Origin of the sequence: Herbaspirillum sp. LeCh32-8, assembly GCF_017814915.1 — a bacterium.
Classification (GTDB): Bacteria; Pseudomonadota; Gammaproteobacteria; order Burkholderiales; family Burkholderiaceae_D; genus Herbaspirillum.
Genome location: NZ_JAGIPZ010000005.1, coordinates 264,582 through 322,252 on the forward strand (window position 1 = coordinate 264,582; position 57,671 = coordinate 322,252).

The following is a 57,671-nucleotide window of genomic DNA, read 5'->3' on the forward strand; positions in this document are numbered from 1 at the left end:
AGTAAAGGTAGTGAGTTGTTTTGTGTAGTGAGTTGTTTTTTGTTTGACTTCCCTGAGGTATTTTTTGCCGGCGTCCATGGATGCCGGCATTTTTTTGCCTGGACGCAAGGCGCGCCCGAGGCACTCAGGATGCGCAATGAAAAGGATGAGCTTGCTGCAACAGGCGGGGATAAACCCATTTCCCGCGCGCAACTGGCGCCATCTGCTCGTAAGCCGCACAGACACTGGCGCACGGGGGGTTTAGTGGACTTGTCACATAATTGTTGTATCCTATGGCTCTTCGAAACTACGTCGGGCTCACGCCTAACGCCATGCAAGATCACCCTAGTAGCGTCAAGTCTGACGCTAAACCCCACCGTTCGCTGTTCGAACGACTCACCGCACTGATTTCCCCCGAACCCGAAAACCGGGCAGAACTGCTCGAAGTCCTGCACGATGCGCACGAGCGCAATCTGATCGACGCCGACGCGCTGTCGATGATCGAAGGCGTGTTCCAGGTCTCCGACCTGGCGGCGCGCGACATCATGGTGCCGCGTTCGCAGATGGACACCATCGACATCAGCAAGCCCATCGATACTTGGATGCCCGACGTGCTGTCGACCTCGCACTCGCGCTTCCCCGCGGTGGACGGCGAACGCGACAAGGTGGTCGGCATCCTACTGGCCAAGGACCTGCTGCGCTACTACGCCGAAGAAAGCTTCGACGTGCGCGACATGCTGCGCCCGGCCATTTTCATTCCCGAATCCAAGCGCCTCAACGTGCTGCTGCGCGACTTCCGCGCCAACCGCAACCACATGGCGATCGTGGTCGATGAATACGGCGGCGTGGCCGGCCTGATCACCATCGAAGACGTACTGGAACAGATCGTCGGCGACATCGAGGACGAATACGACTTCGACGAAGCCGAAGACAATGTACTGGCCCTGAAGGACGGCCCCAACGGCGCGCGCTGGCGCATTAAGGCGCTGACTGAAATCCGGCAGTTCAACGAAGAAGTCGGCTGCCGCCTCGAAGACGACGACGCCGACACCATCGGCGGCTTGGTCGCCAACCATGTCGGCCGCGTGCCACGCAAGGGCGACGAGTTCGACATCGACGGCCTGCATTTCGAAGTGCTGCGCGCCGATGCGCGCCAGGTGCACGTGCTGCTGGTCTCCAAGCTGCCGGCCCCGGCCGACGAAGAGTAATTTTCCGCACCTCCCCGCGTGAACGCCCCTCTCCCACAAGACGCTCCCGGCCTGCGCGGGCAAGCCGCCGCGCGCGGCCGTGCAGGCGCGCTGCCGCTGCTGCTGGCGACGCTGGTCGGCGCCGCCAATGTGCTGGCCTTCGCGCCGTTCAACTTCTGGCCGCTGCAGATCCTGGCGCTGGCCTGGCTATTCCATGGCGTGATCGCCTCCCCCGAGGCCGGCGTGCGCGCGCATTTCCTGCGCGGCTGGCTGTACGGGTTCGGCTGGGCTGCGGCCGGGGTGCACTGGCTCTACATCAGCATGCACGACTACGGCGGCATGCCGTCGTGGATGGCGGCGCTGGCGGTGGCCTTGCTGGGGCTATACCTGGGCCTGTACGCTGGCGCGGCGACCGCGCTGGCCGGCTGGCTGCGCGGCCGCTGGTCGTCAGGCACGCTCACGCTCGGGCTGCTGATGCTGCCGGCCTTGTGGGCGCTGTCTGAATGGGCGCGCGGCTGGGTCTTCACCGGATTCCCCTGGCTGATCTCGGGCTATGCCCACACCAACGGTCCGCTGGCCGGCTTTGCGGCGGTAGGCGGTGTGTACGGCGTGGGCTGGGTGTCCGCCGTGGTGGCCGGCGCGCTGGCGCTGCTGTGGCTGGGCGTACGCCGCAAGGCCGCCAGCGGCGGCACAGTGCGCATCGTCCTGCCGCTGGGCGCGGCGCTGCTGCTATGCGTGGCCGGCGTGGCGTTGCGTCAGGTGCAGTGGACTACACCGCAGGGACAGCCGATTTCGGTGCGGCTGCTGCAGGGCAATATCCCGCAGGAGATGAAGTTCTCCAACGATGCGCTGGTGTCCACGCTGGGCATGTACGAGCAGATGATCACGGCCGAACCGGCCGACCTGATCGCCACCCCGGAGACCGCCATCCCGCTGCTGCCGCAGCAGCTGCCGCCGGACTACCTGGGGCGCATCCTGCGCTTCGTGCAAAACAGCGGCAGCCACCTGGCGCTGGGGATCCCGCTGACCGACGGTCCGCAGATGTATGCCAATTCGCTGCTGGGTTTCGGTCCCTCGGCGGAGTCGGCGGCGCTGCCTTATCGTTATGACAAGCATCACCTGGTACCCTTCGGCGAATTCATCCCGCCGGGCTTCCGCTGGTTCGTCGACATGATGAACATCCCGCTGGGCGACATGACGCGCGGCGCGCCGGTGCAGTCGCCGTTCGGCGTGAAGGATCAGTGGATACTGCCTAATATCTGCTACGAAGATCTGTTCGGCGAGGAAATCGCCGGCCAGCTGCGCGACGCCTACCGCGCCGGCCAGCCGCAGGCCAGCGTGCTGCTGAACTTGTCCAACATCGCCTGGTTCGGCAATTCGATCGCGCTGCCCCAGCATTTGCAGATCTCGCAGATGCGCACGCTGGAAACCGGCCGCCCGATGCTGCGCGCCACCAACACCGGCGCCACCGCGGTGATCGTGCCCGGCGGCGGCCTGGATGAGCTGACGCCCTTCACCCGGGGCGTGCTGACGGCCAAGGTGCAGGGCTACGGCGGCCAGACCCCTTACATTCTGCTGGGCAACAAGCTGGTGGTGGGCCTGGCGGTGCTGATGCTGCTGCTGGCCTGGGGTCGCAACAAGGCGGCGCGGATCCTGCACTGACGCCGCAAGGCGGCCGGCTGCCCGGCCGCCTGCCCTTTCCCCTTCCCGAAACCGGGTCAAACGGCCCAAAAGACGCTAAAATTCAAGGTTTTAGCAATTCCTCCTCGCCGGTCCACGGGCGACCTCACAAGATGCTGACATTTCAACAAATCATCCTCAAGCTGCAAGAATATTGGGACGCCCAAGGCTGCGCGCTGCTGCAGCCCTACGACATGGAAGTCGGCGCGGGCACTTCGCATACCGCGACCTTCCTGCGCGCGATCGGCCCCGAGCCGTGGCGCGCCGCCTACGTGCAGCCGTCGCGCCGCCCCAAGGATGGCCGCTACGGCGAAAACCCGAACCGCATGCAGCACTACTACCAGTACCAGGTGGTGTTGAAGCCGGCCCCGGAAAACATTCTGGACCTGTACCTGGGTTCGCTGGAAGCGCTGGGCCTGAACCTGCAGCAAAATGACGTGCGTTTCGTCGAGGATGACTGGGAAAACCCGACCCTGGGCGCCTGGGGCCTGGGCTGGGAAGTATGGTTGAACGGCATGGAAGTGACCCAGTTCACCTACTTCCAGCAGGTCGGCGGGCTGGACTGCAAGCCGGTGCTGGGCGAGATCACCTACGGCATCGAGCGCCTGGCGATGTACCTGCAGGGCGTGGAAAACGTCTACGACCTGGTGTGGACCGAGTGGACCGAAAACGGCGCGAAGAAGAAGCTGACCTACGGCGACGTGTTCCACCAGAACGAAGTCGAGCAGTCGACCTTCAACTTCGAATACTCGAACACCGAGTTCCTGTTCTCGCTGTTCAGCAACTACGAAGCCGAAGCCCGGCGCCTGATGGAAGTGCCGCTGGCGCTGCCGGCCTACGAGCAGGTCCTGAAGGCGGCACACACCTTCAACATGCTGGACGCGCGCGGCGCCATCTCGGTCACCGAGCGCGCCGCCTACATCGGCCGCATCCGCAACCTGTCGCGCGCGGTGGCGCAGGCCTACTTCGAGTCGCGCGAGCGCCTGGGCTTCCCCATGCTGGACGCCCCCAAGGCCGCCGCGTAAGCCCAGACAGACTGAGCCCCCGACAGACTGAACCGGCGCCCGGCCTGACGGCGGGCGCACCGAGCAAGACAGCAAGACAGACAACATGAACCAGACACTCCTCGTAGAACTCGTCACCGAAGAACTGCCGCCCAAAGCGCTGGCCAAGCTGGGCGACGCCTTCGCCGCCGGCATCTTCAACGGCCTGCAAAGCCGCGGCTATCTCGATGCCGATTCGGCCGCCACCGCCTACGCCACGCCGCGCCGCCTGGCGGTGTCCATCACCAAGGTGCGCGCCGCCTCGCCGGACAAATCCATCCGCGAAAAGGTGCTGCCGGTGTCGGTGGCGCTGGACGCAGAAGGCCGCCCGGCCGCTCCTCTGGTGAAGAAGCTGGCCGCACTGGCCGCCTCCACCGGCGCCGCGGTGATCACGCCCGACCAGCTGGAACGCGCGCAGGACGGCAAGGCCGAGAGCTTCTTCTACACCTACACCGCCAAGGGCTCGCCGCTGGCCACCGGCCTGCAGGCCGCACTGGAAGACGCGCTCGCCAAGCTGCCTATCCCCAAGGTCATGAGCTACCAGCGCCAGTTCGGCCGCGCCGCCGGCGAGACCGTGCACTTCGTGCGCCCGGCGCACTATCTGGTGGCGTTGTTGGGCAACGAAGTGGTGCCGCTGACCATCCTCGGCCTGGACGCCGGCCGCACCACGCTGGGCCACCGCTTCCTGTCGCAGGGCGCACTGCAGATCGCCTCGCCCGACGCCTACGTCGAGACGCTGGCGTCGCAGGGCAAGGTCATCGCCAGCTTCAACGAACGTAAGGAAAAGATCCGCGCCGCGCTGCTGGCAAAAGCCGGCGCCGACCAGGTCCTGATGCCGGAAAGCCTGCTCGACGAAGTCAACGCGCTGGTCGAATGGCCGGTGGTCTACGAGTGCAAGTTCGAGGATGAATTCCTGGCCGTGCCGCAGGAATGCCTGATCCTGACCATGCAGACCAACCAGAAGTATTTCGCGCTGACCGACGCCAACGGCAAATTGCGCTCGCGCTTCCTGATCGTCTCCAACCTGGAGACCGCACAGCCCGAACACATCATCGGCGGCAACGAGCGCGTGGTGCGCCCGCGCCTGTCGGACGCCAAGTTCTTCTTCGAGCAGGACAAGAAGAAGAAGCTGGCCGATCGCGTGCCGCAACTGGCCAACGTGGTCTACCACAACAAGCTGGGCAACCAGCTGCAGCGCACCGAGCGCGTCAAGGCGCTGGCCGGCAAGATCGCCGGTCTGCTGGGCGGCGACGTGGCGCTGGCCGAACGCGGCGCGCTGCTGGCCAAGGCCGACCTGCTGACCGACATGGTGGGCGAGTTCCCCGAGCTGCAAGGCATCATGGGCACCTACTACGCGCGCCATGACGGCGAGGCCGACGAGGTCGCGCTGGCCGCCTCCGAACACTACCAGCCGCGCTTCGCCGGCGACGCACTGCCGTCCACCGCCACCGGCACCGCCGTGGCCCTGGCCGACAAGCTGGAAACCCTGGTCGGCATCTGGGGCATCGGCCTGCAGCCGACCGGCGACAAGGACCCGTTCGCGCTGCGCCGCCACGCCCTGGGCGTGCTGCGCATGCTGGTCGAGAAGCGTCTGCCGTTGTCGCTGGCCGCACTGCTGGACGCCGCCGTTTCGCTGTTTGCCGGCAACGCCAACTTCAAGGATCCGCGCGCCGAGGTGCAGGCCTTCATCTACGATCGCCTGCGTGGCCTGCTGCGCGAGCGCGGCTTCGCCCAGAACGAAGTCGAAGCCGTGGTGGCGCAACAGCCTGAAGTGCTGGACAACGTGGTCGAGCGCCTGGAAGCGGTGAAGGCCTTCGCCGCCCTGCCGGAAGCCGAAGCGCTGGCCGCTGCCAACAAGCGCATCACCAACATCCTGAAGAAAATCGAAGGCGTCGCCATCGACGGCCACGGCGCGGTGCAGGACAGCCTGCTGCGCGAAGCCGCCGAGCAAGGCCTGTACGCAGCCATGCAGCAGTCGCGCCCGCAGGTGCAGGCCGCCTACGCGAAGGGCGACTTCGCCGGTGCGTTGAAGGCGCTGGCGCAGTTGCGCGCCAACGTCGACGCCTTCTTCAACGACGTGATGGTCAACGCCGACGACGAACAGCTGCGCAAGAACCGCCAGGCGTTGCTGGCCGAACTGCATGGCATGCTCAACCAGGTGGCCGACATTTCCAAGCTGGCCGCCTGATCGACACGGTGTAGGGAACGCTCCGCCGCGCATGGCCTCCGGGTCTGCGCGGCGGCTTGCATAATGGGAAGCTGGGAAGAAGAAAGCCAAGCGCATGAAACTGATCATTCTCGATCGCGACGGCGTGATCAACCACGACTCCGACGCCTTCATCAAATCGCCCGATGAGTGGATTCCCATCAAGGGTTCGCTGGAGGCGATCGCGCGCCTGAACCAGGCCGGCTACCGCGTGGTGGTCGCGACCAACCAGTCCGGCGTGGCGCGCGGCCTGTTCGACATCAAGACCTTGAACGCCATCCACCAGAAGATGCATAGCGCGGCCCAGCAGGCCGGCGCCGACATCGACGCCGTGTTCTTCTGCCCGCACTCGGCCGACGACAATTGCGACTGCCGCAAGCCCAAGCCGGGCATGTTCCACGAGATCGCCAAGCGCTTCAACATCAGCCTGCGCGGCGGCGTGGTCACCGTCGGCGATTCGCTGCGCGACCTGCAGGCCGGCTACGTAGCCGGTTGCGCGCCCTGCCTGGTGCTGACCGGCAAGGGCGAGAAGACTCAGGCCAAGGGCGGCCTGCCGCCGGGCACGCTGGTGTTTCCGGATCTTTCGGCCGTCGTTGATTTCGTTCTGAAATCGCCGGTTGACGTTTCAGTATAGTGACGCTTCCGTCGTCGCCATGCTGATGCGAGACGACGCGTCCCTTCCACAACAACACGCTGCTTGTTGCAGCATGGAGATTGCATTTTGCGCTTTGCCCTGATTTTGCGTTCGCTGGTGTTCATGGTCCTGATGTCGGTGGCCACCATCATCTGGTCGTTCGCCTGCCTGCTGTCCGCCCCCTTCCCCTATGCCAAGCGCTACTGGTGGACCTCGCGCTGGAACGTGTTCGTGATCTGGACCGCCAAGGTCATCTGCGGCATCCGCTATGAGATCCGCGGCAAGGAAAACCTGCCCGATGCGCCGGTGATCCTGTTGTCCAAGCACCAGTCCGCGTGGGAGACCATCTTCTACGTCATCAACATGCCGCGCCCGCTGGTGTTCGTGTTCAAGAAGGAGCTGACCTACATTCCCTTCTTCGGCTGGGGCATCGCGCTGCTGCGCATGATCCCGATCGACCGCAGCAAAGGCCGCGACGCCTTCTCGCAAGTGCTGGAGCACGGCCGGCGCCGCCTGCGCGACGGCCAGTGGATCGTGATGTTCCCCGAGGGCACCCGCACCAGGGTCGGCTCGCAAGGCAAGTACAAGGCCGGCGGCTCGCGCCTGGCGGTGGAGACCAACACCCTGGTGGTGCCGGTGGCCATGAACTCCGGCGAATACTGGCCCAAGGGCACGTTCGTCAAGAAACCGGGCACCATTGTTGTATCCATCGGCAAACCGATCTCGCCGGAAGGCCTGACGCCGCAGGAATTGAACGAACGCGTCGAAAATTGGATAGAATCCGAGATGCGCGTGATTACGCCGGACGCATACAAGAACAGCGCGCCCCGGCAGGCCGCCGCAGCGGATCCCAGCGATCCTGCACGGCCTTGAGTCTTATCAGATAGCCAACCGCAATATCAGGACGCCGCGACTCCATTGAAACTGCTTCGCAAACCCAAGACCAATCCCAACCAGCTCTCGCTGCAAATGGATTTGTTCGCTCCGGAACCGGAGCAGGCCGAGTCGCCCGCGTCTGAAATCGCTCCCGCAGAACTGGGCCCGGCATTGCCGTCGCCGACGGTGCAGCCGCCGTTGATCTCGACGCCGGCGCCGGTGGTGCATGCAGCGCCGCTGCTGCCGCCGGTCATCGCCGCGCCGCCGACACCGGTCAACACGCTGGTGCCGCCGCCCGCCGGCCGTCCTGCCGAAGGCAAACGCCGCATCCTGCTGGGCGAACACACCATCGACTACGCGCTGCTGCGCTCCAAGCGCAACACCATCGGTTTCCTGGTCAGCGACGAAGGCCTGCGCGTGACTGCGCCCAAGTGGGTCACCATCGCCGAGATCGAGAACGCCATCCGCGAGAAGCAGCGCTGGATCCTGACCAAGCTCAACGAACGCCGCGAGCGCTCGGCGCGCCGCCTGCAGCCGCAGATGCAATGGCGCGACGGCGCCACCCTGCCCTACCTCGGCAACGACATCACGCTGCGCATCCGCGCCGGCCAGCGCGCGCCGGTGCACCTGGACGAAGACACCCGCGAGCTCAACGTCAGCCTGCCGGCCGACGCCAGCGAGCAGCAATTGAAGGATCGCGTACAGGGCTGGCTGCAAGCGCGCGCCGAAGAACTGTTCGGCAAACGCCTGATCATCTACGCTGAAAAGCTGGGGGTGAGCTTCCGCTCCTTCGCGCTGTCCTCGGCCACCACGCAGTGGGGCTCCTGCACCGCCGACGGCCGCATCCGCCTGAACTGGCGCCTGATGCACTTCGCGCTGCCGCTGGTCGACTACGTGATCGCCCACGAACTGGCGCACCTGCGCGAGATGAACCACGGCCCGGAGTTCTGGGCCACGGTGCAATCGATCTTCCCGGAATTCGAAACGGCCAAGCGTGCGCTGCGCGACAGCGCGCCGGAGACCTTGCCGATCTTCTGACGCGAGCAGTAGTATCAACAGCAGAGCGCCGAACGCGCTCCCGCACAGCCGCCGCCTTCCGACTTTACGCCTGCCCTACTTCAACGCCTGCGCGATCATCGGCATGACCCTGAGCGCACCGTCCCTGGTCATATGATGCTGGTCGGAATATTGTGAGACGTTGCCCTTGATCATCGTGCATTGGTCATCCGGACAGAGGGCTTCGTAGGGATAGACGAAGCGCACGTTGTCCGGCACCTTCATCTTCTGCGTGACGTCAATGAACATGTGGTTGATGCCCTTGTAATAGTCAGAGTCTGGCATCACCACACAATTCTTCTTTGATACCAGGGGCATCGCGTAGTAATTCGACACCTCACAGTCATAGGCCACATCCGCCGTCGACCCTACGATGACGAGACGAGACGGATGTAATCCTCCCGCCAGCATGGCATCCTCCATCATTTTCTGCACGCCCGGTACAGTGTCTCCACCATAGGCATGCCAGCGCTGCGAGCGGATGACCGCATAGATTTTCTCGCCGCGCAGCGAATGCAGCTTCGATATCGCAGCAGTGCAGTCCTTCAGGTTGCCGACGTCGGGGCGCAAGACGTGCTCGCCCATCAGGCAGCTGCCGTTGGTCACCATGTAGAACAGATAGTCCTTGCCCAGGGTCTCGTCGAGCGCCTTGGTCAGGTGTTCGGCATGGCTGTCGCCGTAGACCACCACGATCTTTCCCGAGGCCGGATTGCCGAATACGCAACCGCTGTTCTTCTTGCGGTCGTCGCACTCGAAGCGGCCGACTTCGCGCTTCAGTTCGACGATGCCGTAACGCGAGGGCAGACCTTGCCGGTATTCGGTCAGGCCGCCGATGCCGCCGATGACGACCATCGACAGCGTCAGCGCGACGATCTTGCCGCGACGCTGCAATGGCCGCAGCGGGTCCTCCAACAACATTTTGGTGGCCCATGCCAGCAGCACCGCCAGCAGCAACAACAGCAGGCGGGCCAGGCCGGAGGGCGCAGCGCCCGTGATCAGGCGGGCAAAGGACAGCAAGGGCCAGTGCCACAGATAAAGCGGATAGCTGATCAAACCCAGCCACACCAGTACCGGGTGCGACAGCACCCGGCGGTTGAACCATGCGCCGGATCCGAGACGGATCATCACCGCTGCGCCGACCGTCGGCACCAGGGCCCACCAGCCGGGGAAGTCGCTGTCCTTGGAAAGACGAAATGAGACCACGATGATCGCCAGCGCCGCCGCCGCCGAAATCAAGCCCGCGGCCGGACCTGTCCATTTGCCGGAGTCGCCCTTTCCGGCGCGCGGCAATGCCGCCAGCAAAGCGCCGACCAGCAGTTCCCAGAAACGCGTTTGCGGCGAATAGTAAAGCCCCGCAATGTCATTGCGGGCGTGGATGCCGCGCAGATTGAGCGCGAAGGAGACGGCGGCCACCGCCACGGTCAGCCACCATGCCTTGCGAGCGCTGAACCCGCGCCGTGCGGCGATAGCCCACAGCGCCAGCGGCCAGACGATGTAGAACTGCTCCTCGATGGCCAGCGACCAGAGGTGAAGCAAGGGCTTGGTCTCGGCGGCGACGTCGAAGTAACCGCTTTCCTTCCAGTACACGAAGTTGGAGAAGAAGCCTGCGCCGCCCGTGATCTGCTTTGCCAGCCGCGCATATTCATCAGCCGGCAGCAGGAACCATCCCGCCGCGTAGACCGTGCCGAGCACCAGCAGCAATGCCGGAAAGATCCGGGCAATACGACGTGCGTAGAAATCGGTGAAGCTGAACGTCCCGTCCTGCAGGGATTTGCGGATGATGGACGTGATCAGGAAACCGGAGATGACGAAGAAGATGTCGACGCCGACGAAGCCGCCGGGCAGGTATTCCGGGAAAGCGTGAAACACCAGCACCAGCGTCACCGCCAGTGCGCGCAGGCCGTCTACGTCGGCGCGATATCCCGGTATGGGCGTACTGATGCCGGCCGGGCGGATCTGTGCGGTGGAGTCGGCGATGGGCGAGGGATACGCTGCGCCCTGGGAAACGGAAGCTTTTCTTGTCATTGTTGATGGGGCTTCGCCGTGGATGCCGGGCGATATTGCTGAGGCCGTCATTGTAAAACAATGTAAACATGCCTCCGCAGTGGGAATTCAGGCCTCACCGCGCAAAAACAACGAATAGGGGATAATGACGCCCATCCCTGCATCAACATTTCATTTAGGACAAGACATGCGAATGCTGCACACCATGCTCCGAGTGGGCAATCTGGACCGCTCCATCGACTTTTACACCACCGTGCTGGGCATGAAGCTGCTGCGCCGTAACGATTACCCCGATGGCAAGTTCACGCTGGCCTTCGTCGGCTACGGCGACGAAAGCACCCACACCGTGCTGGAGCTGACCCACAACTGGGACACCGACAAGTACGACCTGGGCACCGGATACGGCCACATCGCGCTGGAAGTGGACGACGCCTACGCCGCCTGCGAAGCAGTCAAGCAAAAGGGCGGCACCGTCACGCGCGAAGCCGGCCCAATGAAGCACGGCAAGACCGTGATCGCTTTTGTCGCCGACCCGGACGTACTCATAAGTTTGCACTGAATTCCCGCGACACTTAAGTTTCAGATGTCGACAATCCTCTTCAGTAATTCAAGCAATACCTCACACTCTCCGCGTTTCCTATCAGGAAGCCAATCCACTGACTCCCATTTTCATATCTACGCGGTCAGAATCCCTCCCACCGTTTTCGATATCAAAAGTCTTTTCACCAGCACCATCTCCCCTGATCGCTAGCCTGCGGCTCCTGCTTCGTTACAAAACACAGGCTTCCGAATCAAAGCCACTTACCCTGCTCTACAGCGATGCGCACATTTCTCCGCCCATCTCTTGATGCACCAAATAGATATAAATAGTTTTCCCTCTGATGTGGGAACAGTGTTCTATCGCTGAGCACAAGGGAACACGGACTTCCGCGATAGGCGCAAGCATCGATGGCGATCCTCGCGTCTGATCGAAATGATGGTGATTTAGTTGGTCAATAAATCGCTCAGCATTCGTGTGCTGAAGCCGGCTCTTCAAAACAGACATCGCATGTCGTTTTTTTTCATCATCAGTCGTGAATTAACAACGACGGATGCGACTTTATTTTCAGTACGGTATCAAACCAGAGCCAACGCGGCTCTTCACGATGTTTTGATGCGGCATGCGCAATAAAATGTATTCCGCCGTAATAATTTAAATATACGAAGGGAATAAATTAGGGAAAAGAGGAGACGGTGTTACTTTGGGAATACCAGTGTCCTGGGATACCATCAATAAGTCGGCACTCTAGAAGCCTTCATTGGCAAGGCTTCCCGACTTTTTCATGGAGAACGGATGAAAATAAAATTGACGTATAAGGGTGCAGGATTGGAGGTTGAAATACCTCCTCCAATCCTGCAGTTTTTGCTTGGAGAAGCAGTACTGGTGATCTTATCAACGCAGATTTGATCGCCTAATGGGAGGGGTGATGTTGGCGCATCACCCCTCTTCAATATTACAAGTGCATACCATCACAATGTCAACACCAGTTGCAAACACATGATGTTGACCTAGAAGCAATGAGTGCGCGTCAGTTGGTTACTAGGCAGCTGGTGCCCTCTGCCTCTTTCCAGTGCGATAATCGACAGATGCTCGATTAGTAGGCACCTCTTTCCAACGCAATGACGACAAGCGATTCAGACCGACCGCCATCAGTTATCCACAGCCTTAGCCACTAAAGTCGGGGATAAGTCATCCTAGCGAATAATCAGATGATATTCACATCTGGCGTTCTATCATCACAACAAAAAAAAAGCGCATCCCGAAGGATGCGCAAACAGAGGGGAGTAAGAGACCACTCCACTGCCACACAATCATTGCTTAGCGGAACTTGTTCTCGATGGTGCCCAAGCCGTCAATTTCAACGCGGATGACGTCGCCGGACTTGATGTAGACCGGAGGAGACATGCCCATGCCGACGCCGGCAGGGGTACCGGTGGCGATAATGTCACCTGGGTAGAGGGTGATGCCGCGCGAGATCGTTTCGATCAGTGCCGGGATATCGAAGATCATGTTCTCGACGGGGCCATCTTGACGCAGTTCTTCGTTTACCCAGCAGCGCACGCGCGACTTGGTGCCGTCCAACTCGTCAGCTGTGACCAGCCACGGGCCCATCGGGCAGAAGGTGTCGAAAGACTTACCCATATCCCATTGCTGGTGGCGAATTTGCACATCACGCGCGGTCACATCGTTGACGACGGTGTAGCCATAGACGTAGTTCATGGCGTCGCCACGCGAGATGTTCTTGCCTTGCTTGCCGATGATGACAGCCAGCTCAGCCTCGTAGTCGATCTTGTCGGACACTTCGGTGGGCAGCTCGACTTCATCGAAGGGGCCCACGACGCACTCGGGAACCTTGGTGAAGACGATGGGCCATTCATCGGTCTTGGTGCTGTTGTCTTTGAAGACAGTCGCCGACAGTTCCTTGGCGTGGGCGTGATAGTTGCGACCAACGCACCACACGTTACGGCGCGGGACAGGGATCGGAGCTTCCAGGCGCACATCTGCAACCAGGACAGCATCTTTGTCCACAACCTTCGGATAGGCGCCGCCTGCGGCCAACGCTTGAATGATGCCCAAGGCGCCCACGCGGGCTTCTTCCTTGGTCAGGGCAAAGGGGGCCACGGACTTGCCGTCTTCGGAGACGACACCAACACAGCGTTCGCCGTGCAATTGATAGGTTGCAATTTTCATAGTAGTACTCTCAAAGTAAAGGTAAGGACACCCGGCCCTGTCAGTGGTGCTTGGCGTTCAAACCAGCCAGCAGCCGCTTGCAGGTATGCTCTGAATGCTCACGAGTCATGTCCACCAAGTAGTCGACATCGCCCCGGATAAACGCTTCAGCCAACTGTTCATGCTCTTGCTGCGCTTGGATTAGATCCCCTGTCACACGCACTTCCATCCGGATATAGGCTTCAAGCAAGCCGCGCGATCTGGACAACGCTTTTAGCTGATGTGGCCGATTAGCTGGCAGCATCAGGGCATCATGAAACTGCAGATTCAGATCAAACCAGGCAATCCGGCTGGCCTGATCTTCACCTTTCATGGCGTCCGACGATTTTTCTAGAATCTTGAATAGCCGCTGTTCATCGACCTCAGTGCGCATTGCAACTGCCTGGCGAACCAAATCTGTTTCCAGCAAAATCCGCAGTCCGAAGACATCGCGAATTTCATCTGCCTCCAGTCTCGCCACTGCATATCCCCGCCGGGGAGACAGGATCACGAGACCTTCTGTTTCCAGCCGCGGGAGTGCCTCCCGCAGCGGATTTCTGCTCACGCCTAGTAAGGCTGCGACCTCTTCTTGCCGAAGCACAGTCCCGGGCGCATAGACGCCGTTTAGAACCGCTTCGCGCAGCCTCCGGTACACGATCTCTGGAAGGGGAAGTGGCTCATTGGGATTCATCTTCGTTCACGCACTTGGCCGCAGCCTGGCTATGCCCAAGTTAGGCCTTGACGGCGACAGCCTCGACTTCCAGCAGGAAGTCTTCCTTGACCATACGGTCCACGACCAGCAGAGTGTTCGGCGGGAACACTCCGTCTTCCCACAGCTTCGGGAACAGCTCAGCGCGCAGCTTCATGAAGGAATCGATGTCCTGGGAGTGCACCAGGTAGGTGTTGAACTTGGCGATGTCCTTGAAGGTCAGGCCCATGCCCTTGAGCACGTCGCCCAGGTTATCGAACACTTGCTTGAATTGCGCCTTGAAGTCGTTCTTGCCGGCGACGGAGCCATCGGCTGCAACGGCCAGTTGGCCGGCGATGTAGAACAGCGTGCCACCTTCCACCTTGGTAGCGTGGGAATACAGGCCTTGCGCAGGGGCAGCGCCTTCTGGATTCACATAAGTAACGTGCTTGGTCATAGCTTGGTCTCTCGTTGGTTAAGGGCGCCAACCCCAATGTTGGAGGCATTGTTGAACGATTTCAGCAACCCTCAGGCATGAAAAAATCTTTGGTAATCTGGGCTAAACGTGCGGTCTGCTCTAGCGCCGGAGAATGACCACATCGCGCCAGCGCGATGAAATCCGCCCATGGCATGCGTTCTGCCAGCTCAACGCCATGGCTGAACGGAATCGGGAGATCATTGCGGCCATGCACGAGCAGAACGGGACATGCAATGTTTGCGATCTCAGCGTCCGTCAATACAGCGGCGTCAATATAGAGTTGCTTATCGCCTTGGAAGAGCTGCTCGAAGTACTGGTCATAATCTCCGCCATGCAGTACGCGCTCACGACCGCTGATGTATTCGTCGTTCAGCACCGATAGATCCCAAACCAGGGATTCGCCGGCCTGGCGGATCGCTTCACGGGTCGGAGGGAAGCTCCAAATCCGTTGCATGTGCTCATTAATGGGGAATGAATTCCCCATCGAGCAGGTCGCCATGGCCTTCTTGACTCGGCGATCGCGCGACGCCAGCTGCAGCATCAGGTAACCGGACAGCGAATGCCCTAACACATTGACCTGATCTTCTCGGAACAGGTTGAGGGCGAACGACAGCTGTCGAGACCATAGGTCCAGATCGAAGTAAGGCCCGCTTTTCTTGCGCTCGCTTTCGCCGAAGCCAATCAGATCGACAGCGATAGTGTGGAAATGCTGCTCCAGCAGGGGTAGCAGCAATCGCCAATTTCCTACGCTGGAGGCGCCTGGACCTGACCCGTGGGACAGCAGCAATGGCTCACCTTGCCCGCCCTCCAGGTAGCTCACCGTCATGCCCTCGAAGCGGGCTGTTTTGCGTTCCACCATCTCCTCTTGCTCGCTAAAAATCCAGAAAGTTTTCGCACTTTATACAATCTGCATAAAATATGCAAACAAATAAGAAATCAAATTTTTCGCACCAAATACGCTATAAATTCACCATTTTAGGATCGTATACGCTCTATACTCGGGCAAATAACAAATAAATCTCTGTATACGACAATTATAAACATGATCAGAGATACATCTTTGTGGCACGACATTTGCGTAGTTTATACAATTTTTCGTGGCCGCAGTGAGCGCCACGAATTTGTATGGAGACCGACAAAGGAGGGCAACACGACAGACCTACCCATCGCACGACCGCAATCACCGCGGTCCGAATAAGCACTTGCTCGCCCGCCAAGGGGAGCTGCAACGAGTAACCACATCCGTCAAGGCACCTACGCCAGACAAACCGACCGATAGAAGGGGAATTTCATGACTGTTGAAGCACGTCGTAAGTTTTTGGCAACCATGGCCGCCGGTGGAGCCACCACCGCACTGGGACTGAATTCGTCGCTGGTGTTCGCTGCAGACAAGCACATCACCGTGACGAGCTTGGGCGGGCGCTGGGAGCAATCGATTCGCAACCACTTCGCGCCGCTGTTCAAGAAGCGCACCGGTGCGGACGTTCGCATCGTCCTCGGCGGGTCAGCGCAGTGGACCGCGCAGATCATGTCGCAACCCAATCGCCCGCCGCTGGACGCCGTCGACAATGCGCCGGTGCAAGCCATTACCTTGGTCGACAAGCAGCAGGTTCTGAAGCTGACACCAGAGAAGGTGCCGAATCTGAAAGATATTCCCCCGATCTTCTCGGATCTGGTGGAGGGCTACGGCGTTTCCTACCAGTACGGCACCTCCGGCATCTGGTTCGACAAGCGCAAGGTCGCGCAAGCGCCGGATAGCTGGCCGGAATTCTTTGAGCGCGCCGGCCGAGGTGAATTCGGAAAGAAGATCGCTTTCCCGGACATTTCTTACCAGTCGACGCCGGAATTGATATGGCACATCGCCACCTGTATGGGGGGCAGCATGTCCAATCTGGATCCGGCATTCACAGCCCTGCGCAAGATCAAGCCCTACGTCACCAAGTTCTGGGGTACCGCGATCGAGGCCGAACGACTGATTGTGTCGCGTGACGCCGAGATTGGCTGGCTGTGGGATGGCCGCGTCTACGCCATGATGGATGCTGGTGACCAGAGCCTAGAGTTCAAGCGTCTGAAGCCCAGCTCCCTGTTCTCACTGGTCTTCGCGCAGGTAGTCAAGGGCGGAAACACCGACCTGGCCATGGAATGGGTCAACACACTGCTGGATCCGGAACCGCTCCTGGAGTACTACAAGCTGATTCAGTACACACCGACCAATCGGAAGGTGATCATTCCCGAAGCGACAAAGTCTCGCGTGATGCCGGCCAGCGAAGGCGTGGCACCGAACATGCGCGAGCTGATCAAAGCGACACCGCAGATGATTGCTCGCTGGAACGCGGAGATTCGGGGATGACAAACACATCAGCGCCGACCATGTCGGCAACACCCAATACACAGGTGCCGGTCGCACGCATCAAATGGAATCTGGCTGGGGCGCTGCCGATGGTAGCGCTGATGTTAGTCGGCTACGTTGTGCCCGGCCTACTCATCTTCTTCATCAGCCTGGGCGGCGATCCTGGCGCCTGGGCTGATTTCGCTTTCGATTCGAGTAAGTATGTCGCCACCTTCCAGTCAGGGTACTTCTGGAAGGTTCTCGGTTTCACGATGGCGGTGAGTGCCGGGGTCGCTGTGTTGAATGCTGTTCTGGCCTATCCGATTGCGTTCTTCCTTGCCAGGTCGAAATCGCGGTGGGTTGCCCCGTGCTACCTCATTACCTTCACCCCGCTGGCGGTGGGTATGAACATGCTCACGGTCGGCTGGTTGATCATGTTGGGGCAGTCGGGTGTGGTCAATAGCGTTCTGATGGGGCTGGGCGTCATCTCAGATCCGCTGCCACTCTCATACGGAGTGTCCGCAGTTGTGATTGGCCTGGCACACGTCAGCTTCACGTTCATGGTCCTGCCGCTGGAGAGCGTCCTACGCAATATCAAGCCAGCCTTGGAACATGCGGCGACAAGTCTCGGGGCACCTGCGTGGAAGGTATTTCTCACCATTACCTTCCCCCTGAGCCTGGAAGGCGTCGCGGCCGGCATGCTGATCGTTTTCATGCAGAGCTGCGGGGCATTTGTGATTCCACTGCTGCTGGGCGGATCTAGTACGGTGATGTTGCCCGTGGCCATTGGCGAGCAGCTCACGGTGGCCAATGACCGTGCCACTGCTGCGGCGCTGTCGGTCATCCTGACGGGTATTGCCTTGACCGTGCTCTTCATTCAGCTGCGCTATTTCAACAAACTGAAGGATCCGGCATGACGACCAATATCATTCAGACCAAAATGCCAGCGAAAAAGATGGCGTTGGGCAGCTATGTATTTTTAATCAGCTTGCTCCTGATTTTCCCGCTGGCGGTGGTGTTTCTGATTTCGTTCGACACCTCTGCATATATCAACTTCCCGCCCAAGGGATTCAGCACGCAATGGTATGAAGGTCTGCCGGCTAATCCGAACTTTGCGATCTCTGTCCAGAACAGTTTGATCGTGGCCTTCAGCTCCACGCTCTTGTCTGTGCTAGTGGCTGTGCCGGCAGCGCTGGTGATCGCGCGCAACAAGTTCAAGGGCCGCAACTTGGTGTACGTCCTGTGTCTGTCTTCGTTGACTGTTCCCTGGATCGTCTATGGCGTGGCACTGCTCTTCTTCTGGAGCTGGTTGGGACTGGAGCTGAGCATATGGACGCTAATTTTCGGCCACACCATCATTGGCGCTCCCTATGTTCTGAGAACGTCGGTGGCCGTATTGACCGACATGCCGAGCTCCTACGAACGTGGCGCCAGAAGTCTCGGCGCGGGAAAGATGCGCACGTTCTGGACGGTCACCTTGCCTCTGATGCTGCCTGGTCTCACGGCCGGTGCATCCTTTGCTTTCATTGTGTCCGTAGTGAACATCCCGGTCTCGCTGTTCGTCACCACCGCGGACAACATCACGATCCCGGTGGCCATCTTCAACTACATGCAATACAACTTCGACCCCGGGGTCGCAGCATTTTCCATCATTCAACTGATTATCATTGGCGTGTTTATCGCATTTGCCGTGCGCGCCGCCAGAACGGGAGCCGTCTAATGAACAACAAATCCTATCTCCAGCTGACCGACCTGGTGAAGCAGTACGGCGATGCCTACGCTGTGAATAACGTCAATCTGGATATCAAAAAAGGGGAATTCGTTTCGTTGCTCGGTCCGTCCGGCTGCGGCAAGAGTACGACCCTCATGATGATAGCCGGCTTTGAGAGTGCAACGGCAGGTGCGATTTCTATCGAGGGCAAGCGCATCGATCAGTTGCCGCCGGAGAAGCGCAATATCGGAATCGTTTTCCAGTCATACGCACTGTTTCCCCACATGACCGTTGAGCAAAACGTGGAGTATGGCTTGAAGATGCGCGGAATCGCTCCTGCCGAGCGCAGTCGGCGTGTGGGAGAAATGCTCAAGATCGTGCATATGAGGGATTTCGCTCAACGAAAGATCTCGCAGCTGAGCGGCGGCCAGCAACAGCGTGTCGCCTTGGCGCGAGCACTGGTCATCGAGCCGGACCTGTTGTTGCTGGACGAGCCTTTCAGTGCACTGGATCGGAAGCTGCGGGAGGATTTGCAGCGCGACGTTCGTCATATCCAGAAGTCGTTGGGCATTACGACCATCTTCGTGACCCATGACCAGGAAGAGGCTCTTCTCATGTCGGACCGGATCGCAGTGATGAATTCAGGCCGGATTGACCAGTGCGCTCAGCCCACAACGCTATACAGAGAGCCGCAGACCAAGTTCGTGGCCAACTTCATCGGACGCGGCAACTTTGTCGACGGCACTTTCTTCACGAAGCATCAGGTCGAAAGTCAGGGCGCTGGCGCCGTGCTTACTCAGGGATCGTGGTTCTTCCGGCCGGAGGATGTCGCGATCGACCAGGAGAAGGACAGCATCAAACTGGCTGGCCAGATTGATTCCATCTACTTCCAGGGCGCGACTCAGCTGGCCGAGGTGAAGATGGAGCACCGGGAGCAGCCGCTACTGGTGGACGTGACCCAGTGGGCACGCCGCGAGGCGCTCGCCGAGGGTGGTGCGATGCAGTTCTATCTGCCAGTCGACCGCATCCGCCAGATCTGACGGTGTAGCCATGGGGCCCTCCTGAAGGCTCCATGGCGCTCAATGTGTCAGGAGGTTGATGACTGCTCCAGCTCAGCGAAGTAGCGCGCTGGCGGCTTGCCGACGATCTTCTTGAACATCGTGATGAACGCATTGACCGAGTCATAGCCCAGATGGTTGGCCACTCGCTGCACGGTGTCTCCTGCTGCGAGCTGGCGCATTGCCACAATCAGGTGCAGCTGCTGGCGCCAACGGCCGAACGACAAGCCAGATTCTCGCACCACCAGCCGCGCAAGTGAGCGCTCGCTCATCGCCAGATGCTTTCCCCATTCCTCTAGTGTGCGGCGATCGCCGGGATCCGCCAGCAACATTTCGGTCAGCCTGTGCATGCGCGGCTCACTCGACGTAGGCAAATACAGGTGCTCAATGGGCATTTCTTGCAATTCAGCCAGCAGCACGCGGGCCTTTAAGGCCGTCGTGCTATCCAGTGCATATGTCGATGGGCGGTCCGCAATGTCTAGGATCAGCTCGCGCACCAGTGGAGAGATTGCAATCGTGCAGCAGCTCTCGGAAAGACTGAGCGCACCTGGGGCTACAAACAGATAGCAGACTCTTGAATTGGCGGTCGCGCGAATGCTATGCGGCATTTCCCCCGGGATCCATACAGCGCAATGAGGGGGGACCATCCATACCGACTTCGGCACTTCACACGTCACAGCTCCCTTAAGAGAGATGATCATTTGCGCGTGCGAATGCTGGTGTACTGGGATTTCGCTTTGTTGGTCCGAGACTTCGGCGTGCATGCCGATGACTGGCACCGAAGATGCGGTTTCACCGAAGGTCCAGCGCAACGGCTCGGATTTCGCGCTCATAGTAATTGGCAACATTTAGGGATTGATTGACATCATATCTGTATTCGGTCGAGGCCGAGAAGCTTAATCTTCACAGCCCAACTTAACCGTGATTACGATATGCACTCTCAATCTTCTTTGGCGCCTAGTGCCGCGCGTCCCCTTCTGTTCTTGGCCAGCTTGGTGCTGATAGCCACTACGCTACGCGCGCCGACCGCTAGTGTAGGCGCAGTTATTCAGATTCTTGAACAAGCATTGACGCTCTCTCCGGCTCAAGCCGGCTTTCTGACTACCTTGCCGCTCTTGGCATTCGGTATCCTTGCCCCGATCGCCGGGCGAGTATCGCGTCGCTACGGAATAGAGCGAACCATGTTCTTGTCGCTTGCCGTAGTGGCAATCGGCGTCTTGATCCGTTCGTCAGGAGCAGTGCTCAGCTTGTACGTGGGAACCGGCTTGGTCGGAGTAGGAATCGCTGTGGCCAACGTACTTTTCCCAGGTATGGTCAAACGGGACTTCCCTAACAAGGTTCCCACTATCACCGGTATTTGTGGGGTGTTTATTGGGCTGTCTGCAGCCATGGCGTCAGCGGCAGCCATTCCCATCTCTGAGCATTGGGGCTGGCAAGGTGCTCTGGGCGTGACGATTCTCTTCCCTATGTCGGCGGTATTGCTCTGGATGGCGCGGGGCGAGCACGGGGCGCAGCCCATTTCGACAACTAGTCAGGCTGCGGCATCAATCAATGTATGGCAATCTCCCCTCGCTTGGCAGGTCACCTTGTTTATGACTATCAATTCCGTGCTGTTCTACGTGTTGATCACTTGGCTGCCCACATTACTGACTGACACTGGTATGTCAGCAGCTGCTGCTGGCTCATTATTGGGGTTCATGCAGCTGGCAGCCATTGTTCCTGGGCTTCTTCTCGGACCTTTGGTTGGACGCATGAAGGATCAGAGGGCGATCACGGTCATGGTCAGTCTTCTACAGGTGATCGCCTTGACGGGGCTTCTGATTCACCCGGCAGCGTCACCGGTTTGGGTATTTCTCTTCGGAATGTGCAGTTCCTGTGCAGTCCTGCTGTCGTTCATGTTCATGGGACTGCGGACTGGTGGGCCTACCGAGGCGGCATCGCTGTCAGGGATGGCCCAGTGCGTGAATTTCTTGTGCAGCGCGGCCGGCCCTACGGTGGCTGGCTGGGTACATGGCCAGTCGAACGACTGGAGTCCGATTCTAGAGACCGGCATTGGGCTGGCGATTGTGATGGGCGTATTCGGCTTCTACGCCGGAAGGGACCGAACGCTGGGAGATGGGTATTTGGGGTAAAAAGGGATATTTCGGGTACCGTGCCAACCAGGTTGTAGCGGTACCAACCCAACTGGTTTTACCATGCGGCCTCAATCTCTGGCGCCGCCGCTGACAGATACGTGACGGTGCCGTAGTTATCCATCATCCCGACCTTTGGTAGTGGCTGAGGCGGCCGCTTAAACCAGCTTACGCAAACGCCAAGTAGGTCGGCAAACTGCTCTGGCTGTTCATCAATCAAGGACTCCGCCAAAGAAGAGTCGTGGTCGATGAAGAAATCACCTTCCTGGTTCAGCTCTGACAGGTGTTGCTTCTTGGACGTCAACCGCTTTTGTAGCATTTTCCGCGGAATATCCCAGTCACAGCCATCTTCGCGTAATGAGATATTCATGATCGGCGCCATGAAGTCAATGAGCCAACCATCACATTCAACCCAGGCGTGAAAAGCATCGCTATCGATTTGAAAGCAACCATCTTCTTGCCGCCCGTAAATCACTGTATTTGGTGGCGTTCTTCCGTCGACGACTAGTGCCAGACAGCCTGTACTGATCGTGGCAGCAAATCCGTAGTGTTCGCGCAAAATGAGCGTGCCGGCAGATGCAAAGAATAGGCACGCCCTATGCGTCGTAGCGATTTCGGAAGCTTCAAGCACGGTGTAGATAACCTCGTAAATACGACGATAGTCTGCGATCGAAAGAAGAGGATCTGTCATTGTCTGGTCTCTGAAAGTCGTTTTTCTATGAATGGATAAAAGTGAATGGTGCTATCGGCCGCCAACTATAGATCAACCTCATATGTTACATTTCTCTCAACTAAAAAAATAGGTGGGGAAATGAAAGCTATTGAGGCTACTGCACCTGGGGAAGTTGTCGGCCGAGATACGATTACGCGCTTCGATATGCAATTTCAGGCAGCCGCGTACGCTGCGCTAGAGATATTGGAGGGTAAGGGCGTCGACTGTGTGTACTGCGATTTTCATGAAGATTTTGTTGTCCAGCGCACGATCAACGGCCGCGCGGTATATCATTTTTTTCAGGTAAAGACTAAGAAGCGATTGCATCAGCAATGGACCCTCGCTGATATATTTTCACTGAAAAAAAGCGGGCAAAAGAAAGATCAAGAAAGCCTAGAGAAAGTTAAGCAGAGTTTTGCCGGGAAACTCTTGGTGCGGGGTATCGTATTCACCGATCAATGTGCCGAAGTCACGCTGCTATCCAACGTCTACTTCAATGATGATGTTGTTACTGCGGTAGAAGAATTACGCGGAAAAGCTCCGGTTGGAAAGGCTGCAAAATTTCTCGCTGAGAATTTTTCTGCGATCTTTGAGCTCACAGAGCGAGATGATGACTTCGGTGCTGAAACTCTGAGCAAATTGTCGCTCAAGCCCGCAGTGCGATATATCTCCGAAACACGTGATTCATTTTGCACCGAAGCACGAAGGACCGTGTTCGACTACAGTGAGATCGATCTAGACCATTACGAAGCGGACGAGCTTGCCAATGGTCTGGTGAACATGGTCTACGAGAAATCCAAAATCCCACTTCACAACGTTCCACCTGAGAAAATCCCAGAACTTGCAGGTGTTCGAATCAATGATTTACTGAGCGTACTTAGCATCTCAAAATCTGCCTATCAAGCACTCTTGGACGGCGAGGAACCCAAGGCACTGAGATCAGCTTCAGTCATCCAGCGATGGTTCAAGAAAGCTGGTTGCGATGATGAGATGATCGCCTTTTGTGCCCAGCAAAAAGTAAATTGGGATCTTTGGCATCGTACCGCTCGGAACGTATATCTGCACATTGATTTAGCTTTATTACTTAAGAGACTTGATGACGTGACAGCTCTTTGGGTAAGAGCTGGAGCGGAGTTCGAAGAACTTTTGAAGCTTATTAAAGCGCTTTCAGAGGAACCGCATGTGCTCAAGTTTGAAGGACTCACAAGCGATCTTCTCTTCGGGGGTATTAATTCGGTTTTGGTCAGGAGCTACGCGAAATGAATTTTGAGGAATTTTTTCGAGAAGCCACAGCGCGAAAACTGAAACTTCCACCATTTCCAGAAGGGGCAATTTTCCAATCGTCGCTTAATAACGAGGCTCTATTCCAGCTTCCGCTGTTGGCTATGGTGATACTCACCATCTCGAAGGGAAAGAGCAAGCCATTGCTCTCTGAGTTAGGCCAGGTGGTTGGGGAGTGTTTGGAGAGAACGGTGGCAGGTTTTCGCGGCTCGTCGCAGGATATCGGATGGTCTGCGAATCTGCGGATTAGAACGGTGAATGCTTTGACGTTTTTAGAGAGAGCAGGCCTTGCTTCTGTCGAAGGACAAACTCGTGCGATCTCGACAACCGAAAAAGGTAGAGAAGTTGTGAATTATGTCTCGAACGGCAACTCGCCGTTAAGCCATGCTCTTGTGCATATTGAGAGGAGCTTTATCAATATTCGAGCGGAACGTCGGATTTCGGAGGCGGTGGAATGAAGCTGCTGTCTCTACAATTTATCCCCCGAGGGAAATCAGGTTGGGAAAGTCCTCTTCTGCAATTTGGTGAGCGAACTACGTCGCTATACGCAGAGAATGAAAGTGGTAAGACGCCTCTTATGCAAGGCATGGCATTTTGCTTGGGTTATCACACCACTTTCAGAGAAGATATCAAGGACCAGTGTTCGGCTATTGAGCTAACAATCGAATATCAAGGTTCTCAATATCGATTTTCAAGAGATATCGGGAACGACTTCCATCTCGTGGTGAGAACTGCGACGACAACGCGGGAATATTTTAACGAGGCCGACTTCTCGTCCGCGCTATTCCAGACGTTTGGTATGAAGCCGCCTGTCTTGGTCGGATCGAACAAAAAATCGACGCAGCCGTATGTGTCTACGGTATTTCCAATTTTTTATGTGCGCCAGGATGGCGGATATCTTGAGCCGTATAGACCATCGAACACTTTCATCCAGGATCAATTTGTCGAGATGATTCGTTTCGTGTTTGGCCTTCCTCCGAAGCGGTCATACGAAGCGGCAAAGGATCTTCTGAAAGCCAAAGAGCAACTAGAGATAGCGCAACAGCGATACGTTCTGCAGCAGAGAGTAGTGGCAGATCTTTCAGCCAGCGTTGACGACTCATTACAAAACAAGAAAATTTTGGATGAATTGTCATCTTCACTTTCAAAGCAATTGGATGAGCTGAGAGAGAGTGCTGACTCAAAGGGGGCGGCCAAAGATGCTTTACATGACCTCCTGGCTGTTAAGGAGGAGCAGATCCGAGCAACGCGGCGACAACAGTTCGAGCTGAGAACGCGTGTTGCGGGAATTGACTCAATCAGGAGTGAGATTCAAGGTGAGAGGACGACGCTTTCCCTGAATGAGGAAGCTAAGCGAGCACTGGAAAATTTCCTGGATATCTGCCAACGGCCCGATTGCGGACTATTTTTATCCAGTTCGGAATCGTATGCAAAGAATTTGCTGTATTTGAAAGATCAGCTTAAAGATCTGGAATCGAATTCAGCTCGCGCCGAAATCCAGCTGGAAGAGATTGAAAGGCGATTGCAGACGGAAGAGAATGAACGAGTACTGATTCTGTCCAAACTCGAAAAGAATGCCGCGTCGGATGGAACTGGAACATTGATTGAGGCGGTACAGACGCTGACGAAACAGCTTCTGGACGTAGAACGAAAGCGTGTATCGATCCAAGTTCTTTCTGAGGAGCGAAGAAAGTACATTCAATTCGACAATGACCGATCCACACTACATGATCGAATTGCGACACTCTCGAATAACGGTCGGTTGGACGTTGAGTTCAGCAAGCTCCGCTTAAAGATCCGTAACTATGTAATACGGTGGATGGAAATTATCCACGTTGTAAATATTTCCCGTGACGTCTCTATTGACCACAATTTCAAATTCATGTTTGGCAATGAAACGATGGAGCCGTTCACGGGCAGCGGACGAGCACGGGTAGTCTTGGCCATTCACGCCGCAATTTTTGAGGCATATCTTGAGGAGCCCGATAATCCATTCCGCTTCATGGTGTTGGATACGCCAAAGCAGCACGAGTTGAACGGTGATGATCTTGCGAGATATCTTAAGGAGCTATACGCGGTTTGCGTGAGACTGAATGGTCAGGTCATCATCTCGTCTACTGAATACCAGCATGTGCTAGAGAGCGGTGACGTTGAGTGGCGGCCAAGTTATCCAGGTAAGGAGCAGCCTATGTACTTAGGTACTCCCGGAACACGACTTCCTTAAGATTTGCAGAAGAGATACGCCAGCCGCTTTCTGCGGCTGGCGTTTTCAATTGCGTGGCTAGGAAGTGGGCGAGCATTCATCACGTTTTCACGTATTGAGTACATCGTCGCACCATCTCAAGTAGCCAGTAGCGCGGTCGATCCACCGGTATGGACAAAGAGAACACGGCTATTTTTCGGAATCGCTCCCTTTTCGACTTCACCAATTAAACCGGCGAAGACTTTTCCGGTATAGGTTGGATCCAGGAAGATCCCTTCTGCGCGAGCGAGGCGATCGATCGCTTTGTTGCCAGCATCGCTGCGGATTCCGTACCCCGGGCCTACGTAGTCGTACTTCAGGTTCAGGTCGTCTGCGGTCCAGGTGCGTGGGATGCCTGCTAGTTTGGCCGTCTCATTCGTGAGGGTGACGACATTCTCGCGTTGAGCGAAGTAATTGGTGGTGACCACAATACCCGCAATCTTCGTTTCGGGCCAATAGTAGGCGCATCCTGCAACTAGGCCGGCATACGTCCCGACCGAGCCGGTAGCAGTCACCAGAAATTCGGGCGGCTGTTGACCGGCGCCACGATATTGCTCAGCCAGCTCTCTCGCACATTCAACATAGCCTAGTGCTCCCAGTGCATTCGATCCGCCCACCGGGACGATGTAGGCTTTCTCACCCTGCTTGGTCAGATCATCACCGCACCTGGCCATGTATCCGATGACATCTTCGACAAAGCGATCAGAGTCCAGATAATGAATCTCGGCACCCAGTAAGGTGTTGAATAGAAAATTGCCGGAAGGCTTTTCAGGGGCCTTGCCGTGCAGGACGGCAACGGCTCGAAGGCCGCTTTTTCGTGCGGCAGCAACGGTCTGGAGGACGTGGTTCGACTGGATGGCGCCAGCAGTGATCAGAACCGTAGCGCCCTGCTTGATTGCGTCGGCCACCAAGTATTCCAGCTTGCGCACCTTATTCCCACCGGCGGCGAGGCCGCTCAAGTCATCACGCTTGACGCTCAGTTCGATACCAAGCTCGTGACTCATACGCAGAAGCGGTTGTACCGGGGTGGGAAAGCAGCCGAGAGACTGCCGTGGGAAGAGTGAAAGAGGCGTCATGTGTAATAGGTGGATTGGTTGAAGGATGCGGGCGAGAGTGAGGCATGGCGAGCACTGACGGTGCGAAAAAGAACGCCAGCCGATGAATAGGCTGGCGTTTCAATGGCCCAATCGAGCCCCTCAAGATCATTTCAATATCAGGACAGAGCTTGCTTCATTCGTTCCAGGCCCTGGATAAGCAGTTGCCGGGGTGTGCCGATGTTGAAGCGAATATGTCCTTCGCCGCCAATGCCCAAATCAATTCCATAGTTCAGAACAATTTCGTGCTTCTGCTCGAAGTACTCACGCATCTCAGCATCGCCGATCCCGTACTTGGAAATGTCGAGCCACATGAAGTAGGTCGATTCCATTGGGTACACTTTGATGTCTGGTAACTCCCTCTCGAAGAACTCGCTGGCGAAGTGATAGTTCTCCGTCACATATTCCATCAGTCGGTCGAGCCAATCGTCACAGTCACGATAGGCCGCCTCTGCGGCAGCTTGGCCGAACAGCGATCCACCGTAGCCGGAGGCATCTTGCTTGAGGCCTTCCAAGTAGGCAGCCATCAAACGTGGGCTTTCGGTAATTACCTGCGAATGCTTCAATCCAGTCAGGTTGAACATCTTGCTTGCGGACGTGAGCGTCACGGTAATCATCGAGGCTTCGGGCGAAATGCTAGCGAAGGGGATGAAGCTGTGCCCCTTGAATAGCAACCCACAATACACCTCGTCGGAGAGCACGATAATGTTGCGCTGGACACAAAAGTCCGCCAAGCGCTTCAGTTCTTCATGCGTCCAGACCCGACCGACAGGATTGTGAGGATTGCACAGCAGCAGCATCCGGGTGCGCGGGCTCACGACACTCTCCAGATGGTCGAAGTCGATTTCGTAGCGATCGCCTCGTTTCATCAATGGATTGGCCACGGGAACGCGGCGACCGGCAGCGATGATGTTTCGAAACTGGAAGTGGACTGGCGACTGGTAGATGATTTCGTCGCCAGGTTCGGTCAGCTGATCAATCAGCGGACGCATCGAGGGATAGATGCCGGTGCTGTGGGAGATCCATTCACGCTTAATATCCCATCCGAACTTGCGCTTGTAGAATCCGATGATTGCATCGTAGTAGCCAGCCTGCTTGAACGGGTAGCCGAAATGTCCGATTTTTGCAGTGCGCTCCAACGCCGCGGCGATTGGGGCGGCAGAGCGAAAGTCCATGTCCGCAGTACCGAATCCGAGAAGATTGCGATTGCCGGTTCGCTCGAACTCCATTTCCCATTTAGCGGTGCTGATAAGTGTACGGTCCGGAATCTCGTCAAACTCGTTATGCCCGCCTTGGTGCAGCGACGAAATATTTTCCGGTTTGGTCAGTGAATTCATTGCATCTTTCCTATCTAGTTTTCTACTGGTGCTCTTGGTCAGAGAACCCGGCCCAAGAATTCACGGGTTCTTGCCGATTTGGGATTGGCGATCATTTCGCGAGGATCGCCTGTCTCAACTACAACGCCGCCGTCCATGAATACCAGTTGATCAGCGACTTCCCGTGCAAAGCCTATTTCATGGGTCACGATCACCATGGTCATCCCATCGCGAGCCAGGTCTTTCATCACGCTGAGCACCTCTCCCACTAGTTCTGGGTCAAGAGCCGACGTCGGTTCGTCGAATAACATGACTTTCGGCCGCATTGCCAGCGCTCTGGCGATCGCGACACGTTGCTGCTGGCCGCCGGACAGATGCCGGGGATAGGCAGATGCCTTGTGGTCGAGGCCGACGCGAGCCAGCAGCTCCATCGCATGCTTTCGCGCGTGCTGCTTGTTGCCCTTGCGAACTTGAAGAGGAGCTTCGGTGAGGTTCTCCAGCACTGTCATGTGCGGGAACAGATTGAAGTGCTGGAAGACCATGCCAATGTCGGCCCGACGTTCGCAGATTTGAGCGTCCGAAAGCTCGTACAGCTTGTCGTTTTGGAGTCGATATCCCACGAAATCACCGTCGACCAGCATCAGGCCATCGTTGATCTTTTCAAGGTGATTGATGCAGCGTAAAAAGGTGCTCTTTCCAGAACCCGACGGACCGATGATGCAGGTGACCGAACCCGCAGCGACGGATAGGTTTACACCTTTGAGAACGTCGTTCTGGCCGTAGGATTTTTTGATTCCTTCTGCATGAATCATCGTGGACGGAGAGACGCCATAACGTTCAAAGTGTCGCAGGTTCATCTCATTCTCCCTTGTTCGTCTCTGATGCTGCAGCCGGCTTTCCGGCGCCGTCGTATGGTCGTTCATCTCTTGAGTAATAGCGTTCCAGATAGCTCTGGCCAAAAGTCATGAGCGACACAACCGCCAGATACCAGAAGGTCACCACCATGAGCAGTGGAATGGTCTCAAATGTTCGCGCGTAGATGGCTTGTGCTGAGTAAAGAAGATCACTCACGGCGATCGTACTGACCAGCGACGTGGTTTTTAACAAGCTGATTGCTTCGTTTCCAGTGGGGGGGATGATTACGCGCATGGCTTGCGGAACAATGATTCGGCGAAGCAATAGGCTGGGTTTCATGCCGAGACAGAGGGCTGCCTCTGTTTGGCCGCGATTGACCGATTTGAGGCCATTGCGAATGATTTCTGCCATGTAGCCCGACTCCGACAACGAAAGGGCAATGATGGCCGCAGTAAACGGAGTCATCACTTCATTCATATGCACTGAGAACACAGTTCCGACACCAGGTATCCACAGCGTCAGTTGTGGGAAGAGCAATGCCAAGCTGTACCAGAAGATCAGTTGCACCAATGCCGGCGATCCGCGGAACCACCATATAAATGCGGCGGCAGGGACCGATAAAAGCCGGCTGGGGGACAGCATCATCAGCGCGACAATCATACCGATCACGCTGGCCAATATCATGACGACAACGGTAAGGATGGCCGTTAGTTCCAGGCCTTTAAGAATCATCGGGTGCAACAGATAGCTGGCGAAGACAGGCCATTGGAGATTCGGATTGCCGATAACTGCCTGCAGTACGAAAGCCATAACCAATACAACCAGGGCCACAGCAATCCATCGGCCAGGATGTCGCAGTGGAACGACGGTGATTTTCGACGCCGCGCCGGCAGCTTCTTTACTGGATGTCGGACGGGGCATATTTGGCTCGCCAAGTATCTCAAGATTTTTCATCATTACTAAACTCCACTTCGCAGCCGTTGCCATCAACCGTCGTCGGCAGCAACGGCCGACGGGTTACTTTTGAATTTGAGACGCGTCGGTGTAGACGATAGCCTTATCGACTGCCGCAAAGCCCATGCCCCACTTGTTGAGGATGGCCAAATAGGTGCCGTTGTCGATGAGGGCCTGCATCACACCTGCCACCATCTTCGCGGTTTCGGTATCACCTTTGGCGATGATGTGGCCGACTGGCTTCACGTTGAAGCCTTCCCCTGTGATCACGAGGCGGCCGTTGCTGACCTTGGAGTAGTAGCCCGCAGCAGTGGAGTCATCGAGATATGCATCGGCACGGCGCGAGATGACCGCTTGCACAGTTTCCTGTTGCGACGGATAGATGTCCTTCTTGAATTCGCGCAGTCCGGAGGACTTGCACTCTGCGTTAAGAGTGTCTGCGGAGAAATCGGCTGCGGTACCGGATTGAACAGCTACGGTGCGACCGCACAGGGCCGTGCGCTTGGCGTAAGTGGCCTTGTTTTCCGGCAAGGTCGAAACGACCGTACCTTCCTTGATCCATGCGACGAAGTCGACTTGCTGGAGGCGCTCAGCGGTAGCGGTTGCGTTCAGCCATGCAATTTTGATCCGGCCAGCTTTCAGCGATGGGATCAGCGACGTAAAGGGTGTTTCGTCCACCACCAGAGTGGCGTTCAGCAATTTCGCTGCGGCTTCAGCAAGTTCGATGCTAGGACCAACCCGTTTGCCGTTCGAATCCACATAAGCAAACGGCGCGTAGATGGTGCTTGCGATCGTGAATTTCCCGCTCGACTCCACGTACGAGGCTTTGGGGATTGCCTGCGCGTTCGCACCTTGGGCTGCGATCAGTGCCAAGGCGCCGATTACTGCGATTTCTTTCAGTTGTTTGAACTTCATCATGTCTGCTCCTGTTGTTTTCATTTGTTTGATGCGCCTGCCGCTTCGTAGCTGGATGAGACGGCACTTGAATGTCTGAAATCGTCAGTGCATAGCACTCCTTTCGGTGGACTTGAAGAGAAAGAGGCAAGTGAAGCTGGGCGATATTCAAGACGCCGATGTCTGCAGTTGTCTCCGATTTTTATATTTCACTTTTATTGTGGACTTTATACAATTTGACGATCTTGTGCAATCGATATGATGACATCACCATAGTCGCAATTTTTTAGATGGCTAGAATTGGCTATAATCCAGCATATTCAGGGATTTGCAAGGAATTTTGCTGTTGTCTTTTCTAGACGCCGTCGCATTTCGCCTTGCATGCAAAATAGTTTAATCCTAGAATCTGGCCGTCATAAAAAATAATTTGTATAAAATCCTGAGACGTGTATTGATAGCTATCAATACTGCGATATCGCCTAGCGAGCGAACGCACCAAAAGGAAGATAGGCGCAAAGCCGTCGTCCGCGCGACGACGCATGCCCATCTTGTCCACTCGCCCTGAATTCAAAGTCAATCAACGAAGGAGTGTTCCGTGAACATCAATCAAAAACTCAAAGAGCTAGGCATCCAGTTGCCTGACGTGGCTGTGCCAGCCGCTGCATATGTGCCTTATGTGCAAGCAGGAAAGCTGGTTTTCCTATCCGGCCACCTGGCGAAAAAAGATGGCAAGCCTTGGTGTGGTCAGTTGGGCAAAGACCTGACAACTGCGGATGGAAAAGCGGCAGCTCGTGCAGTGGCGATTGACCTGATGGGAACCCTGCAGGCCGCTGTGGGGGGCGACCTGTCCCGGGTTCGCCGCATTGTGAAATTGATGAGTCTGGTTAACAGCACTACTGACTTCACGGAGCAGCACCTTGTCACAAATGGTGCCAGCGAATTGATCGCCGAAGTGTTTGGCGAGGCCGGCGTGCATGCACGTAGTGCATTTGGTGCCTCTCAGATTCCGCTCGGTGCTTGTGTGGAAATCGAATTGATCGCTGAAGTCGATTGATCCGGCAGTGTGCTTCCGCTGCCAGGTTATAAGGCAGCGCGATTTAGGGAGAAGGCTTTCGACGTGCTTTTCTCGACCTCTCATGAGGGAGTCGAGTAGCGATCTTCTCAGCTCGGATAGTCGAGATCCGTGCTGCCTTTGCTGAGGAGTGCGGTATGTCTATGTAGGGGACTCACCAGCACTGCTTGTAGTGCTGGATGTTTTGAAATCTTAACGAAACAATCTCAAGGGAGTGAAAATGAAAAAGAAGTTGCTCGCGCTTGCTGCTTTTGGTGTCTTCGCTGGCTCGGCCAATGCTCAATCCAGCGTGACCATCTACGGTGTGATTGACATGGCTATCCAGCATGAAAATAACGGGCGTGCCTCCAAAGTGGCTCTGGATAGTGGTGGTTGGTATGGCTCGCGTATTGGCTTCAAGGGTACAGAAGATCTGGGTGGCGGCTTGAAGGCCAACTTCCAGCTGGAAAGTGGTTTTAATGCCGATGATGGTGGTATGGGCTCCAGCGGAGTTCTGTTCAACCGTCTGTCGTGGGTCGGCCTGTCGGGCGCCTTTGGCTCGCTGAACGTTGGTCGCCAGTATGCTCCGATCTTCCTGGTTGCTGATAACGTGGATCCGTTCGATGCCGGCATGACGGGCGGCCGTGCTGGTGTGAGCACCTATAGTGGTGGCATGCTGAGCATCTTTGGCACTTCCTTCCGTACCAGCAACACGGTGAATTACACCACCAACAATCTCAGCGGCTTCAAGGGTTCGCTGGCATACACCTTCGGTGAGGCCGCAGGCAGCACCACTGCCAATCGTGCCATTGGGCTGTCGGGGGCCTACGAAAATGGCCCAGTTTATGTGGGCGCGGCGCTTCAGCGCACAAACGATGTCAATGGCCGCGTTGCCAGCAAGGAGTTGTTCATCGGCGGCACCTATGACTTCCACGTGGTCAAAGCACACTTGGGCTACCAGAAGAACACCAGTGATTCGAACGTCACCACTCCTCTGAACAATAAGGGCTGGATGGTGGGTGCAACCGTTCCGCTGCTGGGTGGCAATGTCCTGGCCTCTTACATTCGCTCCACCGACAACACCGTAGCGACGGCCAATAAGGGTTCGCAGTGGGCGCTGGGCTATACCTACGACATCTCCAAACGCACTACGCTGTATACCTCGTACTCGCGCAACACGAACGATGCCAATGCCAATATCGGCGGTTTAGCTGCCGCAAACGGCCTGACCGACAGCTTGTTCAACGTCGGTGTTCGCCATAAGTTCTAACGATATCGGCAATCGCGCCGGCATCCAGCCGGCGCGAGCCAATTAAAAAAACGCCTCATCGACATCTGCGGTCGATGAGGCGTTTTACTAACGGCGTATGTGAACTGAAGCCCCAATTTCTATTGAATTCAGAGGGCGGCAGTTCGAGATCAACTCTGTGCACAAATAAAAAAGAGGAACAAGTTGAAATACTCAGATATGAAAATTGGAACGCGCTTGTCCCTGACATTTGCTCTTGTGCTGCTTCTGTTGTGCGCCATGGCCTTGGCTGGATGGAGCTCTCTTGCCGCCAACAATAAGAGAATAAAGACGATCGTTGAAGAGAACAACGCAAAGATTGCCGCGGCAAATGCTATGCGAGGACTGCTGGATCAAGAGGTCCGTTCATTGCGAAACCTCATTCTCTATGCCGATCCCGAGAGCCGTCGCTCGGAAAGTGAGGCGATCTTGAAGGCGCGCAAGAAATACGATGAAACGTTCTCCAGGCTTCAATCTTTGATTTCAACTGACGCGGAGAAGGCGTTGAGTGAATTGATCGAAGGTGATAGGAGTAGGACGAGGCCAACGTTTGAGAATGTGAGCTTTTTTGCCGAAGTTTCCAACGAAAAAGAAGCAGTTGCCTATCTTCAGTCAGCAGTACAGACTCAGCAAAATATTTGGTTTGGCGACATACAAGGCATGATTGATCTGCAAGAAAAGCAGAACCAGCAAAGCATCGCTGAGATGAATCACGATTACCGAGTTTCTGTGAAAATCCTGATCTGTCTCACTATAGTGGCAACCACAATTGGAGCTGTTTCCGCTTGGTACGTAACACGCAGTATTGTCGTTCCTCTAAAGAGAGCGGTCGAAGTCGCCCAGCTAGTCGCAGGTGGTGATTTGACTAGCGAAGTCGTTTCTTGGAGGAGGGACGAGGCTGGAGTGCTAATAACTGCACTCAGCACGATGAACGACAATTTGGCCGCGATTGTGAATGACGTTAGATCGGGAACCGATACTGTTGCAACTGCATCTAGCCAGATTGCGAGTGGAAACTTGGAGCTGTCGTCTAGGACAGAAGAGCAAGCAAGCTCATTGGAGGAAACTGCTGCCGCGCTGGAGGAGCTAACCTCGACTGTCGGCCAGAACGCCGAGAACGCAAGGGAGGCCAGTTCTTTGGCTCAAAAGGCGTCTGAGATCGCCATCAAAGGGGGGAGCGTTGTGGGCGATGTAATCGAACGGATGGCGGGAATTAACGAGTCGTCAAGACGGATTGTTGACATCATTTCCGTGATCGATGGCATCGCCTTTCAGACAAATATCCTCGCTCTCAATGCTGCCGTGGAGGCCGCTCGTGCTGGCGAACAGGGACGCGGTTTCGCTGTCGTAGCGTCTGAGGTTCGATCCTTGGCACAACGCTCTGCATCAGCTGCGAAGGAGATTAAATCGCTAATCGATGATTCCGTCCTCAAGGTAGAGGATGGCAGCGCACTCGTTGCCCAAGCAGGCACGACTATGGAAGAAGTGGTTGTCAGTGTTCAACGAGTGACCAATATTGTTCAGGAAATCAGTGTGGCAATCCTGGAGCAGACAGAAGGTATTGGTCAGATCAATCTTGCCATGGCGCAGATGGATCATGTGACCCAGCAGAATACTGCGCTCGTAGAAGAGGCGGCAGCAGCGGCCGGAACTCTCAAGGAGCAAGCAGGGACACTTCTTAATGTTGTTGGCTTCTTTAAAATTAAAGGCAACGATGGGTTGTCGCCTTAGTCTAAGACGGCAGGCGACGATGTAGGTTTGGAGCGACCACTGTTTTAGTCAAAGGCAATCGAAAAAATGCCCCTCCTTTGGAGGGGCATTCATTGTTCACCAATACTCGCCGGCAAGAGGTCAGATGTTGTTGAGTCTTCTTGCGGCTCAGTACGCTTAGAACCTATCGCCTTGCCCCTTCGAGCAAAGTCTTATGCTCAACCGCCGCTACCTGTGCGTCTGTCCGCTGAGTTGAAATGCCATCATCGAACATCTCATCGGCCATAGCTGTATCTGGGAAGCGTTCTGGATACAGGTGGCGCTCCGCAACCTTGGCGTCATAGGTGCCGGCCCACTTGGCCACCACCACGGTCGCCACGCTGTTGCCGATCGTGTTGCAGGTGGCAATGGCCATCGACATGAAGCGATAGACACCGAAGATCACCGCCAGGCCTTCGATCGGCAGCATGCCGGTTGAGGTCACTGTCGCCGCGAACACCACGAACGAGCCTCCCGATACCGTGGCTGCGCCCTTGGAGGTCAGCAACATCAGCAGCAGGATGCCGATCTGGTGGTCGAACGAGAGCGGCACACCATAAGCATGCGAGATGAACATCACGCCCATGGCCATGAAGATCGATGTGCCATCCAGGTTGAAGGCATAGCCGGTCGGCAGCACCAGGCCCACCGTCTGTTTGCCGCAGCCCAGGCGCTCCAGCTTGATCAGCAGGCGCGGCAAGGCGCTTTCCGACGACGCCGTGCCCAGCACGATGAAGATCTCATCCTTGATGTAGCGCAGGAAGCGCCACAGGCTGAAGCCGCTCAGGCGCGCCACTGCGCCCAGCACCACCACCAGGAACAGGATCACCACGCCGTAGAAGCTCAGCACCAGCTGCGTCAATGCAATCAGCACTGCCGTGCCGCTGCTACCCACGGAGTAGGCCACCGCGCCGAAGGTGCCGATCGGCGCCAGCTTCATGACCAGGTTGATGAAGGAGAACAGGATCTCGGAAATCTGGTCCAGCCCTTCATTGATCTTCACGCGCTTGCGCTCGGGAATGGCCAGGATACCAATGCCGGTCATGACCGCCAGCACCACCACCTGCAGCAGCTCGCCCTTGGTGAAGGCGCCGATGAAGTTATCCGGCACGATGTGGTGCAGGAACTCCAGGAAGCCTTGCGGTGCCGCTTTGGCCGCCATTACCGGCAACGCCGCGCCACCGGCGACGGCCGCCATGCCCTCGCCGATCTGCAGCACGTTGCCCGCCACCAGGCCCAGGATAAGGGCGAAGGTGGAGATCACTTCAAAGTAGACGATCGAACGCCAGCCGACGCGGCCCGCGCTTTTGACGTCGCCCGCGGACGCGATGCCGTGGACGATGGTCAAAAACACCAGCGGCGCCACCCCGCATTTGATGAGCGACAGGAACATGTCGCCCAGCGTTTTTAGCTGCGTCGAAAACTTAGGAAAGAGAAAGCCCACCGCGATCCCCAACACCAGCGAGAGCAGCACTTGCATGCCCAGCTTGCGGTACCAGGGAATTTTCTTCGGGGGAGCGATGATGTCGTCGTTGCGATCTTGTTGTGTGTTCATGGTTGTCTCTCCTCGCTCGCCGATCAGTTGTTGGCCGACAGTGCGATCGCCCGATCCACCATCTGCGGCGCCAGGCCGAGATAGTTGGCCGGATCAGTCATGCGGTCGATGGCGGCGCGGTCGAAATGCTCGGTCACGGCCGGCAAGGCAGCCAGTGCTTCGGCCAGCGTGCCACCCTTCTCATTGACGGTGCGGCAGGCGTCGTACACCACATCGTGCGCCTGCTGGCGGCCGATGTACGGCGCCATGCCCATCATCACCGCTTCGGCCACGATCAGGCCGCGGCTGATGCCGAGGTTGCGCTTCATCTGGTCGGTGTCGACGATCAAACCACCCAATGCAAACTTGGCCTGGTGCAACGCACCGGCGGAGAGGATGAAGCTTTCCGGAATCGCGATCCATTCGGCATGCCACGGGCCGGTGGCGCGTTCGAAGTCCTGCACCATGGCATCGACCATCAGGCCGGCATGCTGGCGCACGGCCTTGGAGGCGGCCAGCATTAGTTCACTGGAGATCGGGTTGCGCTTTTGCGGCATGGTGCTGCTGGCGCCGCGGCCCTTCACGAAGGGCTCATACACTTCGGCGAATTCGGTCGACGCCATGATCATGATGTCCAGCGCGATCTTGCCCAGCGAACCGGTCACCAGCGCCAGCAGGTTGATGGCTTCAGCAAAGCCGTCGCGCGCCACGTGCCAGGTCGTCGCGGGTACGCCCAGGCCCAGCTCTTCGGCCAGTGCCTTCTGCACTTTAAAGCCCTTCTCGCCGATCGAGGCCAGCGTACCGGCGGCGCCGGCGAATTCCACCACGGCCACGCGCGGACGCAGTTGCGCCAGGCGCTCCTGATGGCGGTCGAACATGGCCAGCCAGATCGCGACTTTGTAGCCGAAGGTCACCGGCAGCGCCTGCTGCAAGTGTGTGCGACCGGCCATCGGCGTGTCGCGGTGCTTCACCGCCAGGTCAGCCAGGATCTTGCGCAGCGCGCGGATGTCGCCGTCGATGATGTCCAGAGCATCGCGCACTTGCAGCGCCACGGCGGTGTCCATGATGTCTTGCGTGGTGGCACCCCAGTGCACGTAACGGCCGGCGTCGCCGCACATGGCGACCAGCTGGTGCACCAGCGGCAGGATCGGGTAGCCGACGATGTCGGTCTCGTGGCGCATGTGGTCGAAGTCGATGCGTTCGATCTTCGATTCACGGGCAATCGCGTCGGCGGCATCCGCCGGGATCACGCCGACGCGCGCTTCGGCCTTGGCCAACGCGACTTCGACGTCGATGTAACGCTGGATCAGGGAGTGGTCGGAAAAGATGTTGCGCATGGCGGCGGTGCCGAATGCGTCGCGGTACAGAATGGAATCGACGACGGTGCTCGCCGCCGGGATGAAGCCGGACATGATGTCTCCTCTTGATTGCTTGATAAGCCGGTCTGCGCCGATGTTGGCGCGATAACTGAACTAACCGGCAACTTAATATGTTCGAACATATTTAATTTAATATGTCCGAACATATAAGGCAAGTTTTATTTCGGCGTACAATCGCGACATAACAAATTAACGCCATGAAAAAGCTAGCTACCAAGCCACACTTCGCCGAGATCGCCCAAGCCCTGACAGAGGGCATCTCTACCGGCCAGTACCCCGTCGGGAGTGTGTTGCCAGGGGAGCTCGACTTGTGCTCGCTGTACAACACAAGTCGACACACCATCCGCGCGGCCTTGCACGAACTGCAGCAGCTGGGGTTGGTGTCGCGCAAGAAAAATGCGGGGACACGAGTGGAGTCGGCCACGCCGAAAAATGACTTCCGCCCCTCACTAGGCTCGCTAGAGGACCTGGTGCAGTTCGGTACGACAAATGTACGGGTCGTGCAAAGCGTTGAGGAGTTGGTGGTCGGTAGTGCCTTGGCCAAGAAGCTGGGTTGTAACGGCGGTACTGCATGGCTGCGCTTTTCCAGCATCCGGGCCGACAGCGGCAATGGCAAGCCGGTCGGCTGGACCGATGTCTACATCGATACGCAATACGCGGCTATTGAAGAGATGGTGCGCGAAGAGCCGGACACGCTCATCAGCACACTGATCGAGCGTCGCTACGGCCGGCGCGTGGCTGAAATCCGGCAGGTGGTGCGTGGCATCCTGATCGAGCACCCAGCAGCCGATGCGCTGGGCGTCACGCCGGGGAGCGCCGGCCTAGAGATAATTCGACAGTACATTGATGCCGCGGGACAAATTTTCGAGATATCTGTTTCCACTCATCCATCGGATCGCTTTGTCATTTCGATGAAATTAGAGCGCTCCGTTGCTGCTACCTAATAAGGCAAGTGCTTGAGGGGCTTCAGGATGGAATGCTACTCGTTGAATTGAGATGTTGAGGCAAGACCTCGATATCGTATGCGTGGCGCAGGGTGCGCCCGAGTGCTGGGTCTTCCAGCTCGATTTCAAACCGGAGTGCGCCGCGTACGCCACCAATGGCGGGTAATGTGCCGCAAAAGAGCGCGGCGCCATCGTCAGCGACACCGGTGCTTTCCCAGAGCGCTAATAAGGATTGCGGGGAAAGCATACTATTCACACTTCCCTCTTGATAGAGCACTTTGCTTCCATCAAAAGAAACAATATATGACCGTAGGCGGAGGGAGTCCCAGTGACTCAAAAGATCGTCAAATGCCCACCACTCATTGCTAACGGGTTTATCGCACACCTGCTTAGATAGGGATGCATTTTGTGCTTCCAGTGCGCGATCAGTGTGATCGGAGCCTACTCCCACCCAGAGTCGACCGCCGAACTTCAACATGACAAATTCGGCTTCGCCGCTGGTCTGGTCGCCGATCACATCGATTTTGGAAGCGGTGGTGAGCCGCTGTGCTGCGTTTCTATAGAACATAGGAAGTGATGGCGGACGAGGGATCCCCATAGCTTCCAATTCGGCGAGTCGGCCCTCCATAGCTGCACGATCTCGGCCAGTCCAGCTGGCGATTACCAGTTGCTTCGGCGTGATTGCATGTGTTTCCGTCGACGCCTTTGAGACTAATCTCAGTTCCATTTTATTTTCGTCTTGTGGGTGATGGCTGCGTTCAGTTCAAAGGCGACATGCTCACTCAGCGGCTGGATTTTCCGTCAGGCCACGCAGCAGACGATCACGTGTGTGTTCCGAATGCTTGCAGGTCAGTTCAACGAAAGCATCGGCGTCGCCATTTACAAACGCCTGAGCCAATAGGGTGTGTTCTTGTTGAGCCTGGTGGAGATCGCCGGTCAGCCTCACTTCGGTGCGGATATACGGCTCGATGATTCCACGTAGGTTATCCAGTGCACGCATGTGGTGCGGGCGGCTTGCGGGCATCAGCAGCGCATTGTGAAAATCCTTGTTCAACTCAAACCAGTGCGCAACGTCGGCATCACTGGTCTTTGTCGTCAAGTTAGCCATTTCGCTCAGTACAGCGTAGACGCGAGCGATGTCGGCCGGCGTGCGACGTGAGATGGAATGACGAGCAAGCTCACTCTCTAATAGGCGGCGCAGATCGAATGCTTCTTCGATCTCTTTAGGATCCAAGGTGGCGACAGCGTAGCCGCGCCTCGGTTGCAAAACCACCATTCCCTCGGCCTCTAGTCTAGGCAGCGCTTCGCGCAAAGGGCTGCGGCTTACGCCCAGTCGCTGTGCGACCTCCTCCTGACGCAGTACCTGACCCGGCGTGAAGATGCCATTCAAGATCGCATTGCGCAGTTCGCGGTAGACCATTTCTGGCAGCGACAGTGCGCTCGAACCATTAACAGGAGTTTCCATAGGGTTGAGAGTAATCAGGACTCATTAATTTTATCACGGGCGCAAAATAATTTTGTATAAAATCCAGCTGCCATTTATGGCATGACGTTTGCTTGTATAAATTTTGCACCGTTTATGAAAAGGTGTCGAATTTGCCGTAATGCCTTTGTTTATAAGGATAAAGCGACATTTATGGCGCTCTGCACAATAAGATGTAATTGTGTTTCGAACCAATTTGTATAAAATCCACAAAACCATCCAACCACACGTTGTATGTAATTTTTCAGGTGTGAGCTGTCTCCTTTTTGTTGCATCAACTGTAAGGAAGTTATGACTCAACTCGTTGAATACTGTAACCCGCCAGGTGCGCTCATGCGCCAGTGGATGCATTCCAAGACAGGCGGCATTACCGAATGCCCTGCTTGGGCGAACGAGCGTGTGGCTACCGTCGTAGAGCGCATGGAAGCTTCGTGTCGTCTCCAAATGTACTTCCCCAATGCACCACTTGTCGCAGACCGGCGCCTCCAGGATTTCTTCCTGAGCGAAGGCGCGTCTGTCGACCGGGCCGCAACCCAATAAACCATCCCTATAAATCACTTCCAGAGAGTAGACGCTGATGACTGAAGAAAGCTTTGAATTTGAAGGGGTGCCGGTAACCTACTATCGCGTGGGTAGCGGCGCTCCTTTGCTGATGTTGCATGGATCGGGGCCTGGCGCGTCCAGCCTGGGCAACTGGCGCACGGTCATGGGGCCGTTGTCCGAGCGCTTCGAGATCTTTGCTATGGATCTCATTGGCTTCGGTAAAAGTGGCCGTAAGCCGGCTGCTCCCTATTTTGACTACGACATGTGGGTACGCCAAGCTCAAGCCATGCTTGCTCGTATCAATGGGAAGCGCGTCGGAATCATTGGCCATTCACTGTCGGGATCTATCGCGCTGAAGCTTGCATCGATGGAAGACCGCGTGGCCGCCGTTCTTACTACCGGCACCATGGGCGGCACCTTTACCATCAATGAACTGACTCGCCGTGTTTGGACCGGACCCCGCAATCGCGAGGACCTGGTGCAAACACTGAGCGGCATCATTTTTGACACCTCTGTAATCGACGAAGCCTATTTGGCCGCGCGTGAACCGGTCGTGTTCGCTCCTGGTTATGCGGATTACTTCGACTCCATGTTCCAGGGTGAAAAACAGCAATATGCCGATGCCGCCAAGCTGGACGCGACCACGCTTGAACATGTGCACTGCGCTGTACGCCTCTTGCATGGTCGCGAAGACCTCGCATTCCCGATCTCGTGTTCGTACGAGATCGCCAAAGCACTTCCTCAAGCGGACGTTCTGACGCTGTCCAAGTGCTCCCATTCCGTTGCCTTTGAGCGTACCAGCACCTTCTTGGCGCAGGTTAACGAGTTCATGGGCACCCATCTGAATTGACTCTAGAAAGGCAATCCCATGCAACAGAAAAAAGGTTATTTGCTCAAGGGCCGTGTTATCGACGGTACTCTCAATCCTCCCATCGAGAACGGGGCAGTTGTCGTCGAAGGTGAGCGCATCAAGTGGGTTGGTGCCGTTAACCAACTCCCTCAGCAGTACGACGAGAGCTCCTATGAAGTCGTCGCGCTGCCTGACCGCTCAATCATGCCGGGCCTGATTGATGGTCATACTCACATTTCCTTCGGCGAATCTCGCTCCGAAGAGGAGAACGCACTTTATACGCCACCGGAGTTCCGCACACTCAAAGCGATGTACTACGCCAAGAAGGTGCTGCAGGCGGGTGTGACCAGCTGCTTCGATGCCGCGACAACTTATAACGTAGCTCAGGCTGTACGCGATGCAATCGACACAGGGATGTTCGAAGGCCCTCGCTTCACCGTGTCGGGCAAGCAGATCACCAACCACCAAGGCCTGGAAGATTCTTTCCCGAGCTGGATGGAGTTTCCGGTCGGGCAAAGTGCGGTGCTGGTCAAGAACAAGGATGATCTGATCGAGGCAATTCGCCTGCAAGTAAAAGAGGAAGTTGATGCCATCAAGGTCTCCGGCTCCAACGACAACTTGATTACTCCTGATGCGCTGGGAGCCTCGGCTTTCACCTACGAAGAACTGAAACTGATTGCCGACGAGGCTCATCGCCTGGGTCGACTGGTCAGTACACATGCCCGGTCGCGCGACTCGGCGCTAGATGCCGCGCGTGCGGGCTTCGACAACCTGTTCCATGCATCCTATATCGATGACGAAGGTATCGAGGCCTGCCTGAAGAATAAGGTTGTAATCACTCCAACGCTGACGCTGCTGGTGAATCTGGTAGGGGCCAATCCCGTCGATGCCGGCGCGTCTGGCAAGAGCGCGTTCCAGCGCGAAATCGATGCGGCATCTGAGAACCTGACCCGTGCGTATAAGGCCGGCGTGCCCATCATCGCTGGCAGCGAGAGCGGATGGTCGCCGGTTCCGTACGGTCAATGGCACGCCAAGGAAATGGAAATCTTCGTGGATCTGCTGGGTATGACCCCGCTGCAGGCCATTCATGCCAATACCCTGGCCGCCACTGCCCTGATCAAGCGCTATGGCCACGAGATCGGCAAGCTCGAAGCTGGTCGCTTCGCCGACATCCTGGTGGTCCCGGGCGACCCGACCAAGGACATCAAAATCCTGCAGTTCCCGAAACGCTTCGACTACATTTTCAAGAGCGGCAAGCCAATTGATCGTACGCCGCCGCAACCGCGTAAACGCAAGTGGTACGAGCGTACCAAGATCTTCCTCGATGGTCTGTACGAATTCGACGAGGAAACTGGTGCAGGGAAGCTGACGAAATAATTAATAAATTCCAGCGGCGATCGGACTTCGAGCAGCCCGCCCGCTGGATCTTCAATCGCTCGGAGGAGATTCAAGTGATTCGTATCAACCGTATTGCATCGAAGTCCCTGCGTCGTACCCTGACTGTCTGCGCATTATCCATTGCCGCTGCTTTTTCCGGCATCAGCCCCGCCCAGGCACAGACACAAGACCGTTTGGCAGGTCTTGTTCAACCAATCAAGTCGGACAAGCCGTTCAAGATCGGCGTGGCAGTCGTGCACCTGCAGGATGATTTCTACAAGGGCATCGTCTACGGTATCGAAGACGAAGCCAAGCAGGTCGGCGCGGAAGTGGTTCAAGTGTCTGTCGCCGGCGCCTATGGCAACGTGCGTGAGCAGTTCGCTCAATTGGAGGCACTGAAAGCACTGAAGGTCGACGTCGTGGCAATCGCCGCGGCCTCGTTCAGCGGCTATGACAACGCCCTGAAGGCGCTTAAAGACGCCGGCATCAAGGTGATGGCTGTGGGTATTCCTGTCGGAAGCAAGCACGTCGATTTCGGCGTTGCCCAAGATGATCAGGATATCGGTCGCGCCCTGGCCAAGGAGATCTGTGGCAGTGGCAAGTTGGGCAAGGTCCTGACGATCCCCGGACCGGCTGGTGCTGAATGGGCTCGCTTGCGCTACGTGGGCTTCACCGAGCAAGCCAAGAAGTGCCCAGGCCTTGACGTCATCCCGGGTGCGTTCGGTGGTTCGCTGACCCTGCAATACGGCCTGTCCCAGACATCCGACCTGCTGCTGCGTCAGCCGGATGCAAAGTACGTCTACACCCCTGTGATCGCTCTGGGCATGGGTGCAGCGCAAGCAATCCGCCAGCAACGTAAAGACGTAAAGGTCGTTTCCAGCTCGATGGTGAAGGAGTCGATCCCGATGGTGAAGGACGGTCGCTTCCTGGGCGTTGTCTCGGAGCCTGGCATCATCATGGGCCGCTTGGCTGTGCAATTCGCCGCACGCCAGATTTCGGGCAAGCCCACTCCTGAGCTGAAGGCCGCGGACAGCAACTATCCGTATGCCTACTTCAACGTTCCCCCGGTGCTGATCACGCCGGCCAACGCTGATAAGCACCCGTACGGCATCTACGAGATTCCGCCCGAAAACTGGAAGCTGCCAGCAGTTCGTTGAGGTCATCATGATCAAGGTCACTAATCTCACGAAACGCTTCGGCGCCACGGTCGCATTGTCGAACGTGTCGGCGGAGTTCAATGCTGGGGAAGTGCATTGCCTGTTGGGCGAGAATGGTGCGGGAAAGTCTACAATCGGAAAGATCGTCAGTGGGCTGTACCAGCCCGATGATGGTCAGATCGAAGTCGATGGCCAAGTGCAGACCATTGCGAGCCCCAAGGCGGCGCACAAGCTCGGAATTGCCATTTGCTACCAGGAACTCTCGCTGGCCAAGCATCTTTCGGTGCGAGCCAATCTCTGCCTGGGCTCTGAAACGTTCAAGTTGCCATTCACCCGAGTGGACAACAAGGGCGAAAAGGAGCGAGTCAGCGCAGTGCTGCGCAAACTCGGGCTGGACGTCGACATGGAGCAGATGGTCGGCCAATTGCCGGTGGCTCAGCAGCAGCTGATCGAAATCGGCAAAGCATTGATGCAGAATCCGCGCGTAGTCATCTTCGACGAGCCAACAGCAATGCTTGGTGCGGTGGAAAAGCGGAAATTTCTGGATGTGCTGGAGCAGCTACGCAAAGAAGGTGTTGCCGCCATTCTGGTCACCCACCACATCGAAGATGTGATGGCCGTGAGTGATCGCGTCACCATCATGCGTAATGGCAAAGTGGTCGACAGCTTCGCGATGACGCCAGAAATCACCGCCGAGATCATGGTGGAGCGGTTGACCGGAAAGAAGCGTGAACGCCTCCAGGCGCTTCCTACCGAGCGCCCAGTGTCTGATAAGCCGTCTCTGATCATCGAGAAGCTGCGCTGGCGCAATCGCGTTTCTCAGCCGATTCGCGTGCATCGTGGGCAGATCATTTCGCTCTACGGCGTGGTCGGCTGTGGTGCAGAGATCATTATTGGTGCACTGGCCGGCCAAGCGCCGGCGCCGCATTTGCGCATTGTCTTGGGCGAGAAGGAATTCCAGCCCAAGAGCGCTGCGCAAGCGTTGAGGAGCGGTGTCGCCTATCTGCCATCTGGACGAGCAGCAAACTGCATTCTGCCAGCGCGCTCCATTATGGAGAACCTGACTCTTGGTACGTTGCATCACCACGCCAAGGGTGGCCTGATCGGCCGTTCCGCTGAGGCAACCTATGCTGATACGACCTTGCGCAATGCTGGCGTGAAGTTCGCGGATGCGTCACTTCCGATCACCAGTCTCAGCGGGGGGAATCAGCAAAAGGTCCTCCTGGCACGCGCCATGGCTGCCGCGCAAGAACTGCTGGTGCTCGAAGAACCCAGTGCTGGCGTCGACATCGACGCCAAAGCACAGATTCATGAGCGGATTCGTGAAGCAGCAAATAAAGGCGTGACGGTCGTTGTGCTGTCCAGTGATCTCGAAGAGACCATTTCACTCAGCGATGTGATCTATACGATGTACCGATCAGAGGTAGCAGGGATCTATGAAAATCCTGACATCTCCGATCAGCCATCCATTATCGCCGACGTGCTGGGTCAACGCTCCCCTGGCACCAGCCCCGATATCGCGGCTGCCGCCTAGAGGCTATTTCAGCATAAGAGAGTTCTGGCCCAGTCAGTTCGACTCAACTTATCCACAATGCAATCTCCACCGACCCTGTGGCACTCCACACCTGGTCATAGGGTCGACTTTACCTAAAAGGTCATTCAACATGACAATCTCCATATCTTCTCAAGGCAAGGGCTCGTCTATGTCTAAGATGCGCGTCAACCCAGGCGATCTGGTTCTGCCCTTGTTTATCGTGGTCTTGGCCACGATTGCCGGTGTTCTCCAGCCGCGATTCTTCTCGGTGGATAACTTCCTCAATCTCAGTCGTCAGCTGGTTCCTCTGCTGATCATCTCGCTGGGCCAGGCACTGGCCATCATCCGTGGCGGTCTCGATCTGTCGGTCGCATCGGTATTGTCTCTGGCCGGCGTGGTCGGCGTCATCGCCATGAAAACCCTGGGTGTTCCAGGCGGCATCGCGGTCATGCTGCTGGTTGGTGCCGCCGCAGGCACCGTTTCGGGATTCATCATTGCTTACCTGCGTACGACGCCGTTGGTCGTGACGTTGGGCATGATGTCGATCGCGCAGGCCTTTGCGCTGATCATCGCCGGCGGCGTGCCGATCTATGACATTCCCCAGAGCTATGGTGACTTGATCGGCTTCGCCGATGTCGCCGGCGTTCCGTTGATGACCTGGATCGCGATCGCCGCGTTCCTGAGCGTGTGGTTCTTGCTGTCGCGTACCGTGTTTGGCCGTTACGTCTATGCGATCGGCTCCAATGCTTCTGCGGCAGCGAAGTCCGGCCTGAACGTGCCGTTCTACACCATGCTGGTCTACACCTTGTCCGGTCTGTGTGCCGGCTTAGGTGCCGTCGTACTGACCGCCTGGGTAGGCTCAGCCCAGCCAGTGGCAGCACCCAATATCACCCTGGAGTCTCTGGCCGCAGTGGTTCTCGGTGGCGTGGCGCTGACCGGTGGTAGCGGCAGCGTCTGGCAAGTCTTCCTGGGTGTGCTGGTGCTGACGCTACTGTCTAACATGATGAACATGCTGGGCCTGTCGGCCTACTTCCAGACATTGGCCGTCGGCGTCGTGATCATCGTGGCAGTGGTGCTTGATCGCTTCCGCCGGGTCCAAAAGGACTGATAAACACTGGCCTAGACCAACCGTTGGCTGTCTCAGCCACGGAGAGAAAAGACGCTGTTCTCGCTCATGGTGAACACTGTCGCTTGGGAGATGGAGATCCGGTACTCCATCTCCTTTTTTACGTCTGGATCATCTCGGTCGCTTACTTGGCAGGCTCTGCAATCTTAATCACTGGGATTAACGCAAACAACAACAGCGCAGCGATGCCAATAAATGCAGTAGGAAGAGTTGTCAGCTGCGCCGCGTAGCCAATCAGCGCAGGGCCCATCAAGATTCCAAGATATCCGACCATGCTTGCAGCTGCGATCGCATGGGAAGCAGGCATGATGCGTTGGCGGCCCAGAATAGTGAAGAGAACGGGCACAATATTGCCGGCGGCTAGGCCAGACAGAGCCATGCATCCGAGCACGATAGGAAACGGCTCCGCAAACGAAGCGACAATGAAGCCTGCCGCGGTGAATGTCATGCCGATCATGAGAGTCCGGCCTTCACCGATCAGTGCAACAAGTCTATCTCCAACAAGGCGGCTGGAAGTCATCGCCACGGCGAACACGGCGTAGCCACTCCCTGCGATAGACACGTCGACGTGTTTGACATGAGTGAGCAGAATGGCCCCCCAATCGAGCATGGCGCCTTCGGCCAGGAACGTGATCAACGCTAATACACCCACGATCAGAACAATCCCACGGGGCACGACGAGCAGTGGTGCTTTTTCGGCCGAATGTGTTGCTACAAAGCCTGGAAATGCCCAAACGATGCTGACCAGAATCACGGTTGCTGCGGCGAAGCCGGCCAGCAGTAAATCAGCACCACAAGCAATTAGAACGGTCATGAAGCTCACACCTAGCAGCCCCCCGACGCTATACATGCCATGGAATCCTGACATGAGCGGCGCCTTGGCCATGGTCTGAATTTCGTTGCCATGAATCCCCGCCGCGACGTCAATTGCGCCAATCGATGCGCCGAAGAGGAGAAGACTCGCACCGAGCTCGGTAGCTGTAGGAACAAAGGTCAGCAAAGGCAAGGCGATAACGAGACCGATTGCACCCAGGACGATGACAAACTTGCTGCCCAAACGGGCTGCAAGAGCTCCAGCGGTTGGCATGCCGATGACGGCACCTAGTCCGAGGCAGAGAAGGATGGTTCCCAAGAGCGCCGAGTCTGCTTGGATTCGGGCTTGAGCAAACGGTACCAGCGGCGCCCAGCACGATAGGCTGAAACCAGCAATAAAAAACGAAAGGCGCGTCGCGCGCTTGCCGCCCTTGAGGATCTGGCGTTCCTCAGCGGCGCTCCGCTTTTTACGGATATCGGGATTGTCATTGAGGGTGGTAGTGCTTTGAGATGCGTTCATTTGTACACCGAATATTTGAAATAAATACCATTTGAACTTTAACAAAGCCTCCGAGATGGTTCTGTCGATATAAGGACTAATTATGTCGATAACCCGCCAAACGTTGCGGCGCACAAAAAAGCCCGCGTAAGCGGGCTTTTTCGAGATTCTGATGCCTTACATTTTGTAGTTCAGGGTCAGCATGAAGTTGCGCGGCTCCCCATAAAGCACCTGGCCGTAGAAACCGTTCATCAGGGTGTACCGCTTGTCGAACAGGTTGTTTACGTTCAGGCTCAGGTCCACATTCTGGTTGATCTTGTAGCGACCGAGCAACGATACAAGAGCATACGGCTGCTGAACAACGTTAGTGGTGCCGCTCGGGCTTGAGCTGCTTTGATAGCTCATGCTCTGCCAATTCACACCTCCACCGACGGTCAGATTGTTCAGATCACCGTCGAAGCGATAGGTCGAGAACAAGCGAGCGGTCGTACGCGGCAGAGTGGTGCTCAGTCTAGCTCCCTTTGAGTCAGACGCCGTGAAGTGGGAGATCCCCAGCGACAGGTTCCAATTGCGCAGGAGCTCGCCCTGGATCTCGAAGTCATAGCCTTGTGACTTGGTGCCTTGAGCTGCATAGTAAGCTTGGGTCCCGTCCGGCAGACGCTGGCCAGTATCAGACTGTGCCACGTTGTCCAGGCGAGTATCGAAGACCGACAGCGAAGCGTTGACGCGACCGTCGAGATACTCGCCCTTCAAGCCAACTTCCTTGTTCTTGCCTTTGGTCGGGGCTAATACCTGATTGTTGCGATCACGGTAGTTCTGGGGATTGAAAATCGCGGTGTAGCTGGCGTAGGCAGTGTAAGTCTTGTTCAGGTCATACAAGATGCCAACGTATGGCGTGACTTCACCGTTACGGCGATAGTTGAAGGTCGTCGTAGTCGATTTCTGGGCAATGTCATAGCGGCTCACTCGGCCACCTACGATCACTTTCAAAGGGTCAGCCAACGAGAAGCGAGCGGCGCCGTACAGGCCACTCTGCCGGATCACAGTGTCAGTGGGCTTATAGCCGTATGCATCCCAATCCGGTTCAGGATAATGACCAGACCAGTTGTAAAAGTTGCCGATGGCTGTCGTGGGGTAGATGTAGCCTGTGCTCTCGTCGTTCGTGGTCCGCTTCGATGTCATGGCGCCGATTACAAGTTCGTGGTTGCGGCCGAACAAGCTGAAGGGACCTGTAGCCATCACGTCGATGCTGTCCTGCTTGATTGATGTGTTTTGGCCGAGTGCGGTAGCAGTCATGCCCAAGCCAGTGGTTTGGTTAGGATAGCCGCTTACCGAGAAATATCGCGCGTGAGAGTTGACCCGCTGTTGATTGAAGATGGCCTTGCCGGTCCAACCGTTATCGAAGAAATGTTCCAGACTGGCGAAGCCATTGGAGATGGTGTTCTCGTAACGGCTCCAGTCAGTAGCCGGCGACTTTGAGACATCCCAATTGGTCGAAGTACCGTTGCTGAACCAAAGCGGCAGGCCGGCCCATGTGGTTCCACGAGGTTTGATGTCTTGATAGTCATAGCCCACGCTGAGTATGGTGCTCGATGTGATATCCGCCTCAATGATTCCGTACGCTCCTTCTCTGCGCTGACGGTAGTAGTCGAGGTAGGAATGGCGATCTTGGTACAGGCCGACGAATCTACCTCGGACGGTACCCTCCTTGTTCAGCGGTGTAGAGATGTCGGCCACGGCACGGTAGTTGTCCCAAGAGCCGGCGCTGACCGAGGCAGAGGCCGAAAACTGCTTAGTGGGCCGCTTACGTATCAGGTTGATTGACGCCGATGGGTTGCCGGCGCCGGTTAGCAGACCCGTTGCGCCGCGAACCACCTCAATGCGGTCATAGAATGCCGTGTCAAGGAAACCAGAGCCATTGACCGAAGTTGTCGGAATTCCGTCGAATTGGTAACTGTCGATCTGGAAGCCGCGGGAATAGTAGTTCACGCGCTCGGAATCGTAGGCGCTTGCCGAGATGCCAGTCGCATTTTGCAGTACAGATTGCACTGAAGTCAGTTGCTGATCATCCATGCGTTGGCGCGTCATCACAGAGACCGACTGTGGCGTTTCTCGGATCGACAACGGTAACTTTGTAGCTGCCGCTGTTTGACCAGTAGTGTAAGAGCCCGTGTGCTCAGTCTCTGCACCAGGTGCCGTACCGGTAACGGTAACGGTGCCCAGCGAATTCTCGGTGGTGGAACTTCCCTCCGAAGAGGTCACTTGCGCCATTGCAATAGCTGGAATAGCTCCAGCCACCAATGCGACATTCTTTATAATCTTAATGCGACTCATTATCATCCCCTGTTTGACAGAGGGCGATTGTCTTAAATTATCGTTACATGAAATGCCGCTACTTCGACAAAAACTAGCGGAAATCCGTCAATTTGGTCACTCCAGGCCATTGAGTATGGGGCCGCAGTGGACGATTGGATCTACGATAGATGCGAAATTTCTGACGTCTGCTTTTTATGCGACGCCTCGGGGGCACTCACAAGAAGAGAGATATGAGCGACATAAATTACTGCATCTTGGTACCAGGAGCTTCGGGATCTGTAACACCCCTACAAGGTTTTAATGAAGAGATTCCTGATCCGGAATTTTTGGCGCTGTTGGCTGCCGTGACGGTCGCACCGAACAGAGCCTTTGAGATATTTATGGATCACGCGGAGTTTCTAGAGCAGCGAAGAGAAGGATCGAAGAAATCTATTGTCGTCACAGGCGCTGAACTAGAGGGGCACGTACACGTTGCCTTTCCAGGCATATCGATAGTAATCGCGCCAAGGAAACACATAGAAAAGGCAAAGACCGTAGTAAAAGAGGCAGGACTTGTTGCAATTATCTTGTCTACTGTTACCGAAGAAGACGTGATCAATATTTTCGATCGTGATTACAGTGATCCCACTTTCCTGGATGAGGAAATTTTTGGAAAGCTAAAGACGTTCGAAGAATTCGCAGGGAAGGATTGGCCGGCGCTCCGTAAGCCCTATGCCGTCAACCTTGACCTCAAGTCACGGGGCAACGGAACGGTGAGGACCAATGAATACCTTCTTCTATCGTTGGGATTCAAGTTCTCCGGTCGAGAAGATATTTTGGGAGACATTCAGTTATACATTGATGCAATCAATACAGTGCTCGCCAAAACGAAAGAGGTCGTCTATGGCAACGAACCTTTACCTGACTTAGTCCTGTTTACTCCTGGGATCGCATCCTATCTTTATGACGTCAGGTCACGTGGATGGAATGCCATCCTCAGAAAGGTGGCTATTCCTGCACATCGTACATTTATCAAGGATGGTTTAATTAGGAATAAAGGGTACGCTGGCTTCAAGATCGAGTTTGATGATGGACTTCCGATGCCGCAGGAAGACCCTATTGTGGCTGGCATATTGAGTGTTCGGGCAAACGAAGTCATGGCGACTTTGGCCTCGATATCTCTATTGTGTGCGTCAACAGCAGCTATTCCCTTGCGACTTCCGAGCGAAGTGAATCTGCTGAGGAGCCTTCTGGTCGAGATTCAGTCCTTCCACGGCAGAAGTGACAACAAAGCCTATCGCCTTTTACAGGAAAAGTATCTTGAATATGCTGGCCGATTAAATGCTGCTGCGGCCCCATTCAAAGACATCATCGAACAGAGCTCCACCATCACGATTAGTAGCGATGTTCCACTGGAATGGATGACCATCGATGGTGTGCCACTGATGATCTCGCACGAGGTTTCCCGAATTCCTATGACACCAGGGAATATGCTGATGCAGTTTTCAGCAATCGGGCCGACAGTGGTCATTCCTCGGTCTTCTTTGCTTAAGGTGTTGGTGATTCGATCTTTTAAAAAAGATGATCCGATAAGAACCTTCTTGGAACAGTCTGTGTTGCACTACAAGCTGGACAAGATGTCAGTTACTTTCGTCGACGTGAACACCAAGCAGGACGCCATTGAAGCGCTGAATCAATTCGATGGTTATGTGGTTGTTTTCGACTGCCATGGCACCCATAGCGGAAATACTAGCCATGGATGGCTCCAAATTGGTGAAGAGCAGCTGGACACATGGCAGCTTGCAGGTGTTGCGAAAGTTCCTCCAGTTGTAATTCTCAGCGCTTGTTCGACATCGTCGGTGACAGGTTCGCATGCTTCTGTCGCAAATGGTCTCCTAAGATCTGGTGCTTACACTGTCGTCGGGACTTTTTTGGACGTAGATGCTATCAAGTCGTCGGCATTTGTCGGGAGAGTTCTTTGGCGACTGCAGGCATTCTTGCCGGCGCTTCGTTCTTTAGGTTTCGATACAGTGACCTGGCGAACGATGATGAGCTTGTTCCTTCGGATGGCCTACGCAACAGATATCCTGCGTTATTGCGAGCAGATAGGGCTGATCAATGCAGCACAATATAGAGAGATCCACATCGCTGCGAATCATCAAATTAATTTAGCTAACCCGCATTGGTACCGAGGGATGATCGCTGAACTCGTTAAAAAGTCGGGGAGATCAGAGGAGGAGATTCTGGCCCGGCTGCAATCGGAAGCTGCATTTGTGGAAACGATGCTCTATTGTCAGCATGGTCGACCTGAATTGATTGAGATTGATCTTCATGGATAGCGATCAATCAGGTGATCTCATCGCACATAAAAATTGCGACTTTCTTGAATAAAATTTTTTGCGCTCATAGCGCGATCGTTGGATCATGTCGACGCATTCACTACCCAATCCAGATCTCTGCACTCCTATTGTCGTTGGTCGTGTTGACCAGTGCTCTCCTGAAAGGCCGGAGCCGCATCGGCATCAGCGTTACCAGTTCATGTGCGCCACCACAGGGGTCGTTCACTTGTGGACATCACAAGGGGAATGGGTACTTCCGCCAAGTAGGGCTGTTCTTATCAAAAGCCAGACCGACCATTCTTCATGGGTGACAAAGCCGGCTGAAATTAGGACCCTATACATCGACGAGAAGGTGGCACCGGATCTCGGTGAGTACAACTGTGCCCTTGTCAATGTTTCGCCCTTGATGCGTGAGCTGATTACCGTATGTGCGGACCTGCCTTGGAATTACGAAGCTGATTCGAAAGCCGCTCGCATGGCCCAGGTTCTCATTGACCAGATTCAGGAGGCGGCACAGGCACCTGTGGCCGTTCCTCTGCCACAAGATCCGCGGGCAGCCAGAATCGTGGAGACATTAAGGCTTGACCCAGGCAACAAGGAGCCGCTGTCTGAGCTTGCCAAGCAAGTAGGTGCGAGCACTCGTACGATTGAGCGTCTCTTCCTCAAAGAGACGAGAATGACATTTGGCGCCTGGCGTCACCGACACCGCCTCGTGACGGCTGTGAGCCGGTTGGCGTACGGAGAGCAAGTCAACAGCGTGGCTCTGGAGGTTGGATATGAATCGACTTCCAGTTTTATCGCTGCATTCCGAGCCACTTTCGGTACGACACCGGCGCGGTATTTCAAAGCGTGAGCGATAGCTGAGGCACGGTCCAAGCAAATTCCCCTGAGGGGAGCGATATAATCAGAAATTATGTCGATCATCCGCCAAACCGATCCGGACTTAGCCGCTGCGCCACTCGTTGGCCAGGCCGAGCTATGGCCACCCGGAAGCATGGCACCGCATCACCATCAGCGACATCAGTTGATGTACGCGGCCACTGGCGTCGTGCATGTGCTGACGGCGGTGGGAGAATGGGTTCTCCCACCAAGTAGAGCGATATGGATTAGCGGGAGCACTGAGCACGAGCTCATTGCGAAGCGACATACCGATACCCGAGTGCTCTACATCGATACTTCGACATACCAAATGCCCGTCGGGGAGTACTGCGTGGTAATTGGCGTGACGCCACTTGTACGCGAGCTTATCTCAGCATGTACTGAGCTGCCCTGGGACTATCAGGTCGAGAGCCCAGAAGGACGTCTGGCGCAGGTTCTGATCGACCAGATCCGTGCATTGCATCAAGACTCAGCCGATCTGCCTCTACCGTCCGATCCACGAGCACTTCGAATCGTCGACATTCTTCGAAGAGAGCCCGCAAACCGGGAGCCGCTATCTGAATTGGCCTCGCGGGTCGGAGCGAGTCCGCGAACCATTGAACGACTCTTTCAAAAAGACACCCATCTTTCCTTTGGCATCTGGCGCCAGCGCATGCGACTTCTCATTGCCATCGAGCGCCTGGCCTATGGAGAGAGCGTCACAAATGTGGCACTAGATGTAGGCTACGAATCAGCATCGAGTTTTGTTGCCGCGTTTCGCTCCGTCTTCGGTAACACGCCGGCGCGATACTTTAAGACATAGCCTGACCTGAATTAAGAGCCAAATGACCTAATTTGAGTATCGAGCATAAGGGCTGTTGTAGTTAAATACATATCGTAAATAGGAATCATTGCTAAATATACGATATGTCTACTGAACGTCCCCCATACCAACTTTATCCCGTCACCGTAAAGCGTACGCAACTGGTCGCGCCACATATGAAGCGCGTCACCATCGATGGCAGTGCTCTTCCCCCGCTCAGGCCGGAATTGCCTGCACAGTGGCTGAAGATCTTTGTTCAAACACCTGATGGCAGCCGCAGCGTGGGGCGTGCATATACGATTCGGCATGTGAACTGGGCCACCAACGAGCTCGACATCGATATGTTTCTCCATGGCGACACAGGCCCAATCTCTGCGTGGGCGGAGCGCGCTGTAGTGGGCGACCGGCTGGAGATAAGCAATGTGCATCCTCGCAGTGGCTTCCCGATTGAATATGAGGTTAAGCACTATCTCCTACTAGCAGATGAGACGGGACTGCCGGCGGTCGGCGCCATTTTGGCGGCGCTGCCCGATCATGCCAGCGCAATTGTCATCGCAAAGATTGCCAATCCGTCAGAAGAGATTTTTTTCGCTAGTGCCGCGAAAGTAGTCGTCAAATGGATCTACCGTGATGTCGAATTTGAACAAGAAGCGTTTGAGGCTGTATTGGCGCAAACGCAAATTTACTCTGACGCCAAGGTGTTGGTCGCAGCCGAATCATCGGATGTTAAAGGTATCCGAAAGGTCTTGGCTGAGCGCGGAATTAACCGGGCGAACGTAGATGCTTCAGGGTACTGGAAAAAGGGAGAGGCAAACCACAAAGACGATAGCGAGTGATCTGATCGCCTCTGTGAAGAATGCTGGCTTATAGCGATTATTTTCGTTCGAGCCAACGCTTAAACACATCACGTACGCTACCAGGTACATGCGCTGGTGCTGCATAGCATGGTGTCATCCGCGACGGAGAACTCCACTGCATTTCGTGCTTTTGGCGATACGAAATTGGCATATGCATCACGTAGCATCTGCTGATCTCGGATGCGTGATGGCTCAAGACAGCTCTCAGGGGCGCGCGATATTGATCGAGTGAATCGGACGCGGCATGTTGCACGACCATACACGCGAGAAATTTCATATCAGCAGTAGTTTGCTGATCGAAGCCCGCAAAGTCGACTTTGGGAGAATGCTGCTTTCTTAGATTGAACAAACTGGCTAAAAAATCTCGCATGCGGCGTGCCGCGGCACTGTCTCCTCGTGCGATATGCACCAGCCTGACTAAGGCTGGGTGTTCCGAATTGAAAGAGGTGACGTGATCTTTCTTGGCAATGCCCAACTTCACTTTTAGTTCCTTCTTAGTTGAGTTAAAAAAGCGCGGTGTTACCGCGCGATTTCGGTCGTCCAGAGGGCGGCTTCCTCAGTCATACATTGCCCTCAGGTCGAGTTTTTCTGAGAAAACGGGCTGACATTGCCCGCATTGAGTGCATTGATCTCTCTCTGCAGATTCGCCACTTGCTCGACGAGGCTGATTTCGCGGCAGATACTTTCTTCGAGAAGATGAGTTAGCCGCGCTATCGCTTCATCCTTCCACTCAGGTTCATTTGAGGATTCTGCTTGGTGCTCGGCGGCCGATGGCGTCGTGTCCGGCAGCTCAATATCTACTTTTTCTGCAGCCTCAATAGCCGCAATTAATGTCGCGAAGCTAGTGCGAGATCTGACAATCGATGATCGGTGCTTTCCAGCCTCTTCCGCCACCGACTTCAGAGAAATTGGGACATCTTTTGAAATCCGAGCGGGAGTGCGATCTTTAATTCTCTGCAGAGCGTCGAAGTATTCTTGCAAGCTATTTCCCTTGGTTTCCGTCAAACTACGCTCGCATGATCCGGTTATAAAAATTCTGAAGAATCGCTAACTCAGCGGACTCCATTCTCCACATCACTGACTGACTCACAAGTTCACCCAATCCCTTCACTTTAGCCCGAATATGCCGTTCGAGTTTGGGGCTGCTGATTGCGGCTCGTGTGCAGTCCAGGCACGAAATGACAGATCTGAAAGCGCGTTTGGTACATGTTCCCGTCTCGGTACATCCTCCTAGAGGCGTTTCCTTGTAAGCGAGCTCCCCCTTTTTAATCATAGAGAGCGTGCTCTCACGGCTTGGCAGCAAGCCCTTTTTCTTCAATGCCTCAACATGTGCTCCGTGGGCTCCGTGCATTTTTTGCGGAGAAAAAAGTACGTGAGCTGTATAGGACAGCATCTGAGACTCATCTTGAGACTCTTGATAAAAGGCCGCAAAATGCTCCTTGAAATTATGAAGCAACTCAGTTACATACTGGCTTCCGCGGGCATAGTAGTGCGACATCGCGGCAGTAATGTGTTTAAGTTGGCGCCGTAGTGTGGAGAAACTCACAAGACCGCTCGCAGAGGAGTACAAGGCAAGAGAACGTCGAAATTGGTGGTAGGTGACATTCCAAGCCTGGCCAATAGTGAACTTTTCCTCAGTTCTCCAGGCGCGATGAGGATCAATAAATTCGAGTTCGCACACGTCTTCTTCAGTAAGAGTGATGTCAATGGCTTTCAATACGTTTTTTGCTTCTGCCGTTGTCATATCTGCCGCTGATTGGCCGTCAAAAGATATGTCGTCTCTTTGCGGAAATTTTGAAAACGGGATATGAGACGAAGTAAGAAACAAGGGAATATATTTTTTCTTGGATTTATCGGCTGCAGAGACATACCTCCAAAGCCAAAGACAGATTTTTCTTGCCAATGAAATGGCTCTGGCGCCTTCTGGTGATGTCACCCATCTGACATGGTAGGGGCGGCCGTTATTAAATTTCGTCGTTTTCCCCAAAATTTCATAGACGAACTTTCCTTCAAC

50 protein-coding genes (1 of these 50 only partly in view) are annotated in these 57,671 nt (G+C 56.0%); 29 read left to right on the top strand and 21 right to left on the bottom strand.

Annotated elements, in window-relative coordinates; translation table 11 throughout:
• Nucleotides 1-311 precede the first annotated feature (311 nt).
• The 7 genes from J8I26_RS11960 to J8I26_RS11990 all read left to right on the top strand — a co-directional run bounded on the left by J8I26_RS11960 (nt 312) and on the right by J8I26_RS11990 (nt 8,643).
• A complete protein-coding gene (locus tag J8I26_RS11960) occupies nt 312-1,187 on the top strand; it encodes a transporter associated domain-containing protein (RefSeq protein WP_209607321.1) in 876 nt (291 codons plus the stop codon).
• Between the two features lie 90 nt (nt 1,188-1,277).
• Nucleotides 1,278-2,828 carry an apolipoprotein N-acyltransferase gene (gene lnt, locus J8I26_RS11965; RefSeq protein WP_245200294.1) on the top strand — a complete coding sequence of 517 codons (1,551 nt, stop codon included), beginning with the start codon at nt 1,278-1,280 and terminating at the stop codon, nt 2,826-2,828.
• A gap of 131 nt (nt 2,829-2,959) precedes the next feature.
• The gene (gene glyQ, locus J8I26_RS11970) at nt 2,960-3,871 is read left to right on the top strand and encodes a glycine--tRNA ligase subunit alpha (RefSeq protein ID WP_209607323.1); all 912 of its coding nucleotides are present in this window, start codon (nt 2,960-2,962) and stop codon (nt 3,869-3,871) included.
• Between the two features lie 85 nt (nt 3,872-3,956).
• Nucleotides 3,957-6,077, top strand: coding sequence for a glycine--tRNA ligase subunit beta (gene glyS / locus J8I26_RS11975; RefSeq protein ID WP_209607324.1), 2,121 nt, complete (start codon nt 3,957-3,959; stop codon nt 6,075-6,077).
• 94 nt (nt 6,078-6,171) lie between these two features.
• Entirely contained in the window at nt 6,172-6,729 is a 558-nt protein-coding gene (gmhB, locus tag J8I26_RS11980) for a D-glycero-beta-D-manno-heptose 1,7-bisphosphate 7-phosphatase (RefSeq protein WP_209607325.1), read from the top strand.
• A 123-nt stretch (nt 6,730-6,852) separates the two neighbouring features.
• Nucleotides 6,853-7,602 (top strand): lysophospholipid acyltransferase family protein, encoded by a 750-nt coding sequence (locus J8I26_RS11985; protein WP_209607390.1) that lies wholly within the window; start codon nt 6,853-6,855, stop codon nt 7,600-7,602.
• Nucleotides 7,603-7,647: 45 nt separating this feature from the next.
• On the top strand, nt 7,648-8,643 hold the full coding sequence (locus tag J8I26_RS11990; protein WP_209607326.1) for a SprT family zinc-dependent metalloprotease: 996 nt from the start codon (nt 7,648-7,650) through the stop codon (nt 8,641-8,643).
• Between the two features lie 75 nt (nt 8,644-8,718).
• On the opposite strand, the gene J8I26_RS11995 is transcribed toward J8I26_RS11990, so the two are convergent.
• A complete protein-coding gene (locus J8I26_RS11995; RefSeq protein ID WP_209607327.1) occupies nt 8,719-10,737 on the bottom strand; it encodes an acyltransferase family protein in 2,019 nt (672 codons plus the stop codon).
• A gap of 115 nt (nt 10,738-10,852) precedes the next feature.
• Between J8I26_RS11995 and gloA the strand changes: the two genes are divergently transcribed.
• Nucleotides 10,853-11,224 carry a lactoylglutathione lyase gene (gene gloA, locus J8I26_RS12000; protein ID WP_209607328.1) on the top strand — a complete coding sequence of 124 codons (372 nt, stop codon included), beginning with the start codon at nt 10,853-10,855 and terminating at the stop codon, nt 11,222-11,224.
• A gap of 1,299 nt (nt 11,225-12,523) precedes the next feature.
• On the opposite strand, the gene J8I26_RS12005 is transcribed toward gloA, so the two are convergent.
• The 4 genes from J8I26_RS12005 to J8I26_RS12020 form a co-directional block, all read right to left on the bottom strand.
• A complete protein-coding gene (locus J8I26_RS12005) occupies nt 12,524-13,396 on the bottom strand; it encodes a fumarylacetoacetate hydrolase family protein (RefSeq protein ID WP_209607329.1) in 873 nt (290 codons plus the stop codon).
• Between the two features lie 40 nt (nt 13,397-13,436).
• Entirely contained in the window at nt 13,437-14,105 is a 669-nt protein-coding gene (locus J8I26_RS12010; RefSeq protein WP_209607330.1) for a GntR family transcriptional regulator, read from the bottom strand.
• A gap of 40 nt (nt 14,106-14,145) precedes the next feature.
• Nucleotides 14,146-14,559: a RidA family protein gene (locus tag J8I26_RS12015; protein ID WP_209607331.1), complete on the bottom strand. Its 414-nt coding sequence runs from the start codon at nt 14,557-14,559 to the stop codon at nt 14,146-14,148.
• A gap of 61 nt (nt 14,560-14,620) precedes the next feature.
• Nucleotides 14,621-15,439, bottom strand: a complete 819-nt coding sequence (locus tag J8I26_RS12020; RefSeq protein ID WP_245200272.1) for an alpha/beta hydrolase — start codon at nt 15,437-15,439, stop codon at nt 14,621-14,623.
• A 432-nt stretch (nt 15,440-15,871) separates the two neighbouring features.
• Between J8I26_RS12020 and J8I26_RS12025 the strand changes: the two genes are divergently transcribed.
• Genes J8I26_RS12025 through J8I26_RS12040 form a run of 4 tightly spaced genes read left to right on the top strand, consistent with a single transcriptional unit; the run spans nt 15,872 to nt 19,660 of the window.
• Nucleotides 15,872-16,930, top strand: coding sequence for an extracellular solute-binding protein (locus J8I26_RS12025; RefSeq protein WP_209607332.1), 1,059 nt, complete (start codon nt 15,872-15,874; stop codon nt 16,928-16,930).
• Nucleotides 16,927-17,826 (top strand): ABC transporter permease, encoded by a 900-nt coding sequence (locus J8I26_RS12030; RefSeq protein WP_209607333.1) that lies wholly within the window; start codon nt 16,927-16,929, stop codon nt 17,824-17,826. The genes J8I26_RS12025 and J8I26_RS12030 overlap by 4 nt, the downstream gene beginning before the upstream one ends.
• Entirely contained in the window at nt 17,823-18,629 is an 807-nt protein-coding gene (locus J8I26_RS12035) for an ABC transporter permease (protein WP_209607334.1), read from the top strand. The genes J8I26_RS12030 and J8I26_RS12035 overlap by 4 nt, the downstream gene beginning before the upstream one ends.
• Entirely contained in the window at nt 18,629-19,660 is a 1,032-nt protein-coding gene (locus tag J8I26_RS12040) for an ABC transporter ATP-binding protein (protein ID WP_209607335.1), read from the top strand. The genes J8I26_RS12035 and J8I26_RS12040 overlap by 1 nt, the downstream gene beginning before the upstream one ends.
• A 47-nt stretch (nt 19,661-19,707) precedes the next feature.
• Here the strand turns inward: J8I26_RS12040 and J8I26_RS12045 are convergent, their stop codons facing one another.
• Complete coding sequence (locus J8I26_RS12045) at nt 19,708-20,511, bottom strand: helix-turn-helix transcriptional regulator (protein ID WP_245200273.1); 804 nt, start codon at nt 20,509-20,511, stop codon at nt 19,708-19,710.
• A 99-nt stretch (nt 20,512-20,610) separates the two neighbouring features.
• On the opposite strand from J8I26_RS12045, the gene J8I26_RS12050 reads away from it, so the two are divergent.
• Nucleotides 20,611-21,810 carry an MFS transporter gene (locus J8I26_RS12050; protein ID WP_245200274.1) on the top strand — a complete coding sequence of 400 codons (1,200 nt, stop codon included), beginning with the start codon at nt 20,611-20,613 and terminating at the stop codon, nt 21,808-21,810.
• A 58-nt stretch (nt 21,811-21,868) separates the two neighbouring features.
• Here the strand turns inward: J8I26_RS12050 and J8I26_RS12055 are convergent, their stop codons facing one another.
• Entirely contained in the window at nt 21,869-22,501 is a 633-nt protein-coding gene (locus tag J8I26_RS12055; RefSeq protein ID WP_209607338.1) for a DUF2026 family protein, read from the bottom strand.
• A gap of 120 nt (nt 22,502-22,621) precedes the next feature.
• Between J8I26_RS12055 and J8I26_RS12060 the strand changes: the two genes are divergently transcribed.
• Genes J8I26_RS12060 through J8I26_RS12070 form a run of 3 tightly spaced genes read left to right on the top strand, consistent with a single transcriptional unit; the run spans nt 22,622 to nt 26,027 of the window.
• Complete coding sequence (locus J8I26_RS12060; protein WP_209607339.1) at nt 22,622-23,785, top strand: dsDNA nuclease domain-containing protein; 1,164 nt, start codon at nt 22,622-22,624, stop codon at nt 23,783-23,785.
• Entirely contained in the window at nt 23,782-24,261 is a 480-nt protein-coding gene (locus tag J8I26_RS12065; RefSeq protein WP_209607340.1) for a hypothetical protein, read from the top strand. The genes J8I26_RS12060 and J8I26_RS12065 overlap by 4 nt, the downstream gene beginning before the upstream one ends.
• Entirely contained in the window at nt 24,258-26,027 is a 1,770-nt protein-coding gene (locus J8I26_RS12070; RefSeq protein ID WP_209607341.1) for a hypothetical protein, read from the top strand. The genes J8I26_RS12065 and J8I26_RS12070 overlap by 4 nt, the downstream gene beginning before the upstream one ends.
• A 116-nt stretch (nt 26,028-26,143) precedes the next feature.
• Here J8I26_RS12070 and J8I26_RS12075 read toward each other — a convergent pair whose 3' ends face one another.
• The 5 genes from J8I26_RS12075 to J8I26_RS12095 form a co-directional block, all read right to left on the bottom strand.
• Nucleotides 26,144-27,121 (bottom strand): D-cysteine desulfhydrase family protein, encoded by a 978-nt coding sequence (locus tag J8I26_RS12075; protein WP_280868798.1) that lies wholly within the window; start codon nt 27,119-27,121, stop codon nt 26,144-26,146.
• Nucleotides 27,122-27,258: 137 nt separating this feature from the next.
• Nucleotides 27,259-28,476 (bottom strand): PatB family C-S lyase, encoded by a 1,218-nt coding sequence (locus J8I26_RS12080; RefSeq protein WP_209607343.1) that lies wholly within the window; start codon nt 28,474-28,476, stop codon nt 27,259-27,261.
• A gap of 38 nt (nt 28,477-28,514) precedes the next feature.
• Entirely contained in the window at nt 28,515-29,267 is a 753-nt protein-coding gene (locus tag J8I26_RS12085) for an amino acid ABC transporter ATP-binding protein (RefSeq protein ID WP_209607392.1), read from the bottom strand.
• Between the two features lie 46 nt (nt 29,268-29,313).
• On the bottom strand, nt 29,314-30,267 hold the full coding sequence (locus J8I26_RS12090; protein WP_209607344.1) for an amino acid ABC transporter permease: 954 nt from the start codon (nt 30,265-30,267) through the stop codon (nt 29,314-29,316).
• A 60-nt stretch (nt 30,268-30,327) separates the two neighbouring features.
• The gene (locus J8I26_RS12095; RefSeq protein ID WP_209607345.1) at nt 30,328-31,182 is read right to left on the bottom strand and encodes an ABC transporter substrate-binding protein; all 855 of its coding nucleotides are present in this window, start codon (nt 31,180-31,182) and stop codon (nt 30,328-30,330) included.
• 571 nt (nt 31,183-31,753) lie between these two features.
• On the opposite strand from J8I26_RS12095, the gene J8I26_RS12100 reads away from it, so the two are divergent.
• The 3 genes from J8I26_RS12100 (at nt 31,754) to J8I26_RS22815 (ending at nt 35,228) form a co-directional block, all read left to right on the top strand.
• Nucleotides 31,754-32,212 carry a RidA family protein gene (locus J8I26_RS12100; protein WP_209607346.1) on the top strand — a complete coding sequence of 153 codons (459 nt, stop codon included), beginning with the start codon at nt 31,754-31,756 and terminating at the stop codon, nt 32,210-32,212.
• A 238-nt stretch (nt 32,213-32,450) separates the two neighbouring features.
• Nucleotides 32,451-33,479 carry a porin gene (locus J8I26_RS12105; protein WP_209607347.1) on the top strand — a complete coding sequence of 343 codons (1,029 nt, stop codon included), beginning with the start codon at nt 32,451-32,453 and terminating at the stop codon, nt 33,477-33,479.
• 183 nt (nt 33,480-33,662) lie between these two features.
• Nucleotides 33,663-35,228 carry a methyl-accepting chemotaxis protein gene (locus J8I26_RS22815; RefSeq protein ID WP_280868800.1) on the top strand — a complete coding sequence of 522 codons (1,566 nt, stop codon included), beginning with the start codon at nt 33,663-33,665 and terminating at the stop codon, nt 35,226-35,228.
• Nucleotides 35,229-35,391: 163 nt separating this feature from the next.
• Here the strand turns inward: J8I26_RS22815 and J8I26_RS12115 are convergent, their stop codons facing one another.
• Both J8I26_RS12115 and pcaB read right to left on the bottom strand, forming a co-directional pair.
• On the bottom strand, nt 35,392-36,801 hold the full coding sequence (locus J8I26_RS12115; RefSeq protein WP_209607348.1) for a cation:dicarboxylase symporter family transporter: 1,410 nt from the start codon (nt 36,799-36,801) through the stop codon (nt 35,392-35,394).
• A 23-nt stretch (nt 36,802-36,824) separates the two neighbouring features.
• Nucleotides 36,825-38,192, bottom strand: coding sequence for a 3-carboxy-cis,cis-muconate cycloisomerase (pcaB, locus tag J8I26_RS12120; RefSeq protein WP_209607349.1), 1,368 nt, complete (start codon nt 38,190-38,192; stop codon nt 36,825-36,827).
• Between the two features lie 164 nt (nt 38,193-38,356).
• Here pcaB and J8I26_RS12125 point away from each other — a divergent pair, with 164 nt between their 5' ends.
• Complete coding sequence (locus tag J8I26_RS12125) at nt 38,357-39,103, top strand: GntR family transcriptional regulator (protein ID WP_209607350.1); 747 nt, start codon at nt 38,357-38,359, stop codon at nt 39,101-39,103.
• A 22-nt stretch (nt 39,104-39,125) separates the two neighbouring features.
• On the opposite strand, the gene J8I26_RS12130 is transcribed toward J8I26_RS12125, so the two are convergent.
• Entirely contained in the window at nt 39,126-39,830 is a 705-nt protein-coding gene (locus J8I26_RS12130; RefSeq protein WP_209607351.1) for a DUF2848 domain-containing protein, read from the bottom strand.
• Nucleotides 39,831-39,881: 51 nt separating this feature from the next.
• The gene (locus tag J8I26_RS12135; protein WP_209607352.1) at nt 39,882-40,568 is read right to left on the bottom strand and encodes a GntR family transcriptional regulator; all 687 of its coding nucleotides are present in this window, start codon (nt 40,566-40,568) and stop codon (nt 39,882-39,884) included.
• A 595-nt stretch (nt 40,569-41,163) separates the two neighbouring features.
• Between J8I26_RS12135 and J8I26_RS12140 the strand changes: the two genes are divergently transcribed.
• From J8I26_RS12140 to J8I26_RS12160, 5 genes are all read left to right on the top strand, one after another.
• Nucleotides 41,164-41,979: an alpha/beta hydrolase gene (locus J8I26_RS12140; RefSeq protein WP_209607353.1), complete on the top strand. Its 816-nt coding sequence runs from the start codon at nt 41,164-41,166 to the stop codon at nt 41,977-41,979.
• A gap of 18 nt (nt 41,980-41,997) precedes the next feature.
• Nucleotides 41,998-43,356: an amidohydrolase family protein gene (locus J8I26_RS12145; RefSeq protein WP_209607354.1), complete on the top strand. Its 1,359-nt coding sequence runs from the start codon at nt 41,998-42,000 to the stop codon at nt 43,354-43,356.
• A 74-nt stretch (nt 43,357-43,430) separates the two neighbouring features.
• Complete coding sequence (locus tag J8I26_RS12150; RefSeq protein ID WP_348635314.1) at nt 43,431-44,513, top strand: substrate-binding domain-containing protein; 1,083 nt, start codon at nt 43,431-43,433, stop codon at nt 44,511-44,513.
• Nucleotides 44,514-44,520: 7 nt separating this feature from the next.
• Complete coding sequence (locus J8I26_RS12155; protein WP_209607355.1) at nt 44,521-46,047, top strand: sugar ABC transporter ATP-binding protein; 1,527 nt, start codon at nt 44,521-44,523, stop codon at nt 46,045-46,047.
• A gap of 130 nt (nt 46,048-46,177) precedes the next feature.
• Nucleotides 46,178-47,155 (top strand): ABC transporter permease, encoded by a 978-nt coding sequence (locus J8I26_RS12160; RefSeq protein WP_245200275.1) that lies wholly within the window; start codon nt 46,178-46,180, stop codon nt 47,153-47,155.
• 142 nt (nt 47,156-47,297) lie between these two features.
• Here the strand turns inward: J8I26_RS12160 and J8I26_RS22870 are convergent, their stop codons facing one another.
• Nucleotides 47,298-48,620, bottom strand: a complete 1,323-nt coding sequence (locus J8I26_RS22870) for an MFS transporter (protein ID WP_209607356.1) — start codon at nt 48,618-48,620, stop codon at nt 47,298-47,300.
• A gap of 42 nt (nt 48,621-48,662) precedes the next feature.
• Entirely contained in the window at nt 48,663-50,819 is a 2,157-nt protein-coding gene (locus J8I26_RS12170) for a TonB-dependent siderophore receptor (protein ID WP_245200276.1), read from the bottom strand.
• A gap of 212 nt (nt 50,820-51,031) precedes the next feature.
• Between J8I26_RS12170 and J8I26_RS12175 the strand changes: the two genes are divergently transcribed.
• The 4 genes from J8I26_RS12175 to J8I26_RS12190 all read left to right on the top strand — a co-directional run bounded on the left by J8I26_RS12175 (nt 51,032) and on the right by J8I26_RS12190 (nt 55,636).
• The gene (locus J8I26_RS12175) at nt 51,032-53,119 is read left to right on the top strand and encodes a CHAT domain-containing protein (protein WP_209607358.1); all 2,088 of its coding nucleotides are present in this window, start codon (nt 51,032-51,034) and stop codon (nt 53,117-53,119) included.
• An 85-nt stretch (nt 53,120-53,204) separates the two neighbouring features.
• The gene (locus J8I26_RS12180; protein ID WP_209607359.1) at nt 53,205-53,972 is read left to right on the top strand and encodes a helix-turn-helix transcriptional regulator; all 768 of its coding nucleotides are present in this window, start codon (nt 53,205-53,207) and stop codon (nt 53,970-53,972) included.
• Nucleotides 53,973-54,032: 60 nt separating this feature from the next.
• Nucleotides 54,033-54,800: a helix-turn-helix transcriptional regulator gene (locus J8I26_RS12185; RefSeq protein WP_209607360.1), complete on the top strand. Its 768-nt coding sequence runs from the start codon at nt 54,033-54,035 to the stop codon at nt 54,798-54,800.
• Between the two features lie 176 nt (nt 54,801-54,976).
• Nucleotides 54,977-55,636, top strand: a complete 660-nt coding sequence (locus J8I26_RS12190; protein ID WP_209607361.1) for a siderophore-interacting protein — start codon at nt 54,977-54,979, stop codon at nt 55,634-55,636.
• 37 nt (nt 55,637-55,673) lie between these two features.
• On the opposite strand, the gene J8I26_RS12195 is transcribed toward J8I26_RS12190, so the two are convergent.
• The 3 genes from J8I26_RS12195 to J8I26_RS12205 form a co-directional block, all read right to left on the bottom strand.
• The gene (locus J8I26_RS12195; RefSeq protein ID WP_209607362.1) at nt 55,674-56,138 is read right to left on the bottom strand and encodes a hypothetical protein; all 465 of its coding nucleotides are present in this window, start codon (nt 56,136-56,138) and stop codon (nt 55,674-55,676) included.
• Between the two features lie 92 nt (nt 56,139-56,230).
• The gene (locus J8I26_RS12200; RefSeq protein ID WP_209607363.1) at nt 56,231-56,638 is read right to left on the bottom strand and encodes a hypothetical protein; all 408 of its coding nucleotides are present in this window, start codon (nt 56,636-56,638) and stop codon (nt 56,231-56,233) included.
• Between the two features lie 25 nt (nt 56,639-56,663).
• A protein-coding gene (locus J8I26_RS12205; protein ID WP_209607364.1) for a hypothetical protein crosses the window boundary here: on the bottom strand, nt 56,664-57,671 show its 3' portion. Its footprint extends 963 nt past the window's final position; only the last 1,008 of its 1,971 coding nucleotides appear in the window; its start codon lies beyond the right edge, outside the window — the gene reads right to left on this strand; its stop codon occupies nt 56,664-56,666.

What these genes read in the sequence shown, in the direction of transcription:
- J8I26_RS11960 (WP_209607321.1), top strand. Translation starts at nt 312, where the DNA reads ATGCAAGATCACCCTAGTAGCGTCAAGTCTGACGCTAAACCCCACCGT.
- glyQ (WP_209607323.1), top strand. Translation starts at nt 2,960, where the DNA reads ATGCTGACATTTCAACAAATCATCCTCAAGCTGCAAGAATATTGGGAC.
- glyS (WP_209607324.1), top strand. Translation starts at nt 3,957, where the DNA reads ATGAACCAGACACTCCTCGTAGAACTCGTCACCGAAGAACTGCCGCCC.
- gmhB (WP_209607325.1), top strand. Translation starts at nt 6,172, where the DNA reads ATGAAACTGATCATTCTCGATCGCGACGGCGTGATCAACCACGACTCC.
- J8I26_RS11985 (WP_209607390.1), top strand. Translation starts at nt 6,853, where the DNA reads ATGGTCCTGATGTCGGTGGCCACCATCATCTGGTCGTTCGCCTGCCTG.
- J8I26_RS11995 (WP_209607327.1), bottom strand. Translation starts at nt 10,737, where the DNA reads ATGACGGCCTCAGCAATATCGCCCGGCATCCACGGCGAAGCCCCATCA.
- gloA (WP_209607328.1), top strand. Translation starts at nt 10,853, where the DNA reads ATGCGAATGCTGCACACCATGCTCCGAGTGGGCAATCTGGACCGCTCC.
- J8I26_RS12005 (WP_209607329.1), bottom strand. Translation starts at nt 13,396, where the DNA reads ATGAAAATTGCAACCTATCAATTGCACGGCGAACGCTGTGTTGGTGTC.
- J8I26_RS12010 (WP_209607330.1), bottom strand. Translation starts at nt 14,105, where the DNA reads ATGAATCCCAATGAGCCACTTCCCCTTCCAGAGATCGTGTACCGGAGG.
- J8I26_RS12015 (WP_209607331.1), bottom strand. Translation starts at nt 14,559, where the DNA reads ATGACCAAGCACGTTACTTATGTGAATCCAGAAGGCGCTGCCCCTGCG.
- J8I26_RS12020 (WP_245200272.1), bottom strand. Translation starts at nt 15,439, where the DNA reads ATGGTGGAACGCAAAACAGCCCGCTTCGAGGGCATGACGGTGAGCTAC.
- J8I26_RS12025 (WP_209607332.1), top strand. Translation starts at nt 15,872, where the DNA reads ATGACTGTTGAAGCACGTCGTAAGTTTTTGGCAACCATGGCCGCCGGT.
- J8I26_RS12030 (WP_209607333.1), top strand. Translation starts at nt 16,927, where the DNA reads ATGACAAACACATCAGCGCCGACCATGTCGGCAACACCCAATACACAG.
- J8I26_RS12035 (WP_209607334.1), top strand. Translation starts at nt 17,823, where the DNA reads ATGACGACCAATATCATTCAGACCAAAATGCCAGCGAAAAAGATGGCG.
- J8I26_RS12040 (WP_209607335.1), top strand. Translation starts at nt 18,629, where the DNA reads ATGAACAACAAATCCTATCTCCAGCTGACCGACCTGGTGAAGCAGTAC.
- J8I26_RS12045 (WP_245200273.1), bottom strand. Translation starts at nt 20,511, where the DNA reads ATGAGCGCGAAATCCGAGCCGTTGCGCTGGACCTTCGGTGAAACCGCA.
- J8I26_RS12050 (WP_245200274.1), top strand. Translation starts at nt 20,611, where the DNA reads ATGCACTCTCAATCTTCTTTGGCGCCTAGTGCCGCGCGTCCCCTTCTG.
- J8I26_RS12055 (WP_209607338.1), bottom strand. Translation starts at nt 22,501, where the DNA reads ATGACAGATCCTCTTCTTTCGATCGCAGACTATCGTCGTATTTACGAG.
- J8I26_RS12060 (WP_209607339.1), top strand. Translation starts at nt 22,622, where the DNA reads ATGAAAGCTATTGAGGCTACTGCACCTGGGGAAGTTGTCGGCCGAGAT.
- J8I26_RS12065 (WP_209607340.1), top strand. Translation starts at nt 23,782, where the DNA reads ATGAATTTTGAGGAATTTTTTCGAGAAGCCACAGCGCGAAAACTGAAA.
- J8I26_RS12070 (WP_209607341.1), top strand. Translation starts at nt 24,258, where the DNA reads ATGAAGCTGCTGTCTCTACAATTTATCCCCCGAGGGAAATCAGGTTGG.
- J8I26_RS12075 (WP_280868798.1), bottom strand. Translation starts at nt 27,121, where the DNA reads ATGACGCCTCTTTCACTCTTCCCACGGCAGTCTCTCGGCTGCTTTCCC.
- J8I26_RS12080 (WP_209607343.1), bottom strand. Translation starts at nt 28,476, where the DNA reads ATGAATTCACTGACCAAACCGGAAAATATTTCGTCGCTGCACCAAGGC.
- J8I26_RS12085 (WP_209607392.1), bottom strand. Translation starts at nt 29,267, where the DNA reads ATGATTCATGCAGAAGGAATCAAAAAATCCTACGGCCAGAACGACGTT.
- J8I26_RS12090 (WP_209607344.1), bottom strand. Translation starts at nt 30,267, where the DNA reads ATGATGAAAAATCTTGAGATACTTGGCGAGCCAAATATGCCCCGTCCG.
- J8I26_RS12095 (WP_209607345.1), bottom strand. Translation starts at nt 31,182, where the DNA reads ATGATGAAGTTCAAACAACTGAAAGAAATCGCAGTAATCGGCGCCTTG.
- J8I26_RS12105 (WP_209607347.1), top strand. Translation starts at nt 32,451, where the DNA reads ATGAAAAAGAAGTTGCTCGCGCTTGCTGCTTTTGGTGTCTTCGCTGGC.
- J8I26_RS12115 (WP_209607348.1), bottom strand. Translation starts at nt 36,801, where the DNA reads ATGAACACACAACAAGATCGCAACGACGACATCATCGCTCCCCCGAAG.
- pcaB (WP_209607349.1), bottom strand. Translation starts at nt 38,192, where the DNA reads ATGTCCGGCTTCATCCCGGCGGCGAGCACCGTCGTCGATTCCATTCTG.
- J8I26_RS12125 (WP_209607350.1), top strand. Translation starts at nt 38,357, where the DNA reads ATGAAAAAGCTAGCTACCAAGCCACACTTCGCCGAGATCGCCCAAGCC.
- J8I26_RS12130 (WP_209607351.1), bottom strand. Translation starts at nt 39,830, where the DNA reads ATGGAACTGAGATTAGTCTCAAAGGCGTCGACGGAAACACATGCAATC.
- J8I26_RS12135 (WP_209607352.1), bottom strand. Translation starts at nt 40,568, where the DNA reads ATGGAAACTCCTGTTAATGGTTCGAGCGCACTGTCGCTGCCAGAAATG.
- J8I26_RS12140 (WP_209607353.1), top strand. Translation starts at nt 41,164, where the DNA reads ATGACTGAAGAAAGCTTTGAATTTGAAGGGGTGCCGGTAACCTACTAT.
- J8I26_RS12145 (WP_209607354.1), top strand. Translation starts at nt 41,998, where the DNA reads ATGCAACAGAAAAAAGGTTATTTGCTCAAGGGCCGTGTTATCGACGGT.
- J8I26_RS12155 (WP_209607355.1), top strand. Translation starts at nt 44,521, where the DNA reads ATGATCAAGGTCACTAATCTCACGAAACGCTTCGGCGCCACGGTCGCA.
- J8I26_RS12160 (WP_245200275.1), top strand. Translation starts at nt 46,178, where the DNA reads ATGACAATCTCCATATCTTCTCAAGGCAAGGGCTCGTCTATGTCTAAG.
- J8I26_RS12170 (WP_245200276.1), bottom strand. Translation starts at nt 50,819, where the DNA reads ATGAGTCGCATTAAGATTATAAAGAATGTCGCATTGGTGGCTGGAGCT.
- J8I26_RS12175 (WP_209607358.1), top strand. Translation starts at nt 51,032, where the DNA reads ATGAGCGACATAAATTACTGCATCTTGGTACCAGGAGCTTCGGGATCT.
- J8I26_RS12180 (WP_209607359.1), top strand. Translation starts at nt 53,205, where the DNA reads ATGTCGACGCATTCACTACCCAATCCAGATCTCTGCACTCCTATTGTC.
- J8I26_RS12185 (WP_209607360.1), top strand. Translation starts at nt 54,033, where the DNA reads ATGTCGATCATCCGCCAAACCGATCCGGACTTAGCCGCTGCGCCACTC.
- J8I26_RS12190 (WP_209607361.1), top strand. Translation starts at nt 54,977, where the DNA reads ATGAAGCGCGTCACCATCGATGGCAGTGCTCTTCCCCCGCTCAGGCCG.